General features: G+C 38.7%; 50 protein-coding genes, 1 pseudogene and 1 riboswitch (1 of these 52 running past the window's edge). Of the genes and pseudogenes, 36 read left to right on the top strand and 15 right to left on the bottom strand.

The window, feature by feature from the left end; translation table 11 throughout:
* Positions 1-916, bottom strand: a pseudogene (locus BUB05_RS13175) (MFS transporter) (it extends 269 nt beyond the left edge of the window).
* A gap of 228 nt (positions 917-1,144) precedes the next feature.
* Between BUB05_RS13175 and BUB05_RS13165 the strand changes: the two are divergent.
* From BUB05_RS13165 to lipA, 3 genes are all read left to right on the top strand, one after another.
* Complete coding sequence (locus tag BUB05_RS13165) at positions 1,145-1,471, top strand: 4a-hydroxytetrahydrobiopterin dehydratase (RefSeq protein ID WP_073050083.1); 327 nt, start codon at positions 1,145-1,147, stop codon at positions 1,469-1,471.
* A 107-nt stretch (positions 1,472-1,578) separates the two neighbouring features.
* Positions 1,579-2,364, top strand: coding sequence for a lipoyl(octanoyl) transferase LipB (gene lipB, locus BUB05_RS13160; RefSeq protein ID WP_094762932.1), 786 nt, complete (start codon positions 1,579-1,581; stop codon positions 2,362-2,364).
* 1 nt (position 2,365) lies between these two features.
* The gene (gene lipA / locus BUB05_RS13155; protein ID WP_073050082.1) at positions 2,366-3,235 is read left to right on the top strand and encodes a lipoyl synthase; all 870 of its coding nucleotides are present in this window, start codon (positions 2,366-2,368) and stop codon (positions 3,233-3,235) included.
* 252 nt (positions 3,236-3,487) lie between these two features.
* Here the strand turns inward: lipA and BUB05_RS13150 are convergent, their stop codons facing one another.
* On the bottom strand, positions 3,488-3,934 hold the full coding sequence (locus BUB05_RS13150; protein WP_073050081.1) for a MarR family winged helix-turn-helix transcriptional regulator: 447 nt from the start codon (positions 3,932-3,934) through the stop codon (positions 3,488-3,490).
* Between the two features lie 321 nt (positions 3,935-4,255).
* Between BUB05_RS13150 and BUB05_RS13145 the strand changes: the two genes are divergently transcribed.
* The 9 genes from BUB05_RS13145 (at position 4,256) to BUB05_RS13105 (ending at position 14,860) form a co-directional block, all read left to right on the top strand.
* On the top strand, positions 4,256-5,683 hold the full coding sequence (locus BUB05_RS13145) for a TRAP transporter large permease subunit (protein ID WP_245819885.1): 1,428 nt from the start codon (positions 4,256-4,258) through the stop codon (positions 5,681-5,683).
* 3 nt (positions 5,684-5,686) lie between these two features.
* Positions 5,687-6,223: a redoxin domain-containing protein gene (locus BUB05_RS13140; protein ID WP_073050080.1), complete on the top strand. Its 537-nt coding sequence runs from the start codon at positions 5,687-5,689 to the stop codon at positions 6,221-6,223.
* A 91-nt stretch (positions 6,224-6,314) separates the two neighbouring features.
* The gene (locus tag BUB05_RS13135) at positions 6,315-7,697 is read left to right on the top strand and encodes an MATE family efflux transporter (protein WP_073050079.1); all 1,383 of its coding nucleotides are present in this window, start codon (positions 6,315-6,317) and stop codon (positions 7,695-7,697) included.
* A gap of 44 nt (positions 7,698-7,741) precedes the next feature.
* Entirely contained in the window at positions 7,742-8,950 is a 1,209-nt protein-coding gene (locus BUB05_RS13130; RefSeq protein ID WP_073050078.1) for a MalY/PatB family protein, read from the top strand.
* A gap of 47 nt (positions 8,951-8,997) precedes the next feature.
* Positions 8,998-10,248, top strand: a complete 1,251-nt coding sequence (locus tag BUB05_RS13125) for a M20 metallopeptidase family protein (protein WP_073050077.1) — start codon at positions 8,998-9,000, stop codon at positions 10,246-10,248.
* Between the two features lie 258 nt (positions 10,249-10,506).
* Positions 10,507-10,983: a MarR family winged helix-turn-helix transcriptional regulator gene (locus tag BUB05_RS13120; RefSeq protein ID WP_073050076.1), complete on the top strand. Its 477-nt coding sequence runs from the start codon at positions 10,507-10,509 to the stop codon at positions 10,981-10,983.
* Positions 10,984-11,220: 237 nt separating this feature from the next.
* A complete protein-coding gene (locus tag BUB05_RS13115) occupies positions 11,221-12,102 on the top strand; it encodes a gamma-glutamyl-gamma-aminobutyrate hydrolase family protein (protein ID WP_094762931.1) in 882 nt (293 codons plus the stop codon).
* Positions 12,103-12,164: 62 nt separating this feature from the next.
* On the top strand, positions 12,165-13,430 hold the full coding sequence (locus BUB05_RS13110) for a M20 metallopeptidase family protein (protein ID WP_073050075.1): 1,266 nt from the start codon (positions 12,165-12,167) through the stop codon (positions 13,428-13,430).
* Positions 13,430-14,860, top strand: a complete 1,431-nt coding sequence (locus BUB05_RS13105; protein WP_073050074.1) for a YfcC family protein — start codon at positions 13,430-13,432, stop codon at positions 14,858-14,860. The genes BUB05_RS13110 and BUB05_RS13105 overlap by 1 nt, the downstream gene beginning before the upstream one ends.
* 164 nt (positions 14,861-15,024) lie before the next feature.
* Here the strand turns inward: BUB05_RS13105 and BUB05_RS13100 are convergent, their stop codons facing one another.
* Positions 15,025-16,248, bottom strand: a complete 1,224-nt coding sequence (locus tag BUB05_RS13100; RefSeq protein ID WP_073050073.1) for a cation diffusion facilitator family transporter — start codon at positions 16,246-16,248, stop codon at positions 15,025-15,027.
* 268 nt (positions 16,249-16,516) lie between these two features.
* Between BUB05_RS13100 and BUB05_RS13095 the strand changes: the two genes are divergently transcribed.
* Positions 16,517-16,909 carry an MTH938/NDUFAF3 family protein gene (locus BUB05_RS13095; RefSeq protein WP_073050072.1) on the top strand — a complete coding sequence of 131 codons (393 nt, stop codon included), beginning with the start codon at positions 16,517-16,519 and terminating at the stop codon, positions 16,907-16,909.
* 95 nt (positions 16,910-17,004) lie between these two features.
* Here the strand turns inward: BUB05_RS13095 and BUB05_RS13090 are convergent, their stop codons facing one another.
* The 5 genes from BUB05_RS13090 to BUB05_RS13070 form a co-directional block, all read right to left on the bottom strand.
* A complete protein-coding gene (locus BUB05_RS13090; protein WP_073050071.1) occupies positions 17,005-18,354 on the bottom strand; it encodes an FAD-binding protein in 1,350 nt (449 codons plus the stop codon).
* A gap of 219 nt (positions 18,355-18,573) precedes the next feature.
* Positions 18,574-20,145, bottom strand: coding sequence for a sigma-54 interaction domain-containing protein (locus BUB05_RS13085; protein WP_175548566.1), 1,572 nt, complete (start codon positions 20,143-20,145; stop codon positions 18,574-18,576).
* Between the two features lie 467 nt (positions 20,146-20,612).
* Positions 20,613-20,831, bottom strand: coding sequence for a ubiquitin family protein (locus BUB05_RS13080; protein WP_073050069.1), 219 nt, complete (start codon positions 20,829-20,831; stop codon positions 20,613-20,615).
* Between the two features lie 59 nt (positions 20,832-20,890).
* The gene (locus BUB05_RS13075; RefSeq protein ID WP_073050068.1) at positions 20,891-22,606 is read right to left on the bottom strand and encodes an aldehyde ferredoxin oxidoreductase C-terminal domain-containing protein; all 1,716 of its coding nucleotides are present in this window, start codon (positions 22,604-22,606) and stop codon (positions 20,891-20,893) included.
* 32 nt (positions 22,607-22,638) lie between these two features.
* Positions 22,639-23,802: an iron-containing alcohol dehydrogenase gene (locus tag BUB05_RS13070; protein ID WP_073050067.1), complete on the bottom strand. Its 1,164-nt coding sequence runs from the start codon at positions 23,800-23,802 to the stop codon at positions 22,639-22,641.
* 1,015 nt (positions 23,803-24,817) lie between these two features.
* A riboswitch (cyclic di-GMP riboswitch) is annotated at positions 24,818-24,900 on the top strand.
* 34 nt (positions 24,901-24,934) lie between these two features.
* On the opposite strand from BUB05_RS13070, the gene BUB05_RS13065 reads away from it, so the two are divergent.
* Both BUB05_RS13065 and BUB05_RS13060 read left to right on the top strand, forming a co-directional pair.
* Positions 24,935-25,258 carry a sigma factor-like helix-turn-helix DNA-binding protein gene (locus BUB05_RS13065; protein ID WP_073050066.1) on the top strand — a complete coding sequence of 108 codons (324 nt, stop codon included), beginning with the start codon at positions 24,935-24,937 and terminating at the stop codon, positions 25,256-25,258.
* Between the two features lie 48 nt (positions 25,259-25,306).
* Positions 25,307-26,581: a GGDEF domain-containing phosphodiesterase gene (locus BUB05_RS13060; RefSeq protein WP_073050065.1), complete on the top strand. Its 1,275-nt coding sequence runs from the start codon at positions 25,307-25,309 to the stop codon at positions 26,579-26,581.
* Between the two features lie 125 nt (positions 26,582-26,706).
* On the opposite strand, the gene BUB05_RS13055 is transcribed toward BUB05_RS13060, so the two are convergent.
* From BUB05_RS13055 to BUB05_RS13040, 4 genes are all read right to left on the bottom strand, one after another.
* Positions 26,707-27,513, bottom strand: a complete 807-nt coding sequence (locus BUB05_RS13055) for a MerR family transcriptional regulator (RefSeq protein WP_073050064.1) — start codon at positions 27,511-27,513, stop codon at positions 26,707-26,709.
* Between the two features lie 158 nt (positions 27,514-27,671).
* Positions 27,672-28,910 (bottom strand): MFS transporter, encoded by a 1,239-nt coding sequence (locus BUB05_RS13050; RefSeq protein ID WP_073050063.1) that lies wholly within the window; start codon positions 28,908-28,910, stop codon positions 27,672-27,674.
* A 33-nt stretch (positions 28,911-28,943) separates the two neighbouring features.
* Entirely contained in the window at positions 28,944-29,681 is a 738-nt protein-coding gene (locus tag BUB05_RS13045) for an SDR family NAD(P)-dependent oxidoreductase (protein WP_073050062.1), read from the bottom strand.
* A 928-nt stretch (positions 29,682-30,609) separates the two neighbouring features.
* On the bottom strand, positions 30,610-31,029 hold the full coding sequence (locus tag BUB05_RS13040; protein ID WP_073050061.1) for a universal stress protein: 420 nt from the start codon (positions 31,027-31,029) through the stop codon (positions 30,610-30,612).
* A gap of 514 nt (positions 31,030-31,543) precedes the next feature.
* On the opposite strand from BUB05_RS13040, the gene BUB05_RS13035 reads away from it, so the two are divergent.
* The 9 genes from BUB05_RS13035 (at position 31,544) to BUB05_RS13005 (ending at position 39,136) form a co-directional block, all read left to right on the top strand.
* Entirely contained in the window at positions 31,544-32,839 is a 1,296-nt protein-coding gene (locus BUB05_RS13035) for a GntP family permease (protein ID WP_073050060.1), read from the top strand.
* Between the two features lie 119 nt (positions 32,840-32,958).
* The gene (locus BUB05_RS13030; RefSeq protein WP_073050059.1) at positions 32,959-34,506 is read left to right on the top strand and encodes an acyl CoA:acetate/3-ketoacid CoA transferase; all 1,548 of its coding nucleotides are present in this window, start codon (positions 32,959-32,961) and stop codon (positions 34,504-34,506) included.
* A gap of 145 nt (positions 34,507-34,651) precedes the next feature.
* Positions 34,652-35,794 (top strand): acyl-CoA dehydrogenase family protein, encoded by a 1,143-nt coding sequence (locus BUB05_RS13025; protein WP_073050058.1) that lies wholly within the window; start codon positions 34,652-34,654, stop codon positions 35,792-35,794.
* A gap of 13 nt (positions 35,795-35,807) precedes the next feature.
* Positions 35,808-36,611, top strand: a complete 804-nt coding sequence (locus tag BUB05_RS13020) for an electron transfer flavoprotein subunit beta/FixA family protein (protein ID WP_073050057.1) — start codon at positions 35,808-35,810, stop codon at positions 36,609-36,611.
* Between the two features lie 12 nt (positions 36,612-36,623).
* Positions 36,624-37,622: an electron transfer flavoprotein subunit alpha/FixB family protein gene (locus tag BUB05_RS13015; protein WP_073050056.1), complete on the top strand. Its 999-nt coding sequence runs from the start codon at positions 36,624-36,626 to the stop codon at positions 37,620-37,622.
* A 40-nt stretch (positions 37,623-37,662) separates the two neighbouring features.
* Positions 37,663-37,818: a hypothetical protein gene (locus tag BUB05_RS18710; protein ID WP_175548565.1), complete on the top strand. Its 156-nt coding sequence runs from the start codon at positions 37,663-37,665 to the stop codon at positions 37,816-37,818.
* A gap of 207 nt (positions 37,819-38,025) precedes the next feature.
* Entirely contained in the window at positions 38,026-38,373 is a 348-nt protein-coding gene (locus BUB05_RS13010; protein ID WP_073050055.1) for a hypothetical protein, read from the top strand.
* 72 nt (positions 38,374-38,445) lie between these two features.
* A complete protein-coding gene (locus tag BUB05_RS18580; protein ID WP_139258019.1) occupies positions 38,446-38,673 on the top strand; it encodes a hypothetical protein in 228 nt (75 codons plus the stop codon).
* A gap of 94 nt (positions 38,674-38,767) precedes the next feature.
* Entirely contained in the window at positions 38,768-39,136 is a 369-nt protein-coding gene (locus BUB05_RS13005; protein ID WP_073050054.1) for a zinc ribbon domain-containing protein, read from the top strand.
* 54 nt (positions 39,137-39,190) lie between these two features.
* Here the strand turns inward: BUB05_RS13005 and BUB05_RS13000 are convergent, their stop codons facing one another.
* Positions 39,191-40,966, bottom strand: a complete 1,776-nt coding sequence (locus BUB05_RS13000) for a bifunctional homocysteine S-methyltransferase/methylenetetrahydrofolate reductase (protein ID WP_073050053.1) — start codon at positions 40,964-40,966, stop codon at positions 39,191-39,193.
* A 412-nt stretch (positions 40,967-41,378) separates the two neighbouring features.
* Between BUB05_RS13000 and BUB05_RS12995 the strand changes: the two genes are divergently transcribed.
* The 8 genes from BUB05_RS12995 (at position 41,379) to BUB05_RS12960 (ending at position 51,188) form a co-directional block, all read left to right on the top strand.
* Positions 41,379-43,664 (top strand): hydratase, encoded by a 2,286-nt coding sequence (locus tag BUB05_RS12995; protein ID WP_073050052.1) that lies wholly within the window; start codon positions 41,379-41,381, stop codon positions 43,662-43,664.
* 66 nt (positions 43,665-43,730) lie between these two features.
* On the top strand, positions 43,731-44,933 hold the full coding sequence (locus BUB05_RS12990) for an NADP-dependent isocitrate dehydrogenase (protein ID WP_073050051.1): 1,203 nt from the start codon (positions 43,731-43,733) through the stop codon (positions 44,931-44,933).
* Positions 44,934-45,032: 99 nt separating this feature from the next.
* Positions 45,033-45,332: a citrate lyase acyl carrier protein gene (gene citD, locus BUB05_RS12985; protein ID WP_073050050.1), complete on the top strand. Its 300-nt coding sequence runs from the start codon at positions 45,033-45,035 to the stop codon at positions 45,330-45,332.
* A complete protein-coding gene (locus tag BUB05_RS12980; protein ID WP_073050049.1) occupies positions 45,332-46,234 on the top strand; it encodes an aldolase/citrate lyase family protein in 903 nt (300 codons plus the stop codon). The genes citD and BUB05_RS12980 overlap by 1 nt, the downstream gene beginning before the upstream one ends.
* 1 nt (position 46,235) lies before the next feature.
* A complete protein-coding gene (gene citF, locus BUB05_RS12975; RefSeq protein ID WP_073050048.1) occupies positions 46,236-47,795 on the top strand; it encodes a citrate lyase subunit alpha in 1,560 nt (519 codons plus the stop codon).
* Positions 47,796-47,823: 28 nt separating this feature from the next.
* Positions 47,824-48,873 carry a [citrate (pro-3S)-lyase] ligase gene (gene citC / locus BUB05_RS12970; protein WP_073050047.1) on the top strand — a complete coding sequence of 350 codons (1,050 nt, stop codon included), beginning with the start codon at positions 47,824-47,826 and terminating at the stop codon, positions 48,871-48,873.
* Positions 48,874-48,894: 21 nt separating this feature from the next.
* Positions 48,895-49,500 (top strand): citrate lyase holo-[acyl-carrier protein] synthase, encoded by a 606-nt coding sequence (gene citX / locus BUB05_RS12965; protein WP_073050046.1) that lies wholly within the window; start codon positions 48,895-48,897, stop codon positions 49,498-49,500.
* A 371-nt stretch (positions 49,501-49,871) separates the two neighbouring features.
* Positions 49,872-51,188 carry a pyridoxal phosphate-dependent aminotransferase gene (locus BUB05_RS12960; RefSeq protein ID WP_073050094.1) on the top strand — a complete coding sequence of 439 codons (1,317 nt, stop codon included), beginning with the start codon at positions 49,872-49,874 and terminating at the stop codon, positions 51,186-51,188.
* A gap of 77 nt (positions 51,189-51,265) precedes the next feature.
* Here BUB05_RS12960 and BUB05_RS12955 read toward each other — a convergent pair whose 3' ends face one another.
* Complete coding sequence (locus BUB05_RS12955) at positions 51,266-51,856, bottom strand: DUF2284 domain-containing protein (protein WP_073050045.1); 591 nt, start codon at positions 51,854-51,856, stop codon at positions 51,266-51,268.
* Between the two features lie 155 nt (positions 51,857-52,011).
* Here BUB05_RS12955 and BUB05_RS12950 point away from each other — a divergent pair, with 155 nt between their 5' ends.
* From BUB05_RS12950 to BUB05_RS12940, 3 genes are all read left to right on the top strand, one after another.
* Positions 52,012-53,193 carry an RtcB family protein gene (locus tag BUB05_RS12950; RefSeq protein WP_073050044.1) on the top strand — a complete coding sequence of 394 codons (1,182 nt, stop codon included), beginning with the start codon at positions 52,012-52,014 and terminating at the stop codon, positions 53,191-53,193.
* Between the two features lie 130 nt (positions 53,194-53,323).
* Entirely contained in the window at positions 53,324-54,151 is an 828-nt protein-coding gene (gene ppk2, locus BUB05_RS12945) for a polyphosphate kinase 2 (protein ID WP_073050043.1), read from the top strand.
* Between the two features lie 12 nt (positions 54,152-54,163).
* Positions 54,164-54,676, top strand: a complete 513-nt coding sequence (locus BUB05_RS12940) for a GNAT family N-acetyltransferase (protein WP_073050042.1) — start codon at positions 54,164-54,166, stop codon at positions 54,674-54,676.
* A gap of 129 nt (positions 54,677-54,805) precedes the next feature.
* Here the strand turns inward: BUB05_RS12940 and BUB05_RS12935 are convergent, their stop codons facing one another.
* Positions 54,806-56,443 (bottom strand): ClC family H(+)/Cl(-) exchange transporter, encoded by a 1,638-nt coding sequence (locus tag BUB05_RS12935; protein WP_073050041.1) that lies wholly within the window; start codon positions 56,441-56,443, stop codon positions 54,806-54,808.
* A 574-nt stretch (positions 56,444-57,017) separates the two neighbouring features.
* Between BUB05_RS12935 and nuoE the strand changes: the two genes are divergently transcribed.
* Positions 57,018-57,545 carry an NADH-quinone oxidoreductase subunit NuoE gene (gene nuoE / locus BUB05_RS12930; protein ID WP_094762927.1) on the top strand — a complete coding sequence of 176 codons (528 nt, stop codon included), beginning with the start codon at positions 57,018-57,020 and terminating at the stop codon, positions 57,543-57,545.
* The last annotated feature ends 126 nt before the right edge of the window (positions 57,546-57,671 follow it).

Here is a 57,671-nt window from a genome sequence, read left to right as displayed (position 1 = left end):
ATCCAATGAAATACGATGTCAGCCCGATTTCAACAAGGTATAATCTATCTGCTAGCAGACAGCACAAAGATATAACTAAGACAAGGAATGAAACTCTCACAATTTTTTTCTCATGTCCTCTGTCAGCTAATTTGGCAGAAATTCTCATTGAAAATATTCCTAAAATTATTCCTGGTATGAAAAACTTCCACATTTCACCAATGCCAACGGTTCTATCTATAATTTGTGGAACTATCATGAAGACACTTACCATAGAATAATATATGAAAAAACCTCCACTCATTAATTTGATCATGTCTTTTGTCAGCATTCCAGCTTTTAGCTTCACTTTTTTTTCAATATTTTTTATGCTATATTCTCTAATGAAAATAGCTATGTACAACCCTGTAAAGACAGTGAATATCGAACAGGATAAAAATATCTGAGAAACTGAAAGCACCTTGTTCAGGAGTGTAGCTCCGATGAATCCAGCTGTTCCTGCCAAGCCAAATGATATGCCTACAATGCTCATGGCTTCATTTCGCTTCTTTTCTGATATTACGTCACCTATTCAGGAATACGCTACGGCCATAATTGCACCGCTGCCCTGGATAGCTCTAGCTAGGATTAGAGTATAGATGCTGTTGGCAATACCAGCAAGAAAAAGACCCAGTGCAAGTTGAATCATTCCTAATAGAATTACTGGTTTCCGTCCTATTTTATCGCTTAAAGCTCCAAATGGAACCTGAAAAACTGCTTGCAACAATCCATATATTCCAATGGAAAGCCCGACTAGTGCTGATGTGGAATCTTGAAGAGTATTTCCATAAACAGCAAGCAACGGCATTGCAAGAATCAATGAGAATTGTCTTAATCCTAGAGTAGAGGCAATTCCAACTAAAAAATTTGTTTCTGATTTATTGAATGTTTTGCTCATATTTTGTTTCACCACCTTGTTTGTATCGTATGCAAATATTTCGTATGCGAAATATAATTATATAATAACCCTGTTTTTCAGAAAATGCAACAATAATATTTTTATTAAAATTTGGAACTCAATTCTGGGAAAACACGATTAATGTTCTTTGAATATATTGTAATAATAAATTAGCAGAAGTATAATTATAGATAAGTGGATATTTGGGTTAATAAGGAGGATTTTATTATGACAGAGCTAACTGCAAAATCATGCGTACCATGTTCGTTGGGAACACCAACGCTTGAGGAAAAAGAGATTAATGAATATATCAAGAATCTGAGTGAAGCATGGGAAGTAATTGAATATAAGCGAATTGAGAGGAAATTTAAATTCAATGACTTCAAGGAAGCCTTGGATTTCACTGTCAAAGTAGGTGAATTAGCTGAGTTAGAAGGTCATCATCCAGATATCATGTTGTCGTGGGGCAAGGTGGTTGTTACTTTGACCACTCATAAAATTGGCGGGTTGAGTGAAAATGATTTTATATTGGCAGCTAAGATAGACAGGCTTTAACTTTAATTTTAACTACTGGGTTTTATATGGATGGATTTCAGAATATAACCGTACCATGGGTTCATCTGTGGTGGATGCATCATGGGGCTGGATTTGCGGGATATTGAATGTTTTTGATTCTGAAGTTAACGCATCATTGGGCAGGATTGGTTTGGCAGCAACAATACAGCAAAAAAATAGAGAAGGAACGGAGTAGTCAGGAGGGTCATGTGGAAATAGAAGTTATTTTACTTGGCAGGATGAGTTATGATCTTGCCCTTCAAATTCAGAAAAAAATACATAGGGAAGTACTTCAGAATAAGCGAAAGGAAACCTTATTGCTTGTAGAACATACGCATGTTTTCACTATGGGAAGAAGAACAGAAAGCAAGAACCTGTTACATTCTCCAGAGTTTCTTGATCAGGAAGGTATTGGGCTTCACAAAATTGGCAGAGGTGGTGACATTACCTATCATGGCCAGGGACAGATTGTAGGCTACCCTATTGTGAACCTGAAAAGGATCAACAAAAAGACCAGGACGTATGTTGAAAGTATGGAAGATGTATTCATTCGCCTTTTAAGGGATAACTTTGATATTGATGCAAATAAGGATACAGGAAAATATACAGGTGTTTGGGTAGGTGACCGAAAAATCACAGCCATCGGTGTAGAAATCAAGCGATATGTAACCATGCACGGCTTTGCTTTCAATGTGAACACAGATTTGAAGTATTTTGACTGGATTGTTCCATGTGGACTAGATGATAGGGGTGTAACCTCTCTAGAAGTTCTTACTGGGAAACGACAGAATATGGATCAGTTGTTTCAAATGGTTGCAAAGTATTTTTGTGAGGTGTTTGAATTGGTACCGACATTCAGAGAGTTGAAAGATACACTTGAGGATATTGAATGATATGAATGGTAATATAAAAAGAAAACCGGAATGGTTAAGAACAAAACTTTATTCAACAAATCAGGGAATGAAAGTTGAGAAATTGCTGAGAAGATTGTCATTGAATACCGTTTGCAGTGAAGCGAGATGTCCGAATATCGGCGAGTGTTACAATAGAAAGACTGCAACATTCATGATATTGGGCAGCGCTTGTACAAGAAACTGTAGATTCTGTAATGTTCATGGTGGCGAACCGGAGACGGTAGATTTAAAAGAACCGGAAAAAATCGCCGAAGCAGTGACAGAACTTGGCTTAAGGCATGTCGTCATTACTTCTGTGACTCGAGATGACTTGGAAGATGGAGGTGCAGGACATTTTGCAAAGGTTATTGAGTGCATTAGAGCGCTAGGCAGGCATATAGTCATAGAAGTTTTGATTCCGGATTTTGGCGGTAATTACCAAGCCTTGACGACCGTAATAAAAGCGAGACCTGATGTCATTAACCACAATGTGGAGACAGTTCCACGACTTTACCTGCAGGTCAGACCAATGGCTATATATGAAAGATCTCTGGAACTTTTAAAGAATGTAAGGGCATGTGATTTAGACATGGTAACAAAATCCGGATTTATGCTCGGTTTAGGGGAAACGAAAGAAGAAGTGCTAAAAGTAATGGAGGACTTAAGAACTGTAGAATGTGATATTCTCACAATCGGACAGTACCTTCAACCTTCAAAAGAACACTATCCAGTTAAGGAATATATTAGACCTGAAGTATTTGAATCATATAAAGAAATAGGAAATCAGATGGGGTTTAGATCGGTTGCATCAGGTCCATTGGTTAGGAGTTCATACCTTGCTGATGTAACATATAACCGAACGATGGACTGACAGCAATTAATGACAAAAAGTAGATTGCTTAATTAAGTGTAAAAAAGTAACATTAATTTTAGATACTACACTCTTCACCGAAGAAATCTCGTATCTGCTGAAATCAACATGCTTATTAATTTGCATGTTGATTTCAGTTTCTATGAGAAAATTTCCCGGGAAAACAGCGAAAATACCGGCGTTATCGAAAGTGGGTTTTCTGGCACGGAGGGAATCCTGGATTTTTTAAAATGGCAAAGTATCCCTATATTATCATGTATTTAATTTGAAGATTTTGCACAGAATATCCTTACAGTTTTTAAAGTCCTCGTCGGAATATTCTTCCAGCCTGTCTAGATATCTATCGAATGCAGTTTCATCCTTTCTCCTGTGGTGACCAAAAACTATTTTTCCATTTTCGGTGAGTTCTAGAATAAACTTTCTGTTGTCTTTTGGGTGTGAATTTTTTACTACTAAACCCTTTTGGATTAATTTATCAATAGTCTGAGATACAGCACCTTTTGTCTTATACATTTTTTTGGCAATTTCCGAAGAGGTTATTTCCTTATTATTGCCTATTATTTCAATTGTATGCGCTTCTATCATATGAAGCAAATCATCAGTGCCATATGTTCTTGGATTTTTTTCATAGGACGATATCTTGTCTGATACATCATAGATTATGTTCATCAAGTCGTAAAATTCTTCTTTTCTATCCATGACTGTCTCCTTAATTTGGTTATTGATTTATATTAACACAAGTGATAAGTTCAAACAACTCTTTGCATAATTGATTACAAAAAATTCATCAAGTAAAGCGAACTATGTCAATTCAGTGAATGAAATAGCTATTGATGAATCAAGATTTATGACCTGAAGAAAATTTAATACAGGACATAAACAGTGGAGAGGTGACGTTTTCAAAGAAACTGTTGACAAATAATAGTTCAGGTGCTAAACTATAAATAGTTAAGGGCCTAAACTAAAAGTTTTAATTGTTTTAATGCTGACATGATATAATAAATTATATGGAGGATTAAAGTGACAAGTATAGAAAAACAAAAAAAAAATAAGAAGGTTGAGAAAATGAACAGGCTTAAAGTACCTCACTTATTATGGATTATACTGGGTATAATATTATTGATGAGTATACTCACGTATGTAATCCCTGCAGGTCAATTTGCTACAAATGAGGCTGGAAAGCTTATGGGAGATAAGTTTGAATATGTTGGGGAACAAACACCAGTTAATCCCTGGCAGGCAGCTATGCTGATATTTCCTGGTCTAGTAGGTGCAGCGCCAATAATTATGCTGGTAATAGCAGCTGGAGCAGGAATGCAACTGGCACTTGATACTGGTGCATTTGATGTACTAATGAACTGGTCAATTTATAAGATGAAGGATAAAGGTGCTACTGTATTAGTAAGTGTATTATTCATACTTATGGTATACCTAGGTGCTTTTGCTGGAACAGATGCCTTGATAGCAATTGTCCCCATAGGAGTATTATTTGCTAAAAAATTAAAATTGGACCCGATAGTTGCTCTTGGGGTTTCCTTGTTTCCATCTATGATCGGATTCGGTACAGGCCCTACTAAAATGATAATTCCGCAAATGATGATGGATATTACAGTATTGTCTGGTTTTGGAGCTAGATTTTTATCAATGAATTTCTTTATGATTGTTGGACTGGTTTTCGTCCTCAGATACATTAAGAAGATTCAAAATGATCCATCAAAATCTGTAATGGGTAATACTGAATGGTTAAATGCTTCCGACGAAGGGAACAGTGACTTGTTGAAAGAAACTAAATTAACTTGGAGACATATTCTAGTACTTATATTATTCGTAGTTCAATATGTACTTATTGTTTATTTCATAGCAGTCGCACCTTCTCAAGCATTGGCGTATTATACGACAATCATGGTAGTATTTGGTATAGCAATGGGAATTGTTGGAGGAATGACGGGAGATGAAATAGGCAATTCATTTGCTAAAGGAGCTTCATCAATGGCATTCGTAGGCTTTATAATAGGATTGGCTAAAGTTGTCTCTTTGGTTATGGACAGTGGACAAATCACACATACAATAGTTTACACTTTGACTAAACCTATTATGAACTTAAACAGAGGGATTGCAACGGTTGGCATAACTGCTATAATTTCATTGATCAATCCATTGATTCCATCCGCTACAGGTAAGGCCGCTATGTTGATTCCTATTATTCAACCAGTTACTGAGGCTTTAGGTTTGAATGGTCAGATTGCTGTTCAAGCTTTCCAATATGGTGATGGATTTACAAATCTTATTTCACCTGCTCTGGGATGGACAATTGGTTCGGCTGCAATAGCCAAAGTTCCTTTTGACAAGTGGGTTAAATGGGTATTCCCCAAAATGATGTTCATGATACTTGTATCATTTGTTTGGATTTATGTATTGTATGCAATAGGCTGGACCGGAGGAGTATAAGACATGAAACTGAATGTTGGAGACAGTATGCCTGAGTTCAAGTATTCTACGGCATATGATAGCAATATAGACTATTTGGATGAAATAAGAGGAAAACAAGCAGCCTTATTTTTTCTGAGATATTATGGCTGCACTGTATGCCAGCTTGATTTGCTGGAAATTGAAGAACATGCAAACGAATTCATCAGTAATGATATAGATTTGAAAGTGGTGCTTCAGTCAGATCCTGGAATGATGAGGGATAACTTGATAAAAAAACCTTTGTCATACGATATTATTTGCGATCCGGATATGGAGTTGTATAAAAGGTTTGAAATAGTTCCGGCAAAGTCTAAAATTAAGCTTTTAAGTTGCAGTACCATAAGGAAAGTTGCAAGGGCTCAAAAATCAGGACTGAAGCATGGTGAATACGAAGGTGAAGAAATGCAGTTGCCTGCTGTCTTCGCCATAGACAAGTCAGGGAAAATCAGCTATTCAAAATATGCAAAGGATTTAGCTGATATTCCAACTGCAGAAGAATTGTTAAAGATTATGATGTAGCTCGTAAAATACTAGGCTTCAATCCTTCTGATGGATTGAAGCCTTTGATAAGAGAAAAGAAGGCTCTGTAACACGAGAGGCAGGAGGAAACATGGACAAACTTCGAGATATCAATTCAGAAAAGAAAGAGATCAGACACAATATTTTGTCTATGATCCTGCCTATTTCTACAGAGAACGTACTTCAAATGGCAGCAGGTACGGTAACAATGGCTTTTGTAGGAAGGCTAAGTCCCCTTGCTGTAGGAGCTGTTGGTATCGGTAATATTCTTTTCAGGATTGTATGGTCATGGTTCAAAGGTTTGGGTATAGGAGCATCAGCTTATGTAGCACACAATTATGGATCAAATGAAAACCATAAAAATATTTTGATGATCAGGCAAGGCTTGATACTTGTCATAGCAGCATCAATGCTGCTTCAGCAAGGATTGTTTTGGTTTGCAGACAGTCTGGTTAAGATGTTTACTTCGCATTCTGAACTGCTGGAAAGTGCAGCAACATTCCTTAAGATTACTTCTTGGAGCATACCCTTTGCCTCAATCATATTGTTTGCTTCAGGAATTCTTCAAGGAAAGGGCGATGCAAAGACACCTATGATATCGACAGTAATATTGAATTTACTGAACATTGTATTCAGTTTCTTGCTGATATTTGGAATGTTCGGCTTTCCGGAAATGGGGCTTAAAGGGGCGGCATATGCTCTCAATATTGGACACTTTGCTGCATCGTTATTTAGTCTGTACATCTTGTACGCATATGTCAAGAAAACAATATATGACCTGGATCTCTATGATAAAATCTCAAGATCAAGAGAGTTTCGTGCCTTGATTCGATATGGATTGCCGGCTTCATTGGAAATATCATTTTGGCAAATATCTGCTGGAGTCATAGCAAAAGGCATACTTACATATGGGGAAACTGAATATGCGGCCTATCAACTTGGACTGCAGGCGGAATCCATATCCTACATGCCTGCTGCGGGAATTTCAATAGCAGCTGCGGCATTCATAGGACAGGCTTTGGGATCTGGAAGTCATGAGTTGGGAAGAATGTATTACGTTGAATTGAAAAAGATCACTCTTTCAATTACGATAGTAACGGCAGGTATGTTGATATTTTTCCCTGCAATGATAATGAGGGTTCTGACGGACAACCTTGAAGTCGTTAAAATAGGCAGCATCTATTTGTTCACAATGGGATTTATGCAGATACCTCAAAATTTGACCCTCATGCTAAATGGAGTCTTCAGGGGAGCAGGGCGTACATATTTCCCGATGATCAATGCAGGTATCGGGATATGGATAATAAGGGTGCCGCTGGTATTGTTTGTATCTTATGTTGTCAAGGGAGAACTCTTAATGGTCTGGCTGTCCCTGGCTCTTGATTTGACAATAAGATTTCTGATAGCATATATGGTGTTCAAAAGGGAGAAAATTTTTAGAGAAGATGAATATAAATATAAAACAAACATATGATTTTAGCATATGAAAGATAAAATAACATTTAAAGGAGCAATGAAATGAAATATGATTTTGAAACTGTCATAAACAGATACAATACTGGATCTGCCAAATACGAGCAAATGTTGGGATGGAATCCAGATGTAAGCGAAGGCATTATACCTTTTTCAGTCGCTGACATGGAGCTTAAGAATCCTCCGGAAATTATCGAAGGTATTAAAAAGTATCTGGACAATACAATACTTGGGTATACGATACCTACAAAAGAATATAATGAGGCTGTTGTGGGCTGGATGAAGAAGAGGCATGACTGGGACATCAAAGAAGAGTGGATTGTTGGTTCGCCAGGAGTAGTGGGTGCATTCTTTTCTGCAATAAAGGCGTTCACAGAACCCGGCGAAGGCGTGATCATAAATACGCCTGTATATTATCCATTTTACAATGCCATAGAAAAGAACGAAAGAAGACTCGTAAAAAACAGTCTAGTAAACAATGGGGAAAGATATGTAATTGACTATGAAGACCTTGAGGAAAAAGCTAAGGATACCAACAACAAGATACTGCTTTTCTGCAGTCCCCACAACCCTGTTGGAAGGGTATGGGAAAGGGAAGAACTGGAGAAGGTTGCCGAGATATGCATTAGGAACAATGTTTTAATAATATCGGATGAAATTCATTTTGACCTCATAATGCCAGGACATAAGCATACGGTAATGGCAAAACTTTCAAAGGAAGTCGAAGATAATATCATAGTGTGTACAGCGCCCAGCAAGACCTTCAATCTCGCAGGAATGCAGACATCAAACATCATCATTCCAAATGAGGAAATCAGAAAAGATTATCTCAAGGAAGTAACATCCAATGGCTTTTTCACTCTGGGAATACTGGGATACAAGGCCTGTGAAATCGCATATACGGAGTGCGAAGAGTGGCTGGATCAGCTTAATGAGTTGATTTACCATAATCATCTTGAACTGAAAAAATTCTTCCAGGAGAATCTGCCGGAAATAAAGGTGTTTGACCTTGAAGGAACCTATCTGCAATGGATGGATTTCAACAGCCTGGGACTCGAAAATGAAGAGCTTGAAAAATTGATGCACATGGAAGCAGAAGTTTTCTTTGATGAAGGATATATTTTCGGAGAGGAAGGCAACGGATATGAGAGAATGAATATCGCTTGTCCTACCAAAGTAATGATGGAAGGGCTGGAGAGAATAAAGAAAGCTGTCGAAGAATTTAAATCTAATAAAAAGGAATTGATAATCTAATTAGATTATATGTTCAAAGAAGAATAACAAATAGAGGAGTTGTAAAAATGGATATTTTAAAACTTGCTGAAAAAGAAGAGCAATATGTTATTGATATGAGAAGAAAGTTCCATAGGCATCCTGAAGTAGGTGGAACAGAAGAGCATACAATGGAAATCATAAAAAAAGAACTTGAAAAATTCGGGATTGAATATGAGGTTGTTGAGAGAGGCGGAATTGTAGGAAAACTAAAAGGTTCAAAGGAAGGTAAACGTATTATTCTTAGAGCGGATATAGATGCGTTGCCAATGCAGGAAGATCCAAATAATATCATTAAACCAAAAACGTGTGTATCAGAAATAGATGGAGTAGCACATATGTGTGGACACGATGGACACACTGCAATGTTGCTGGGAGCAGCTAAAATTCTATCTGAAAATAAAGATTTGATCAATGGAGAAATCGTGTTTGCCTTTGAACAAGGCGAAGAAATAGGTTACGGATTAATGATTGTAGAGCATTTGCGACAAATGAAGGCTGATGGAGTCTGGGGTATTCACCTTCAAGCAGAGACGCCAAGCGGTAAAATTTCTGTTGATCCAGGGCCAAGAATGGCAGTAAATGTAACTTTTGAAATTGAAATTGGTGGAAAGGGAGGTCATGGCTCAAGGCCGGATTTGGCAAATAATCCATTAGATTGTTTTGCTGATGTTTATAATTCTTTGAAAGATATGAGATTGAACAAGCTTGACCCGTTTTTCCCAACAACTTTTTCAGTAGGTTATGTCAAGATGGGAGACGCACCGAATATAATTCCAGAAAATTTGACTTTCGGAGCTTCGTTGAGACATACGGATCATGAAGAAATAGGTTCTAAAGCTGAAAAGTATATTAGAGATATACTCAATGATACATGCAAACTCCACAATTGTACATATAAGTTTATCAGAGAACCAAAATCGCACAATATCTTGACATATAATAATGAAGATTGCTCTAAAATAGCAGCTCAATCAGTAGTGAAGGCATTAGGAGAGGACGCTCTCTATCAGAGACATCCTTGGATGGGAGGAGAATCCATGGCTTTCTATATGCAATATTTCCCAGGGGTGTTTGCCTTTTTGGGAATAGGTAATGAAGAGAAGGGTACAGGAGCAGGACACCATAATCCACATTTTGATATTGATGAAGATGTATTGAAACTAGGCGCAGCAGCAACAGTACAATACGCAATAGATTTTTTGAATTCAGACGATAAAATTAATTTTACAGCATCAGAAGAAGATATAACAACAATACTTAAAAGGATCGGCTTTTAGAAGAAAGAACAGGTTATAGACTATGTAATAAGACGGCAACATAAAACATATAGAGATAGAGCTGCTATAAGAGAAAAGCAGATTAAATTTTAGTCAGGTGAGTTGTCTATGAAAATGGGCAACTTTCTTTTTATTAGGTGCCTGACAGGTATTTGGGAGTTAATTAAGATTGATATTAACGGCAAGAAAACTAGGTTGAATAAATAATTATTCTATGATAAGCTTTATTAGAGTTTAATGATAGGAGGAATGTAGAGTTTGCCTGCTGAATACGAAGGAAATAATGAAACTGATAATGATCAAATAATTGAAGATATCCGTGAAATGGGTAAATATTTGTCTCTTTTTTATAGGAAATTGATGCTTATTATTGGCAATGATTTGAAAGCAATTAATATGACCACTTTACAATCTATTGTTTTGATTAATATAAAAAGACATGAGGGAGTCAATCAGAATGAACTTGCAAGTGTTGTTGGAATTGATAAGGCAAGTGTTTCAAGAGTGATTAGAGATTTAGAAAATCGAAATCTACTGTTTAAAGAAATAGATCAGAGCGATAGGAGACATTTTAGACTTTTTTTAACGGATAAAGGGAAGGAAGAAGTTGAGAAGAGTGTGGAAATACAGATGAGAATATGGCTTGATTGTATGAAAGAGATTAATTCGGAAGAACTGAATATATCCAAAGAAATGATGATTAAGCTATACAGCAATATAAATGAGATCAGATAATTTTATAAATAAATACATAAAGACTGAGATATCGAATAGATGTTTTCAGTCTTTTTTTATTGCACTAAGATACTAAAAAGAAAATTAGATTGTTAAACATTTAATACTATAAGAAAGATTCAATGCCGTAAGCAACGTTATTGACAAAGTACTTTAAATGTGTTATAGTTAACAATATCAACAGTTGACAATGTTAACGAAATGGATGAAGTCAACAAAAGTTTTTAGGAGTCTATTATGAAACCAATAATTGGAATTACTTGTGTTAGTGTAAATAGCTGGTTGCCAAAATTGAATAAAGGAAATGAAGAGCAAAAAAAGGAATTCGAAAAAGTATGCAATGCATGCGAGTCAATAAAAAACATGCTGGAATTTAATGAATTGAAATTTTCAATGGTGTTCGACAATGATATCAGGGCCATTGAAGAGGCTGGTGGAATTCCTCTGCTGCTTCCATCTTTCAGCGATATAAAGGATATTGAAAGTCTGGTGAATGTATTGGATGGAATATTGTTTACAGGCGGTAATGATATTAATCCGTTTGTCTACAACGAGGAAAACAAATATTCGAAAGGCCTTCTTGGTAATATTGACACCTTGGATGACAATGATGCGAGCTTTTATGCAAAATTTAATGATGAAAGAGATCGTATGGAAATAGAATTAGTCAAACACATCTATGAAAACACGGATAAACCTATGATGGGAATATGCAGGGGTATGCAGATAATAAATGTAGCAATGGGCGGGTCCTTGTACCAAGATATAAAATATCAGAATATTACAAGGTCGGAGCATTCGGATATCCTTAATTGGAACAAAATGGTTCACAGTGTAAATGTATCCAGGGACAGCAATCTTTTTAATATCGTAAATAAAGAAAAACTGATGGTGAATTCCATCCATCACCAAAGTGTTAGCAGAGTGGGAGAGAATTTGAAAGTTACTGCGAAATCTGATGATAATATCATCGAATGCATTGAAAGCTGTAATAAAGACAAGTATATCATGGGATTGCAATGGCATCCGGAAATGATAAGAAATGTAGTTGAACAAAGAAGTATTTTCGACAGCTTTATAAAAAAATGTTTAGAAATAAAAGTGCAGGAGACTCATTGATATAGGTGCTCACTGCCAATTGTTAAAAAATTATTCATAGAATAAAAACAAGAGAAGCTTAAATGAAAAAGAGGTATGATACTATGATTGAAAACTACGAAGAAAGAATAATTGAAAACAGAAGGAATCTACATATGTGTCCGGAAACCGGATTTAATGAATACAATACTACTAAATACATAATTGAATGTTTGAAACAATATGGGATAGAATACGAGAGAATAAATGTCGATGCGACAGGACTGGTAGATGATTCAACGAAACAATATTTTACAAGAGCTGGAGCAAGTCTTCCATCGAGAGTAACAACAGGAGTCGTTGCAACCATTTCAGGAATCGAAAGCGGGAAAACGGTTGCCATAAGGGGTGACATTGATGGATTGAATATACCTGAGGAGACAGGACTGGAATTCAGTTCAAAAAATGAAGGATATATGCACGCATGTGGCCATGATTGTCATACCGCCATGTTACTTGGTGCGGCAAAAATGCTGGCTGACAATAAGGATAAAATAAAAGGGACGGTAAAACTGATTTTTCAACCGGCTGAGGAAGGACCAGCACCGGGTGGTGCCAGAATTGTAATGGAAAGTGGACTGATAGATGATGTTGATGCGATTTTTGGAATACATGTCACGCCAAATATTCCGACAGGGTACATTGAAATTCCAAATACTGAGGCAATGGCAGCTACAGACTTGTTCGATATTAAAATTATTGGCAAAGGAACTCATGCAATGTCTCCACATTTGGGAATTGATCCGATTTATATGGCGTCGATAATAATTGGACAGTTTCAAGGTATTATTGGCAGAGAAATAGATCCGATTGAAAAAGCGTTGATTTCCATAGGAAAGATTCAAGGTGGTACGGCTTTCAACGCCATACCAACAGAAGTCAACCTATTGGGAACAGTTAGAACTTTCAATGAAAATATCAGGAATGCCATATTTAACAAAATGGAGAATGTAGTAAAGGGCACTACTGAGATGTATGGCGGTTCCTATGAATTTACTAGATTAAAGGGATATTCGGCTACTATTAATGATAAACGCATGTCTATGTTTGTAAAGAAAGTATGCGAGGGTATTAAGGACATTTCTGGTGTAACCATGAGTGATGTGCCTAAATTAGGAGGTGAAGATTTTTCGCATTATTTGGAAACAAGGCAAGGTGCATTTATTTGGCTGGGATGCGGAGGAAATGAGGTATCCGATAAGGAATGTTTGCATAATTCAAGAATGGTAGTTGATGAAGACAGTCTCATTATAGGATCAAAACTATATAAAGAGATTGCAATAGAGTATTTAAACAAGGAGGATTTTTAATGAGCGAATCAAATAATAAAAACCTAAAAGAAAAAGTTGGTAAGAAGAGGGAAATGATAAATCCATATGCACTAATATTTTTCATAATAGTTGGGTGTGCCTTATTGTCATATGTCATTCCTTCAGGGTCATATGACATGGTGGAAATGAATGGAAGGATGATAGTAGACAGCAATAGTTTTCATTATACTGAAGTGCCTGGAATTAAATTTATGGATGTTCTTACAGCTATACCTAGGGGATTTGCAAATAGTTTTGCAGCTACGATGATGCTGTGTGGAATGTTGGTTGGTGGAGCAATACAAGTTGTTACTTATGCAGGTGCTTTTGATGCATTCGTCTCGAGAATTGTTAAGGTATTCGGTAAAAAGGGTGATATAATCATCGTGGTATTGTTTGGTTTCTTTGCATTTTTAGGAGGCTTTCTTGGATTCGCAGAAGGAGCGATTCCCTTTGTTCCTTTAGCTATAGCAATAGCTTTAGGATTGGGTTATGATAGAATAGTAGGTGTATCGCTGGCAATTGTAGGTGGTATTGTTGGATTCGCAACCGGACCAAGTAATCCTTTTACTGTAGGAGTATCTCACGGTATAGCTGAACTTCCGATGTATTCAGGATTTGCATTCAGAACAATAAGTATGATATTCATGGTCGGATTTTCACTTATATATGTATTGAGATATGCGAGGAAGATAAGAAAGGATCCGAGCAAGAGTTTTATGGCCAACGTTGAAGTTGAAGACGAGTTGCACAAAGATAAAAAAATGAATGAAACATCGTTGACTGGTGGACATGTAATATCAATACTATCTGTGATTTCAGCATTAGGATTATTTGTCTATGGTGCATTAAACTGGGGATGGTTTTTTACTGAAATGGCAGCATTGTTTATTGGGGTAACCATAATAACAATGATAGCTAATAAAATCAGCATAAACGATGGTACAAAAGCTTTTCTAAATGGAATTGCTGGGTTTGCTCCAGGGCTTTGTGTTATAGGATTTGCATATGGGATTACTGCGGTTCTTGATCAAGCAGGTATTATACATACGGTGATTCATGCTATTTCAATTCCATTGTCTAATCTGCCTGTAATGATAAGTGCTTATGCTATGCTTGCCGCCCACTGTGCAATTAATTTCTTCATAGTATCTGGTAGTGGACAAGCTGCAGCAACAATGCCTATTATGGTGCCTTTGTCTGATATTGTAGGCTTGAATAGACAGATTGCAGTATTGGCATTTCAATTGGGTGATGGACTTACAAATATTATCTATCCAACTGCTGGAGTTCTGCTGATTATGCTTGGAATGGGCAAGGTGCCTTTCAACAAGTGGTTCAGATTTGTTATACCTTTAGTGTCGCTTTTGATAGGAATGTCAGTTGTTTTGCTTACAATCGCGGTACTGATAGATTACGGTCCGTTTTAGTAAATAATAGTCCATTTGTCGACAATTGATATATGTATTTGTTTTGATTTAAATCTATTGATAAAAAAATGAATTGAATGGTATAGTTTAGTGCAAGGAGCTGTTATGTAGATATTTATTCTATATAAACAGCTCCTTTTTCTTGGCTGTCTTGATAATACTGTTTATAATCCCTCGCTAAACCAATTGATTTTTCTTGCATTTACGAATTTGCTTTTAGACCAGGCGACGTAGGCAACTTGCTTTTTTGCTAACCTATTTAGTTCTTTTTTACCTTTTTCGGTCAATCTAAGTTTTCCATTCACCGATTCCAATAGATGGTCTATCACTAGTCCAGCATAAATACTCTCATAATCCTTATCCTCCAGTTTCACCGGGAAGTGTTTTCCAAAACCTTTTTTAACACACTTGAAATTCTCTTCTTTTGTTGTCTCTCTCAGATTTAAGAACCAGAGGAATATAAATACTCCTCTCTCTTGTAAAACATTTAGATGGCTGTCAAGAAATCTCGAGAATTTTTCGATTTTAGGATCTTTGCCTTGCATAATACCATGAGATTCCTTGATTAGCTCATAGCCACCCAGGATTATGAAAAAAGAAACGACTACCCCGGCAATAGCATCTAACGCGAAAAATCCTAAAGTTGCACCAAGAAGACCGATTAAAACAGCTACCGATGACCAGATATCTGTTTTTGTATGATAGGCATCGGCTACCAGTGATATACTTCTTGTCTGCCCACCAACATAAAACTTATAGTAGGAGAAATAGCCATTAACGGCTATATTGATTACTATGGTAACCAAAGCAACAATCTGGAAATGTATCTCAACGGGTGTAAATATCTTTGTTATCGATTCAAAAGCAATGAAGGCACCGATGCAACATAGGATTATACCACCAATAAGGGCAGATTGTGCTTCTCTATCTATCTTTATGCCAATCCATGTTATTGCTGATGCAACTATGTCTATGCCGGTGTGTACAGCATCTGCAATAAGACCAATGCTTCCGGAGAGAAAGCCGATAAAAAATTCCAAGGCCGACAGCCCAACATTTCCCCACAAGGAGTATTTGGCACAGGCCTCTTTTGATAGATAACTCATATGGTGCTGTTCAATACTTTTTTCCCTTTTGTCTAATTCGTGCAGCCCTTTTTCTGTTATTGCGTATTTATCTGAATATTCTATAGAATCTTCATGCATCAGAGTGTTTAAATTGATATCTATGAGTTCATTATTTGACATCCAATAGCCTACATACATTTCCTTGATCTTGTCTAGAAGTTCTTGTCTAGTTCTGCTGTTTAGCCGCAACAGGCGCAATATGTGCCATTTAAGATTCTTTCTTACCTGAGAGTCCTTGATTTGCAATCGCTTTTTTAGCATAACAGATATCTCCTTCTATTCTTTTCTACTTTAAGGTGATTTCGCACATCGTTAAGACAGTTGACTTCAAATGGTTTTTTGATGTTCTATAAGTTTAATGGATATAATATCTTGATAACTCTATTATACTACGATTTTCTTAATAAGAATATTAAGATCGGGCAAGGTACAAGCGCTTGGATGCAGGGGCGGATATCTTATATAAAATCAGGCTGATGTTGACGACTGGGGAGATGATATGTAGAATTTAAGTAGAGAGGTGAGAAATATGTTTGATGATCCTAAAGGGCCTATTGAACACTATTCGTGGGGTAAATTTATTATATTGGGAGAGGAACACTCTGAAGAAGGCGATTCAAGAATAGGAAAAGGCAAGGACATAAGGTTGACAGGTGATAAAGTCAGAAGATGGAAAGCGAGAAAGGGGCATGTGCTGAACATATCAATGGTAGATAAAGTAATTGACAGGAACATCAAGATTCTGGTTATAGGAAATGGTGCAAATGGTGCTTTGACTGTACCGGAAGAAGTAGTCAATTACCTTCTTGAAAATGGCTTTGAAAAAGTGATTGTTGAAAGGACTCCGGAAGCTTGCAGAAGATATAACAAATTGTATCATGCCGGGGAACAGGTTGCGCTTCTTGCTCATGGAACGTGCTGATATTAAAAGTGAACCTGATAAAAAATGGCGTAATTCCAAACTATTTCCGTTAATCGAATTACGCCAAATTGCATTAAGGTTAGAGTCGTTTAATCCTATCTGCCCAATCCTCTTGATGTTCTGCACATCTTCTCATAATAACCCCTGAATATATTGTCCGGATCAGTCTTTTCCTTGACCAAATCATAGTTCTTTTTATTCCATATATTCCAGAATTCCTCTTCGGAATAAAGGTTGGTTGATATAAGAGTCTTAATGGCACCCAGTTCAATCAATTTTTCTTCGATGATCCTATGGTAATGTTCCGGATTTTCCCTTTTCATATTATATATTGCAATGTCAAGAAAAAGTTCATCCTCGACATTTTCCAGAAATTCGTCGGATAACCATTCATATTTATGCATTACTTTATAGGGTACGCACCATAGTGGGAAATGATTAACCTCTTTTACATACCATTCCATAAATTCATCGACCTTTGAGAACGGCAGGAAAAGGTCAACCGTTATGGGAATAAAATTTGAAGGTATTACTTTTCTTAAATCATTGGTAACCTTTAGTACGTTATTGGAGTTTATGAATTTTCTGAACAGAAGTCTTCCAATGAATGATTTTGGATGTGAGCTTGTTGTTCCGCTATCATATCTGAAGAAATAGTCGGGTGTTTTCAGGTAGTCTTCTTTTCTTTCATCTGTACTTTGATAATACACCCTCAACCAGTCATAGTTGTGAGTGTAAGGAGCATCATCAACAAAATCTCCTGCACAAAGAACGAATTTTTCAGAGGAATGGATAATACCGTCCATAAAATCAATATCTCGTTTGATATAATGTTCCTTTATTGCGTCTTTGTATTCTTCTAGACTTTCAAATTTTTCGTAAGTCATCTTCACCAGCGGTTTTACAGGTATGAGCCTGAACTTGAGCAATGTAATTATTCCCAATGTTCCAAACGTCCAGTGAACCATCTGGAATAAAAGCATATTCTCATTATCCGGAGTGCATTCCATAACATCGCCTTTGGCAGTGACAATTTCAAATTCAAGACAACTGTCGTGGAATGAACCAAACTTGTATGACATGGATTCAATTCCACCTCCTGCAACGGCACCTCCTATAGTTATGGTTTTATGCTCCGGTACTACAACGGGAGCGAGTCCGTGTTTGCCGGTCTCTTCTACAAGTTTCTCAAATGTTACACCAGGCTCTGCAATGCAAATCATTTTTTCTGCATCGATATGGATAACCTCGTCAAGGTCGCTTATGTCAAGTTTCTCATCTGAATGCCTTTTGTCATTAGGTTTGGGTACCTCGTGAGAAACAGCCTTTTTCTTTAGACTTAATGGAGTAGTGCTTTTGCGTTCTTTCAACTGTCTTGCAATTTTGATTACTTTTTCATTATGGATCCTTATATCATTCTCTGCGATCATCTGCAATCCGTTCATTTCTCCCCTCCAATTATCATAATTTCTTAACGTAAACCGGTATATTCTTATTATACCGCAATTTCATGAGAAATATGCGCCTTTTGGTGTTAAACAGTTTTATTGTTGAAAATACACATGTTTGGAATTAAGACATTGATTAGAGAAAAGTCAAATCAAGATAAATATGAAATTAGCTATTTTGAATCTTTCGAATACCCTTCATTAGGTTTGCAATTTCTAGAGTTCCTTCTTGTTTATCAAACATGGATTCTTCTGGATTTTTTTGTACAAGGTGCTTCTTGTGATGCCTAATAACTTGGCACTTTGGTTAATATTGTAATCTGTTGTGTTCAATACATCTTTGATAATTATTTCCTCACCGATCTTGAGTGCATTTGAATACTTTTTTTCACTGAGTATTTCAACTAACTTTTCCTTCGTATTTTTATAGATATAGGAACTTCGAATATTATCAGGAAGATGGTCGATGTCAATCTTGCCCTTGTCGCCAGCCAGGACAACTGCTCTTTGTATTACATTTTTAAATTCCCTTACATTGCCTCTCCAATAGTATTTCTTCAGCGCCTCTAAAAACTCCTTGGAATATCTTCCTGTACAGTAGTTGCTTCTTTGGCGGTATTCCTCTATGAAATGATTCAGCAATATTTCAATATCATCTGTTCGTTCCCTCAAGGGGGGCAGCTTTAAAATGAAAGTGCTTATTCTATAGTAAAGATCTTCTCTGAAATTGTCCTTGTCAGCTTCCTTCAGAAGGTCTTTTTTTGTAGCCGAGACTATTCTGATGTCAATGGATATTGATTTTGTTCCTCCCACCTTTACAATCTTTCTCGACGACAACGCTCTTAATAGCTTGATCTGGACAGACATAGGCATGCTTTCAATTTCATCGAGAAAGAGAGTTCCACCTTCAGCGACTTCAATTTTACCTTTCTTGCCTGTTCTTAACGCTCCTGTGAATGCTCCGGATTCATATCCGAACAGTTCACTTTCTACAAGTTCAAGTGGAATAGCTCCGCAGTTTATAGGAACAAAGGGTCCCTCGCGTCTGTTGCTGCTGTTGTGTATGGACTGAGCGAACATCTCCTTTCCAGTACCGGTTTCGCCGAATATGAGTATTGGAAGATCTGTCTTTGCAATCTGAATTCCCAGATTTTTAGCTTCTCTAATATCTATGCTTTTTCCGACTATATTAGTGAAATTCAAGAGTCCATCTTCACTTTCCTTTGGTTTTAGAGTGACCTGATTTTTATCCACCTTTGATATGACAATTATCTTTTCAGTATTCTCTTCAAACCCATAAAACTCTATGAGTTTAAACTTCACATTATTCCCTGCTATTTGAATATATTGCTCCTGGCTATATTTAAAATCATTTAATTTCAGTTTGTCAATATTTTGTGACAGGGAAGATTTCAAATTGCCATTTTCGCTTATATTTAGAAGTTTTATAGCATTTTTATTATAATATACAACATCTTCATTGCCATCAAGCATTATATAACCGTCTTCTGATTCGTTTTCAAGTTGATTTATCAAAAGAACGTTTTTCCTAAGCAATGTTTTTTCTTCTTTCAATCTTATTCTGAAGATTTCAATTAATACGTCTAAAAGAATCCTGCTTTCATAAATTTTGCTCATATTATTGCTTGATAAGTTTAAGACGCCAATTTTACTGCCGTCTTCTGAATAGATCGGGGATGCTGAGCAGTGCGTGTTGTGAAATTCCTGATTGTAGTGTTGTGCTGCAATTAACTGTACACTTCTATTTTCTCTTAATGCTACACTCATTGAAGAAGTTCCAATAATTTTTTCTGAACAGTCTGACCCCATAAATAGCACTTCATCAATTTGTGGTTTCTGGAATAAATTATGTAATTCTGAATCAAAATATATAGCTTTTAGATTTGTATCCACAAACAAAAAATTGAATCCATTCTCTTCAGCAATATCGGCCAATTCTTTCAGAATAACTTGATATTTTATTAATTGTCTGCTCTCTTCCGGTATTTGATTTTTTTTACCATAATATATTATGCTGTTATTTTTTAAAACATTAGGATTGACACCATATTCTTTGCTTATTTTCCAAGACTTTAAAATATACTCTGGAATGATCTCTGTGTCCACGGTTTCATCCCTCATGAATTTATTCCACTCTTCCTTGTATTCAAATAATTTTTTACTGATATTTCTTTCGGTTGTATATGTTTTTTTCATATCATTCAATATCAATTACTATCATCCCTCTTTTCGATTTATCCTGCCCCTACGAATGGTATGATTACAATTACATCGCCATCCTTAATAATTATATCATCTAATTCATTTCTCTTGATCTTTTTTTTATTCAATATAATATAATTTGCGAATCCCTTTATTTGACTTGTAATGGTAGAGTTTTCGTATCTGTTTACTATTGATTTCAAAGAAATATTATTTTCCACTTTATAATTGACATTGTTTACTGAATACATAAATCCTCCTAAAAAAAGCGGATTATTGATTAACAATATTCCGCATAATTTATTAACAATTATTTCCACATTGCTGCAAGTTCTTCTTTCTTAACTCCAAAGACGTTTCCTGAGGCATTTTTCTCTTTATAAAAGAATTCCGGCAATACATCATCTTCCGGCCTGAATCCCGCCTTTTCATTAAATTCCCTTTCCATTTTTATTGTTTCTACTCCAATTTGCATCAATCTGTCGACATCGCATTCTATACCAAGTGCACCTTCAATGGATTTCGCAATAGCTTCCAAGGCTTCCGGAGTAGCCAATGCCGTAAAAGCAAATAAACACATTAGATTGTCACAAAGTGCCGTAGGAACCTGAATGTTTTTCATCAGATCAACTTGACCTTCAGGATTAGTATGATCTACACCCTCAACTGTCATTGGATGTCCTCCGGTGTGGTCAGCTCCCTGGGTACAGGACGCATATTGAACTCCCATCCCTTGCAGGTTCCTTGGATCATATGCTGCCAATCCCTGGTTTTTACAGACAGGTACTCTATTATGCTTCAACAACTCACCTGTTGCAGCTGTACCGTTTCCTATTGCCACACCAAGTTCTGAGCTGCCTTCAATCATTTCTTTCAACAAGTCTAGTACTGCTTCCTTGTCGCCCCATTCAAGCTCACCTGCATCCATTGTAACTGCAACTGCATTTGCTACATCAATAGTATCTACACCAAACTCATCACATATTCTATCTGCTTCTACCAAAAAGTCATAGTCATAAATACCACAGTTGGGTCCGAACAAAGCTGCCGTTTCATATTCAAGCCCTGAAGTTATCATTTCTCCTTGCTCATTATTTACAATATTCGAGCATCTGATTATGCAACCTGGCTGGCAAGCTACTCCGGATCTTCCGCCATGCATTTTTGCCCTATCTGCGAAAGCATTTGCACATATTTTTTCTTTTTGTTCATCATTGATCATTTTACCGCTGAAATTATTAACTGGTATAATATTTGATTCAGCAGTAACATCCACATAAGCCATTGTTCCCAACAAAGCCAACCCTACTCCTGTTATCGGACTTTCTTTAATGAAATTAATTATACTTTTCTTGCCTTCATTAAACTTATCTTTATCAACTATTTCCAATTTGTTTCTTGATTTGGCTTTTTCTAAAACGATTGCCTTCAAACCCTTCGAACCCATCAAAGCGCCAAGGCCACCTCTACCGGCCGCTCTAGCAGGATGCCCTGTCGAATTGTCAGTCACCTGTATTGAAGCAGACAGTAGTTTTCTTTCTCCTGCTTTACCAATAACACAGATTGATGATTTAGAACCATATTTCTCCTTAAGCATCTCCGTTGTTTTGTATGAATTGAAGCCCTGATAATCTGTGCCTTCTTCAAGAGATACATTGCTGTTTTCATCTATTCTTAAAATATACCAAGTGTCTGTTTCCGGTTGATCCTCAATAACAAACATTTTTATGCCATGCTTTGCCATTTCAGCTCCAGCACTTCCGCCTACATTGGATTCTTTAATGGTATTTGTCAGTGGGCTTTTACCGCCAAAGGACAATCTGCCTGTTGTAGTAACTCCAGAACCTGCCAGTATACCAGTAGCCAAGACAAGTTTATTTCCGGATCCCAAGGGATCGCATGTTGGATTTACTTCCTCGGACACTATTTTAGCCGTCAATCCTCTATTTCCTAAAAGCATGGAACTGTCAAACATATCTTCTTTTATTTCCTTGCTTCTCATGTTGATTCTATATATTTTATTCATTAACTACTCCTCTTTATTTCAGTTTAATATTTTTATTTAAAGGATTTTTTTATCGTTTCAAAGAAAAATTCTCTAGTTGGAGCCTTCCTTGCATATGGTCCCAACAGTTCCATTTCAACCTCACATGCAGCTACAACTTTTTCAAATTCATCTTCTTTGGCATGTTCAAATGTGGACAGTTTAGGAATGTTGATTTCCTCAAAAAACATAATCATCTTATCTCTGAGATCTGATTTTAATTCTTCGATTGGTTTTGTTTCAAATCCGTCAACTTCGAATATATTGCTGAAGTCCCTGATCTTGTCCGGAACTGTTTCTGCTACATATTCCAGTCCGTAAACCAATCCCCATGCACATGCTACACCGTGGGGAATATGCCATTTTGCTCCAATTGCATGAGCAATGGCATGAGGCAAATGGAACATACCCATGGAAAAAGCTACTGCAGCCATTGCAGATGCATCTGCAACCTTCTGTCTTGCCTCAATATTTTTTCCATCTTTGACAACCATTGGAAGATACTTGTATAACAGTTTCGTACCCTCCAATGCAAGCCCATCCGTTATCGGGCTGCATGCAGTAGTTGTACATGTCTCCATCAGATGAGTCAAGGCATCCGCACCAGTTGCCGCTGTAATATGAGGAGGCATGGATATAGTCATATTGGCGTCAACGAGTGCTACTGTCGGACAAATTGTAGCGGCAATCAAGCCTTCCTTTTTTTCTGCTGCAGTATCCGAAATAACAGCAAATGCACTTACCTCACTACCTGTTCCGGACGTTGTAGGAATTGAAATATGCGGCATTATTGGTCCGGGTATAACATTAAACTTGCCATAGTAGCTTCTATAACCACCAGGACTAGACAGGTCAACAGCCACTGCTTTTGCGGTATCAATTGAACTTCCTCCACCAACTGAAACGAGAGTGTCAACTTCTTCTTCTCTGGCTAATTCTATTGCTTCATCAATCATAACATCCGGTGGATCGGGTAAAACACCATCGAAAACAACCACTTCTTTACCAGCGTCCTCAATTAAATCAACCACATCGTCCACGAGTCCTGTTGTCATTAATCCTTTGTCGGTCACTATCATAACCTTTTCTGAATTGAACATTTCCAGATAATCTCCAATTTTCTCAACCGCTCCTATGCCACTATCCAAAATTGTTGGTGAAATAAACTGATAACTCATAAATCTTTTCCTCCTGTGATATTTATTTGTTAATGATAATGCAAATTATATGCCAATAAAACGATTAGCGATGCAATAGTTGGTTTTACTTGATAATTGTTATTTTATGGAAATACCTTTGTTTATATGGCTGTATGATTTGTACACACTATCTTTGCATTGGAAAAAAATACACAATTCCAGGAATTTATAGGTACAGTTGCAAACTTTAATCTTGGAGTGCGTTGTAAAAGGAAATGAAATCCATGAAATCGGTAGATACTAATGAATTGAAAAAATATAGGACATTAAGGAATAGAATATGGTAGAGAACAATAATTAGCTGCTTTAGTGGATCTTTTTATTTGTAGAGAACAAAAAGAAGTAGTATAATATTGAAAACAATAGACAAGACAGCTGTATATACACACGAATATGAACTTTACTGTATGTTAATAAATCAATTGACATATTGATTCATTTTTTATATAATTACGATAAATGAATAATGGATTTTAGCTTCATTAATGAACTGATTTTATTAATGGTTTGTTATTGTAATAATAGGCTTAGAAAGGAGGCCTGTTATAGTTTCAAAAAATAAGATTGAGCAATTCATTGCTAAGGAGAAAAAAAGGTGACTGGTATAGGGCCCAAGAATGTCATCGTTATATAGACGAGAAAAGAATTGATATATTGATAGAAGGAATTCTTACATGATTTGAGAAAGAGTCATTAGCTGTTTTCCCTGATTTGGAGGAAGCTTTTATCAAACCTAGAGAATATTTTTTTGAAAAACAAATGGAATTGCATACGAATAAATTAGAGGATATTTTAGAGTGTAAGATTATCAAATCAGATATTTGGCATAATCTATTGGAAGATAAATCGGTTATAACTTATATAACTGATAAATAAATATTGATAATATAGTTTATAATCAAGTTTGAATAGAAGGTATATATACAGGCTATTTATCCGGGATACTTACAGATTATATTCTGTTTAAGTATCTTTTTTTTAGTGTAACAAAATCCTCCGACAAAGGCAAACTTATTGAAAAGTAAGGACGCAAAGTTACAGGTCTAAGGTAATATCTATGATGGCTGAACTACCGAAGAGTATTAATTCGATTTAAATGAGGAGGAAGTAAGTGCAATTTAAAACAAACATTGACAAAATGTTTGACTTGCAATATTCATTTTTTGCAAGCAACAATGAAATGAGCAAACGGTTTCAAGCATTGGGAGAAGAAAACATAAAGGAGGTTTTGACACGCAAAATTGAAGGTTTAAATACGATAGAGAAGCAGATTTTATCATTATACTATGTTGATGAATTGACAATTGAAGAGGTAGGCGGAGTTTTAGATATTGATAGCATAGAATCAATTGGAATTCTAATCAATACAATTAGAAAAATTGAATATTTAATAATCGAAGAGCTTAAGACATATGAATTTAAAGTAAAGACTTAGGATAAGTATGTTTATTTAAATCTAAAAAAATTCATATGGGAGTAGAAAATGTTAAATGAAAAAAACAAAATAAATGAACTTACTGGATTGAAAAATTTAAATGCTTTAATTGAAAGTATTGATTCCAGAATAAATAACAAGTCAATAAAGGAGTTTACTGTTTTTGTATTCGAAATATCAAATTTAACTAAAATAAACAGGTATATTGATTATTCATTTGGAAGAAAAGCGTTGCATTATGTAATAGAAGTGGCAGAAAAGATTTTTGGAAAACATGAAGCGTATTCGATGTGTACAAATGAAGTTGCTATTGTATTAGAAAACTATAGAACTGAAGATACTTATGCTAAGGGAATTAATTTTATTGAAGAGTTCTATGACCCGGTTTTAATCAATGATATTCCAGTTAATATAAAAATAAAATGTGGTATCGTTAATTATCCGGCTAATGGTGATAGACTAGATACATTTTATAAAAACTTGAAAACAATTTTATTGCATTCCGGAGACGGTATAGACAACTTGTCGATAATCAATGATTCTTTTGCGTCTAACATTCAAGAAGAGTTTGATATAATGTGTCAAATTTACCATGCGATCAATAATGATGAACTAAGACTGGAATATCAACCTAAATACAGCATCAGGGATAACAGTATTATTGGAGCTGAAGCTTTACTGAGATGGGATGATCTGGGCATGAGCATTGGTAAAGTTATTGATATAGTTGAAAAAACTGACCTGATTAACCATATAACAAAATGGGTAACCAGGAAGGTTATCAACCAATTGGAAGAATGGAATGAGAAAGGCATTTCGACAAAGATATCAATAAATGTATCGCCTAAAGATTTTTCGAACGAATTTTATTTCAAGTATTTAATAAAAGAAATAAAAAAAAGAAATATTGATCCAGGAATGATTGAATTGGAGATAACAGAAAGATGCATATACGAGAACAAAAATAATATTATCCTGTTGTTAAATAAATTTATAGATAGTGGATTCAAAATTACTATTGATGATTATGGAACTGGTTATAATTCTTTAAAGAACCCCTTGCTATTCCCATATGACTGCATTAAAATCGACCGGTTTTTCACCAATAATATTGAAAACAAAGCGACATACTCATTGATTGAGGGAATAATCAAAACTGCAAATGAATTAGGAATAAGCGTTATTGCAGAGGGGGTCGAAAATAAAACCCAATATATGATTTTACAGTCATTGGGTTGCCATGCAATGCAAGGCTATTATCTAAGTAATCCTCTGAAGCCGGAGGAGTATGCCAATTTAGTAATACCTTCCAAGGTTTATTGAATAAACTAGATACCAGAGGATAAAATCTTTACATTGATGGTATATTCAGAACTAGGTGAAAAAGCAGTAAAAAAGGAGTATGTCAATTATTGATATACTCCATAAATCATCCATGTTTCTCTATCTTATTCTTCTACGGGAAACCAGATGCAATGTAAATCTCTATAAACATCTCCATCCTTGTGAAAGTCGAATACACAACTAAAGGCATCATCTGCAAGCTTCAGTCCTTCCGATTGAATATACTCCATCGCTCCTGACAAATGAGCAGTAGAAAGCAATGTTGTAGAATCAGAAGGCATTGCGGTATATACGCAAAGACGAGGAGGGTAGTATTTCACAAGATCATCCGGTTTGACATTGAGGTAGTCAGCATACTCTTCCTCTATTCCAAAACCAAAATTGTAATTACTGCCGCACTTTTGGAGTTCCTCCTTGGGAAAAAGTCCTGAAGTAAAAACGAAGGGAGCTTTGCTTATCCATTCGTGTGCAAGTGAAAGTACAGATTTATCCTTATACAAATTGTATTCATCCTGTGTATTAATTCGATAGATGCCTGGACAATATTCTATACGATACCTGTATTTCATCGATTGCGCATCGGTATACATTGCTCTTAGCTGACTTGCCCTTTTAATGAGATTCAAATTATAAACGATGGCATCCTCCAGGTCCTTCATTTTACCAGTTAGGGAAGCGGGCATATCCATATAGTTGTTTGAATTGATGATATTGCTTATCTCCTGCAATGAAAAACCAAGGCTTTTATAGGCCTTGACACGTACCAAGATGTGTATATCCCATACATCATAATACCTGAAGCTTGAACCTTCCTGTTTTTTAGGGGTTACAATTCCAAATTTCTCGTAATATCGCAAACCTGCAGTAGTTATCCCCAATAACTTGGCTACATCGCCTATCTTATAATTCACAATAGAAACTCCTTAAATAAGTTGTTACATTAAGTATAAACCCTCATTTCTAAAAAAGAAAGCATATTTATACTTACCCCAGTCTCCGGCAACCATAAGCTGCAGAGGCTGGGGTTGTGAAATTCATCTATAAATCAGAAGGAGGGATTAAAATCTCGCTAACTGGATTGTGTATTTGCGGGAATATCCAACTGATTCCGTGATTCGAGTTCTTTCTTCAGGTTAAGCACAACAAAGATTCCAAGGACAGCCAGAATGGCTGCTGCATAATAGCCATAGGTATAGACACCGAATTGGCTGTTAAAAAATGTTGCAAGCTTTGGTCCCACAAAGCCAGCCAAGGAATAGCCAAGGAAAATAATTCCATAATTGGTGCCCAGGTATTTGGTGCCGAATGTTCTGCCGGTGAGGGGTGGAAATACTACCATCGGTCCACCAAAAGCGAATCCAAGAAATGCTATGACAACAAAGAATGGAATTGCCATATTGGCTCCTATGAAGGAAACTGCAACCATGGCGATGGTAGTAATGCCAAGACTTAATATCAGGGATTTGAATGCCCCTATTTTGTCATAGATAACACCGAAGCTTAACCGTCCGACGAAGTTTGAGATAGTGGAAACGGAAACAGCCAGTGCCGCTGTCGTTAGACTCACCTGAATCTGATTCTGAGCAATGCTGTACAGCACACCGATCATCATATTGCCTGCACATGCTACAGCCATAAAAATAAACAGCATCTTATAGAAAGTTACAGAACTTAACATTTGTTTGGGAGAATACTGTCCTTCATCGCTTGCAAAGGTTGATGAAGTTTTTCCCGGCTGGACTTCCGCCTTCTTTTGAAAAGGTGAGAAGATTACATTGATTGCGATAATCACGATACCCAGAATAAGCAGGGTTGTGCGCACACCCATAGCAGCAAATGATGTGGTGAATACAGGAGCCATAATGAATGGACCTATAGATGCTGCCGACAGCAGGAGGCCGGAAGCTTTTCCTCGGGATTCAGGGAAAAACTTTAGCGTCTGTGTTAGTAATGGATTGTACATTATACCTGCTCCTATTGATGTTATGACACCAAAGTTGATATAGAACATCAGTACACTGGATGACATTCCTGTAAGAATCCAGCCACCGCCACAGATTATGCCGCCAATGAACATGTTCATGCGGCATCCGTTTTTATCCGCAAATTTTCCGGCGAAGATACCAACAACCGAAAATATCAAAAGATAAAGTGCATAGGTGTCTGTGATTGATGCGACATCCCAGTTTCTTTCAACAGCAATGGTCTTAGACAGAATGCTGAAGGTTGCATTAAGGGCTAAAAAGTAAATACTGAGCCAGGAACCTAGAAATAGAATGTTCCTGCCATTTATATTGTTTTTTTCCATGTTTGTCTCCTTTGACGATTTAATAATTTAACCTTATAGGATTGTCCACCCTCCATCGACCATGAGGGCTCCACCATGTATATAGTCGGCTTTTTCACTGGCGAGGAAAAGGATTACGTCTGCTATTTCAGAAACTTTGCCGTTTCTTTGCGCAGGCAAGCGCTCATCAATAAGATTTGCAGTTCCCTCGTTCATTTGAGTGCTTATTCTGCCAGGGCCAACGGCGAGAACGCGAATTCCCTTGGGACCAAGCTCAAATGACATTCTTTTTGTCAAGCCCAGCACACCGTGCTTGGATGCAGTATAAGCGACACCTCCGCCGGAACCGCGTACTCCTGCAGCAGAAGCAATATTAATGATGACGCCTTTATTCTGGTCAAGCATATAAGGAAGCACAGCTTGAGACAGCATAAACATTCCTTTGACATTAACATTTAGAATAAGATCCCAAAGCTTTTCGTCAATATCCATCATCGGTGTATATTTATCGAAGACACCTGCGGTATTTACGAGTACATCAATGTGTTTAAGGTTTTTCGTAGCCTCGGTGATGGCGGTCTCAATCTGGTCTTTTTTGCTGATATCCACTTCATAAGACAGAAAATGATCCGAGTACTGGATGTTTTTCTCACGCACTTCTTTAAGCCCGGCACCATTGACATCCAGTCCTATTACATATGCGCCTTCTTCAAGGAAATGCTTGGCTTGTTCTGCGGCCATTCCTGCACCAGCTCCTGATATAACAACAACTTTATCTTTGAATTCGTTCATGTTTATTCCTCCTAAAACATCTTAAGTTTATGAAATTTTTAACAATCATAGTGAAAAAAATAATAAAAAGTGAAATTTTTAACAATCGAAGCTGCAGACTTACACCCAAAATAATTATCGATAACTATTACACTTATTATTTTACAAGCTGAAGTTACTTTAAAATCAAGGGCAATTTAGAATATTCACCCATAATTTTAGCCAAAACTTTTTTTAAACTGTAGGGGAAAAGGTGAGAATATTGGTATGTCTGGCTTCGTCATCAAATTGCATTGATTGACAAGTTCTTATCAATGACGGTTATTTCAGTTTTGTTTCCTTCATTGTAGTATGGATTTCATATCATATTTCTATGAATTAAGTTTCTAAATGCTGAAGGTACTTTAATATTTGAGCTGTATTTTATTTCAATTTCATAAAAATAAAGGTCTTTAAAAATTTTTCAACTAAACAATTTCAGGGAATTGTTATTATTATGACAAAATGAACTTCTGTAATAAAGTTGCAGCAGCTAGCCAACGTTGTACAAACAAATGTTAGCATCCTATTGTAATTCTAGATTTGCAGGAGTATAATTGTAGCTGTGATTGATATCTGGCATAAGTTAAAATTGGTTCAAGGTCTTTTAATAAGAAGGTGAATTGAAATGCAAGAAAAAATTTTGACGTTTGTATTCATGGCTTTAGTATTATTTTGTTTGCGGGAACATTAACCTCTTCACATAATTGAATAGCTGAAAAACTGGAACTAAAATATGAATAATATCACATTAAAATTCTCAGGACATCGAGTCCTTCGAATTATCTGACGTTCAATCGAGTGATAATTCCCAGAAGCCGGAATTATCTTGAACGTCATATAAATGAAACGACCACCGACATTTCGGTGGCCGTTTCATTTATATGTGGGTAATGCCGAAGGTAAAGTGCTATCTAACTACCAATACAGGTACTTTTATATGATGCACAACCTTGTTTGTAACGCTTCCTAGAAGGAATCTCCTGTTTGCAGACATTCCATGGGTACACATGATAACAAGATCATATGAACCCTTTTCAGCCTCGTCTATTATATCCATTGCAGGATCTCCGGTAACGACTTTTGCGTCAGCCTTCACACCGCGAGATTTGAAATACTCAGCCGTTTTATTTGCTATTTCTCTATTTACGTCAACGTTTCGGACCTTGTTTTCTTCAACTACAAATCCATCGGCTGTCTGTGTATTCAAATAATAATAGACATTAAACACCGTTATTGTACTATCGAATTTTTTGGCCATATCTTCTGCCAGATCAAGTGCTTTCTGACATCCTGCGGATCCGTCTATAGGTAATAAGATTTTCTTCATAAATCATCCTCCAATCTAATCAATCCATATTCATATTTATCAACCGCCGCCTATTACTGGAAGAAATACTATGCTGTCATCGTTTTTTACATTGTATTCAGTTTTTTTGAATTCATAACAGTTCCCTTAATTACTTTTTGAATGATGAAAGGATTTGTTTACAAATAGATGATTGCTTATGATTAATTATAATACATTTATGAATCGTTTGTAAACAGGGTACTTGCAAGTGTTATGGTTTCGAAAACAGCCATAGGTTACTAAAAAACCGCAAACATGCAATTTTGAAACCGGGAATACGTTTTCGCGAGTTGTTGCTGTTTTGATACTATGTGTTGGAAAAGTGCGGTATTGCTAGTTGCGATTCATTGGTGTATTATTTAAATAGATGAATGCTTATAAAAGTTACTATAAAGGAACATGATGAGAGGGGTATATTAGACAGAGGGAAAACGTTTGCAAAGGTCTGTGATGTCTGTTTTGCTTCAAATAATTTGAATTTAAGGAGGATACTGTGTTTGATATATTAATTATTGTAATTTCGTTGGTTTTATTCTCGGTGCTTGCCTTCAGAAGAGTGAGCGCAATAATACTTGGTCCCCTGATTTCGGTATTCCTGATAGTTTTTGCACGGCTGCCTATGTTCGATACCATGATAGGTCCTTACATGACTGCAGCTGGTGGATATGTGCAGAAATTCTTCCTCGTATTCTTTGTAGGTGCATTGTTCGGTGCAATCTATGAAGAAACGAAAGCTGCAGAAGCCATTGCAGTAGCTCTGGTAAAAGTTACAAAAGGCAAATTTGCAGCACCTGTTGTAATGATAATCACAGGACTTTTGACATATGGCGGAGTCAGCGGATTCGTTGTATTTTTCGCCATGTACCCCATAGCACTTCAGCTTTTCAAGAGCACAAACGTGTCGAGAAGGTTAATACCTGCAGCAATATCAGCCGGTGCCTGGACATGGTCCATGAGTGGACCCGGCAGTCCGGCCATACAGAACGTAATCCCCATGAGATATTTGGGAACAGGCTCCCTTGCAGCACTGATACCTGCTACTGCTGCAGCCTTGGGACAACTTATCATGATATTCATATGGCTGGAATTCAGGACAAAGAACCTTCAGAAGAGAGGATTCGAATTCCATGATGAGACCTTGAAGCCAATTGACGAGACTGTACATGAATCGTCCGAGCTTCCAAATCCGATACTCTCAGCAATACCTGCAATACTCATACTTTTATGTTTCAATATTTTAAAGATGCCTGTTGAAGGTGCGGTTATGATTGGAATCATTACTGCAACTGTGTTCCTTTGGAACAAGATAAGAAGCGTCGATAACTACATAGCTATTATAAACAAGGGGGCAGCCAACTCGGCTACTGCAATCCTGAACACTGCAATAGTTGTAGGATTTGCAGGAGTTGTAAGGGTGACTGATGGATTCGGAAATATTATTGCAGGACTCAAGAACCTTAAAATGTCGCCAATGTGGTTTGTTGCAATAACCGCAGCTATCGCTGCAGGAGCTGCCGGATCAGCATCGGGTGGTCTGGGTATTGCATACGAGGCTCTAAAGCAGACATATATCGACATGGGAGTAAATCTGGAATATGTACACAGGATTTCAGTAATTGCAGCTGGAACACTGGATACATTGCCGCACCAGGGAGCTCAGATTACATTGCTTGCTATATGCGGACTTACACACAAGGAAGGATATTTCGACATTGCCATAACTCAGATAATCATACCTTTCATAGCTCTTGGCCTACTGTGCATACCGTTGGCTTCAATGGGACTATGATAAATCATTGACTAAACACTTGCATGAATCCGAAGGGGTGGATGACCAAGGATTTACGTTGTCTCATGATTGTCAAGAACAAAACAAGAAAGTGAAATATAATATGAGGAGGTAATGTTATGAAAATAATCACTGCTGCTGAAGCCGCCAGTCTGGTTAAGGACAACCAAACGCTGGTTGCTACAGGATTTGTAGGTTGTGGGTCGCCGGAAGCGCTTTACTGTGCTTTAGAGGAAAGATACAAGGAAACATCGACTCCGAAGGATCTTACTCTTTTCTATGCTGCAGGCATAGGCGACGGGGACTCCCGGTCGATCAACCATTTTGCCTACGATGGTCTTATCAAAAGGGTCATAGGAGGCCACTATAATCTTGCTCCCAAGATTGGAAAAATGATTATTGAAGAAAAAATCGAGGGATACAATTTTCCACAGGGTACACTTTCACAGATGTTCAGGGACATAGCGGGCAAAAGGGTTGGAACAATCACCCATGTAGGTTTGAACACATTTGTGGACCCCAGGATTGAAGGCGGAAAGCTTAACAAAAAGACAACAGAGGATCTTGTCAAGGTAATAGAGATAGAGGGACTGGAAAGGCTTATTTACATGCATCCGGATATAGATGTAGCTTTCCTTCGTGGATCCAGTTCAGATACAAAAGGAAATGTAATAATGAACAAGGAAGCACTGACTTATGAATCCACAGCAGTTGCCCAGGCCGCAAAAAACTCGGGCGGACTTGTTATAGTACAGGTTGAAAAGATTGTAGAGGCCGGTACTCTGGACCCCAGACTTGTAAAGATACCCGGAATATACGTCGACTACATAGTTGTTTCGGAGATGTGCGAACACCACGAGCAGGTTTTCGATATACAGTATAACCCTTCATTTTCGGGAGAGGCGAGGATTCCGGTTGGAAATGTAAAGCCCTTGCCCATGAATCAGAGAAAAATCATAGGGAGAAGGGCCGCAATGGAGCTTGTCCCCGATGCCATAGTAAATCTGGGAATAGGAATGCCTGAGGCCATATCCATGGTTGCCAACGAGGAAGGGATAGGAAACTACATGACCCTTACTGTAGAGGCAGGTCCCATTGGAGGAATACCTGCAGGAGGAACGGCTTTCGGGGCATCAACAAATCCCGAGTGCATACTTGACCAGCCCTACCAGTTCGATTTCTACGATGGAGGAGGACTTGATCTGGCATTCCTGGGTCTTGCCCAGGTGGACATGGGAGGGAATATAAACGTAAGCAAATTCGGAACAAGGATTGCCGGCTGCGGAGGCTTCATCAACATAACCCAGAACGCCAAGAAGGTATTTTTCTGCGGAACATTCACGGTGGGAGGATTGAAGATAGACGTTGGAGACGGCAAGCTAAAGATTTTGAATGAAGGAAAAAGCAAGAAATTTGTAAATGAAGTGCAGCAGATAACTTTCAGCGGAGAATATGCCAACAAGGTTAAGCAGCCTGTAATGTACATAACAGAGAGGGCGGTGTTCGAGTTGACTGAAGATGGGCTTATGCTTACGGAAATAGCACCGGGAATGGACCTTCAAAAGGACATACTTGATCAGATGGACTTTGAACCTATAATTTCCGAGAATCTGAAAACAATGGACGAGCGGATATTTAAGGACGAGGTTATGGGACTGAATTCCTGATAAGTAAATTACAAAATCAGGCACTTGAAGATTATTTCTAAAAGGTTACTTTTACTAAGATGGCTTATACTTCTCACACAATTATCAGTAAGTTTATAATATTTAAAAATATAATAAAACTGTACGTAAATTATGGAGGGAAACAATGTTTGAATTTTATAACGATGATCAGAAAATGATAAGAACAGTAGTAAGAGAACTTGTAAAAAAGGAAATTGCTCCTCATGCAGCTGAATGGGATGAAGAGGACAGGTGTCCGAAGGAACTGGTGAAGGTGTTTGGAGAGCTTGGATTCCTGGGAGTGTTTGTTTCTCCTGAATATGGCGGAGCAGGGCTGGGAATAACTGAAAGGGCGATAATACTTGAAGAGGTTGCAAGACACAGTGCAGGCTTTGCAATGACACTCATGACCCATGACTTGTGTACTGCCGCAATCTACAATTTCGGAACGGAAGAGCAGAAGAAGGAGTGGCTTCCAAAACTTTGTTCAGGAGAAATCATAGGAGGTCTTTCAGTAACAGAGCCAACTGGCGGATCGGATCTGATGAACCATGCTACCACAATTGAAAAGACAGATGACGGATTTGTTCTTAATGGAAGAAAGGTATTTATCACCAATTCTCACATAGCTAATCTGAACATATGGACTGGAAAGATAGGTGTCAATGAAAAAGGAAGAAACATTCTCAGTGCTATTCTCATACCTCCTGGAACTGAAGGATATTCGGCAGGAAGAAAGGAACACAAGCTTGGACTTAGAGGGTCTGTTACAGGTGATACAATTGCCAAGGATGTAAAGCTTGGACCTGATGCAATAATAGGAAAAGAGGGTAAAGGAGCAGGAGTAGCCCTTCACACCATAGGAAACTTTGGAAGGTCGGGAATGTCTGCAATAGCTTTAGGAGTTATAAAGGGCAGCCTGGAGGAAGCTATCAAGTTCGGTAAGGAAAGGATAATCTACGGAAAGCCCCTTGTGAAAATTCCTGCAATCCAGGAAATGATAGCTGAAAACCAGATAGAGTACGAGGCTGCATCGGCAATGCTTTACAATGCAACAACTGTATACGACAGGGGAGAGGATGCAGTAGCCAGACTGGCGGCGGTCAAGTATTTTGCAACGGAAGCTGCCATCAGGTCATCAAGGAGAACAATGGACCTTATGGGTGGATATGGAGTCATTAATGAGTATCCTGTGGGAAGGTTCCTGAGGGATGCCGTGACAAATATACCATCAGGCGGAACTTCTCAGATAATGAAGATAATAGTAGCGGGAAATGCATTGAAATAAGGAGTTTGATTTTATGTCATTGAATATAGCAGTATGTGTAAAACCGGTTCCAGACTCTGAGTACTACGATAAAATAACAATAGATCCCGAGACAAAAAGGGTAAACAGGGAAGGGATACCGACAATAATAAATACCATGGATAAGAATGCAATAGAAGCTGCCCTTAAGCTTAAGGACAAGCATGGCGGCAAGGTCACCAGTTTCACAATGGCTCCCGACAGTGCAGTCGAGAATTTAAGGCTTGTTCTTGCCATGGGAGTTGATGAAGCCTATCTCTGCAGTGACAGGGCTCTGGGTGGAGCTGATACATGGGCAACTTCGTACACCCTATGGAAGGCAATTGAAAAAAGCGGAGAATATGATGTTGTGATTCTGGGTAACGAGACCGAAGATGGAGGTACTGCCCAGGTTCCAAGTCAGCTTGGAGAATGGATGAAGGTTCCCCATATAGCAAACGTCAAGGAAATGGAATATGACGGTGAGAAGATGGTTGTGGTAAGCAAGACTGAAAGCGGAAGCATCAAATACAGGATTTCAACACCCGCCGTATTTGCAGTAACAAGGGATATAAATGATCCCAGGATTCCCAATGTTATGGGGATTTTGAAGGCAAAGAGCAAGCCTCTTACAATTTACAGGGCTGAGGATATGGATATTGACCCTGAATGCATAGGACTTGTTGGCTCGCCTACTCAGCCGGGAGACATCAATGCTCCGGATATGAGCAGGAAGAGCGAGCCTATAACGGGCGAGCCTGAAGAAATAGCAGAGAAAATCATCAGCGAGATAAAAAAAGCGGGGATAGAAGTTGAATAAGGAGGTGTAGTTGTGGATACAAGTTTGTATAAAGGAATACATGTGTATTGTGAAACAAAAGGTGACAGGGTAATCGACAACTCCCTCGAGCTTCTTGGCGAAGCTGCAATGCTTAAGGAGAAGATGGGCCAAGACACTGTCGTGACTGCTGTAATCATAGGAGATGATGTTGAGAAGCATGTTGAAACACTTGCAAGACATGGGGCCGACAAGGTAGTAGTTGTTGAAGATGAGAAATATTCGGTGTACAGACCCGATTATTATGCTGAAGCACTGGCTAAGGTGGCCGATGAATACAAGCCCGAAATAGTCCTTGTAGGGGCAACTCATAAGGGAGAAGAAATCGGACCTACTGCAGCAAAAATACTGGATACCGGAATGGCCGCTCATTGTGTTGAGTTGAATATCAGGGAAGACGGTGAATTCCTGCAGGTGGTGCCGGCATTTGGCGGAAAGGTTCTTGGGGACATATTGTGTCCGAAGCACAGACCTCAGATGGCCAGTATGAAGGCAGGTCTCGCGGACAAGGTGATTTTCGAGGGCAAGGAAGCGGAGGTCGAAAGATTCAACCCTGAAGTGACTGGATATGGAGATAAAATAGAGGTAATTGAAGTAATTGAGGATACCACAGAGAGGGTGTCTCTGAGCAATGCGGAACTTATCGTCGCAGGTGGTTTTGGAATAGGAACGCAGGAAGGATGGGACAAGCTTGAGAAGCTTGCAAAACTTCTGCACGGAGCTACTGGATGTACGCGGCCGGCTCTTGACGAAGGATGGACCGAAAGGGAAGAGACCATGGTCGGAACAAGCGGTGTTGCTATCAAGCCAAAAGTATACATTGGATTCGGCATATCGGGAGCCGCGCACCATACATGCGGAATAAAGGGGGCAGGAACAATAATAAGTGTCAACAGAGACAAGGATGCACCCATCTTTGATGTTTCGGACTACAAGGTAGTGTCCGACTGGGAGAAAATTGTAGATGCTCTTATAGAAAAGTTGTCTGAATAGATCTTATATTTCAAATTCAAAACAGCTTAAGTCCGTTTCAATGGACTTAAGCTGTTTTGGCAAGTATATATCCATTGTTAACAAGGGAGCAGCCAATTCGGCTACTGCAATTTTGAACACTGCAATAGTTGTTGGATTTGCCGGTGTTGTGAGGGTTACTGCAGGATCCGCGTTGTTTGTGCATGGGAATTGTTAAGAAAAAGTAATTTGTTATTAGTGAAGCTCGATTGAACTATTGTATTGATAGTGATACAATAATTCCGGGTGGATATTTGGGTATAAGTTAAAATTGATTGTAATGGCGATATCTGTCTGCAGGTGTCGTATTTTTATTGTTTATACCGATATGGTTGTTTTAAATTTGGGAGGATTCTAATTTTTCGGGGACAGAAAAGGAGTCACAATGGGATATTTAATACTAGCTTTAATCCTTATTATAGCTGTACCCAGCTATATTGAGGTGAAAATTCGTGATTATTATGGAATTCAGAAGAGAACTTGGAAGAATAGATTTGTCAATAAGACCCATTTAATTGTTTTAGTTTCAGCTTTATTTGCTATGGTATTTCTTGTGAGGAGAACCATTGATCAGTTTAAAGGATCTTGGATAATCATTATAGTGGTTGCTTTTATTGTTGACATGTTTTTTGAGTTGAGATATAGAAAAGATGCAAAATTTTATATGTTGGAAGTATTCAGTTTTTTAATGATTATATTGACTTATATTTCTGTATCAGCCTATCTGCGCTAGAGTTAAGTAATCGAATTACAGCTTAAGTAAAATGAAGATTATTATGAGCAAAAGGATTTTTTATAATGCTTTTTGGATTTAAAATATGTATACACTAAAGCGACGCTGATTCCTGACGAAAACAATGAGGTCGGTGTTCAGCTGACAGAAACGAGAAGATACGTGTATGTATTGGAAGATGACCAATGGATTCTGGCTGATATTGAGAGAAGCATGTATGAGAAGGCTGTTGATATTGAAGACATGGACCATGTGCGATTTGAAAATGAACTGGTTGAGTATGCGGGGATGCAACTTTAGTGATTTGTCATAAATACTAAAATTATAGCACTTTGTGATGGTTTGATGATATAATTTAAACCTGTGAAGGAAATATATTAACAGGAGTATCAATATGTTTTTTATAATGGGAATCAGTCAAAAGGAAAAGAAGCTGGATTTTCAGCAGTTGGCCATCTGCAGCTGCTGTGGACGATATGGCCAAGTTGAAGTGTATATGACGTATACATATTTCATGTTTTTTTTCATACCTCTGTTCAAATGGAATAAGCGGTATTTTGTTCGTATGGCTTGCTGCGGTGAAACAGCAATGTTGGATGATGATACTGGAGCTGCCATTGCTTCAGGCGAAAATGCAAACATAGATTTGGATAAATTAAGTTTTTCCTGCGGTCTTAAACAATTTAAGCGGTGTTCCAATTGCGGATTTTCAACATCTGAGGATTTCAAGTTTTGTCCGGAATGTGGACATCCTTTTGAATGAGAAATAAAACAATAGAGTAGCATAATTGACAAAAGAAAAGGATGGGCTGAAAAATCAGCCCATCCTTTTTATTATTTCAACAATCATGGAGACCCTGTTGAAGGGAGTCATGAAATAGATTCCGTCAACATGCGGTTTCAATTTTTTTGCAAGTTCTACTGCCATCTGTATGCCGGTCTCTTCTGCTTCCTGACGTGTCATGTCGGGATTGAAGCGGTTTACATACTCTGCAGGCACATGTACGCCTGGGAGCTCGTTGTTGAGGAACCTGGCGTTTCTATAGCTTACGATTGGAAGTATTCCCCCCAGTATCTTTACATTTCTGTCCTTAAGCGTTTTCAAGTAGTCTATCGTTTCATCCTCGTAGATTGGCTGTGTCAGGAAGAAGGTTGCACCGTTTTCCGCCTTCTTCATCATCCTTGAAACTTCCTTATCCTTGTTGGCAAGGTTGAGATTAAGTGCTCCTCCAATGCTCAATGGATCTTCGCCGAAGACCTCAATATTCATCTGTGATATCAGTGACATGAACTTGTATGAGTTAAGGTTAAAGACTCCTTTGACTGAAGCAAGGGTGTCGGCGCTGACAGGATCTCCCGTAACGGCAAGTATGTTTCGTATCCCTTCAACATGTGCAGCCAGCAGTCCTGATCTAAGTGCTATTACATTCTTGTCCCTGCAGCAGACATGGGGCATGGTGTCTATGCCTACTTCTCGCTTTATCTTGCAGGCAATGGCTATGGAATCCACACGTACCTTCGACATGGGCGAATCGGCTATGGTGATTAGGTCGATGTTTTCCTTGCTGCATAACCTTGCACCTTCCATTATCTTAGCTATATCCGTATCGAAGGGAGGGTCAAGCTCCACAGCAAATACAAATTCGCCTTTAGAAAGTTTTTCCTGGAAGGTATTCTGCAACTTTGTATGTTTTTCCTTGTGGACTGTCCTGGCAGGTTCCTGTCTAGTTTCTTTGCCGTTTCCCTCTGCAAGCTTCTGTGCCAGCACTCTTATATGCTCAGGTGTGGTACCGCAGCATCCACCGATTATTTTCACTCCAAGATTCTTTATGTCCATCATCTTGTCTGCAAAATAGTCGGGGTTGTTTACATATACGGTCCTTTCATTTATTATTTCCGGATATCCCGCATTTGGCAGGACTGAAATTGGGTCCCCTGAAAAGTCCAGCTTCCTTATCATCCTGTGAAGGTGGGTAGGGCCTGAACCGCAGTTGAATCCGTGGATGTCTATGGATTCTATTTCCTGTACATTATCGAGGATATGATTTATGCTTATACCTTCACGGGTGTAGCCGTCAGGCATTACTGCGAAATGTGCCATTACAGTGATGCTGTCGTCCTTTTCCTTGATGTATCTGCTGACTGATTTCAGATAGTTGATGCTGCTGAAGGTTTCAAAGAGGATAATCCTTGCACCGGCTGACAGCAGAGCATCCGCTATGATTTTGTATTCTTCCAGAATGTCGTTTTCGTTTTGGTCAATGTCCACTGCAACTATGGGGCCGATGCTTCCGGCAACGAAGGCATTGCTTTCTTTTGCCGCTTCCTCTGCAATCGCATAGCCTTTTTGTATAATGTCTTTCAGCGTTTCAAGAGAGACGTCGAGCTTTGATCTGTTGGCTGCAAAGGTGTTTGTACGAATGAGCATTGCTCCAGCGTCCAAATACTGCCGGTGTATTTCTCTTATGATATCAGGGTTTTGAAGGTTGGCAAGCTCGCAAGTTGTATGGTAGTCGCCGGTCAGTTCCGCGTAATAGGTACCCATGGCACCGTCGGTGAGAAGTATATTTTTCTTAAGATAATCAAGTATCATTCTTTACTCCTTGTACATTTGTTTTTCATTTGACTTCAACTTCATTATCATAAATAATAACGTATAATTGTCATGGTGTAAATGGGGAGTTTTATTTGACGGATAATAATAAATGCTGTTTTTTATTAAAAAATATTTGTTCATATTTGCAAAAAAATTAACAAGCATTGCATTTCTAGATAAAAAATGCAGGAAATCCGTCATAATAAAACAAGATTTGCAACTTGTTTTTTTGCGGCGTCATTGCTTGGAAACAGCTCAGAAACGTGAGATTAAAAGCCTTTTATGGTGTTATAATTTGTGGTATAATTCCAATAATAATTACCATTACTATAGCTGAAGTGCATTTAGAGACATATGCATATATACTTGCATTTGGTTGTAGTAGGGAAAAATATTTTAAGGAGAGCCGATGATTACTTTATTACAGAATGGTGCATATTTATTGAATAACTCTGAAATTATTGAAGCCAATAATGAAGCGGAAGCAATTTTGAAATCAAAGGGAGTAGTTGAGACCAAGGAAGAAGCAAAACAGAACACGATGGCATACAACATATTGAAAGAGCATAATACCTCTGGAAATATGGAGAAGCTTGAAATCAAGTTTGATAAAATCACATCCCATGATATCACCTTTGTTGGTATTATCCAGACAGCAAGAGCTTCGGGAATGGAAAAATTTCCACTTCCTTACGTGCTGACGAATTGTCACAACAGTCTTTGTGCTGTAGGGGGAACAATCAATGAGGATGACCACATGTTCGGATTGACAGCTGCACAGAAATATGGTGGTGTCTACGTACCGCTTCATCAAGCAGTTATCCATCAGTTTGCAAGAGAAATGCTTGCTACATGTGGTGGAATGATTCTAGGATCGGACAGCCATACGCGTTATGGTTCATTGGGAACCATGGCTATAGGTGAAGGTGGCGGAGAGCTTGCCAAGCAGCTTTTGAACCAGACATACGACGTAAACATGCCTGGTATTGTTGCGGTATATATGGAAGGAACTCCATCTTATGGTGTTGGTCCACAAGATGTTGCACTGGCTATTATCGGAGCAGTATTCAACAACGGCTATGTAAAAAACAAGGTAATGGAGTTTGTTGGCCCTGGAATCAAGAACCTTAGCGCAGAATTCCGTATCGGCGTCGATGTTATGACAACAGAGACAACCTGCCTTTCTTCAATCTGGAAAACAGATGAGAAAATCAAGGAATTCTATGATATTCATGGTAGAATTGGCGACTATAAGGAGATTGCTCCCGGAGCATGTTCTTACTATGATGGAGTCATCAAGGTGGATCTTGGTGCTATCAAGCCTATGATTGCAATGCCTTTCCATCCAAGCAACGCTTACCCAATTGCAGATGTCAAGGCGAACTTGAAGGATTACCTTCATGAATGTGAAGAAAGAGCAAAGGTAAGCTTTGGAGACAAGATTGAATACTCATTGATGGACAAGATCATCGATGGAAACCTTTATGTAGAACAGGGAATAATTGCCGGATGTGCCGGTGGTACATTTGAGAATATATGTGATGCTGCAGACATTCTAAAGAAATCTGACGGCATAGGCAGCGATAAGTTTACATTAAGTATATATCCTTCTTCAACTCCCGTTCAGATGGAGTTGATCAAGAATGGAGTATATGCGACATTGATGGAAAAAGGTGCTGTTATGAAGACTGCATTCTGTGGTCCTTGCTTTGGTGCAGGAGATACTCCTTCAAACAACGCATTCAGTATCAGACACGTTACCAGAAACTTCCCGAACAGAGAAGGTTCAAAAGTGCAAAATGGACAGATTGCATCTGTTGCCCTTATGGATGCCAAATCTGTTGCAGCTACTGCAGCAAACAAGGGATTCCTTGCAGGTGCTGACGAGATGGAAGGCGTTGACTTCACAAAGCCTAAATACTACTTCGACAAGAGTATTTATGAAACACGTGTGTTTGACAGTAAAGGTGTTGCGGATTCTTCAGCTGAACTGGTCTTTGGTCCGAATATCAAGGACTGGCCTTCGATGACTGCATTGACTGATGATTTGATGCTTAAGGTTGTATCTGAGATTCACGATCCAGTAACCACTACGGATGAACTTATACCTTCGGGAGAAACTTCTTCTTACCGTTCAAATCCTCTTGGACTTGCGGAGTTTACATTGTCCAGAAGAGACCCTGAATATGTTGGAAGGGCAAAAGACGTGTATGCAATGGAAGTTGAAAGACGTGAAGGAAAGGCACCTGCAGGAGAACTTGCAGATGCATATGACAAGGTTAAGAAGCAGTTCCCAGATGCAGATGCTGTTAATACTGCCCTCGGAAGCACAATATATGCCGTGAAACCTGGCGACGGTTCTGCACGTGAGCAGGCTGCTTCATGCCAAAAGGTTCTTGGAGCATGGGCAAACATCGCACAGGAATATGCTACAAAGAGATACAGGTCAAACATGATAAACTGGGGTATGATTCCATTCCTTTACGAAAAGGAGAATCTTCCTTTCGAGTTGAACGACTATATCTACATACCGGGAATAAGAAAGGCTATAGAGGAAAAAGCCGACAAGATAAAGGCTTACGTTGTAGGCGATGCTATGACTGAATTTGAAATATCAATAGGCGAATTGACAGATGATGAGAGAAAGATCATACTTGCAGGCTGCCTGATCAACTATAACAATACAAGCAAATAATTACAGGTTCAGTTTTTAGATTTAAATTGATGCACTTAAAATAAATGAAAGATGAGGGATAATTGAATGGCTAAGATTAAAATGATCACTCCAATTGTGGAGATGGACGGAGATGAGATGACAAGAATCCTTTGGCAGATTATCAAGGACGAATTGTTGTTGCCTTATATTGATTTGAAAACAGAGTACTATGACCTTGGACTGCAGCACAGGGATGATACCAATGACCAGGTTACTGTCGATGCTGCAATGGCTGCCAAGAAATATGGAGTTGCGGTCAAGTGTGCTACCATCACGCCTAACGCTCAAAGAGTTGAAGAATACAAGCTTAAGGAAATGTGGAGAAGCCCCAACGGAACAATCCGTTCCATCATGGACGGTACTGTATTCAGAGCTCCAATCATCGTTAAAGGAATAGATCCATATGTACAAAACTGGACAAAGCCCATTACAATAGCGCGTCATGCTTATGGCGACGTTTACAAGAGTGTTGAAATAATTGCTCCGGGACCTGGCAAGGCTGAGCTTGTTTTCACAGGTGAAGACGGAACTGTCATCAAGGAGACAATTCAGGAATTCGACTCTCCTGGCGTTCTTCAGGGAATGCACAACATGAACAAATCCATCGAGAGCTTTGCAAGAAGCTGCTTCAACTTTGCCGTGGATACCAAGCAGGATTTGTGGTTTGCAACAAAGGATACAATTTCAAAGAAATACGACCATACTTTCAAAGATGTATTCCAGGAAGTTTATGAGACGGAATACAAGGAAAAATTTGAAGAATTAAATATAGAATACTTCTATACTCTTATCGATGATGTTGTAGCACGTGTTGTTCGTTCAGAGGGTGGATATATCTGGGCATGCAAGAACTATGATGGCGATGTTATGAGTGATTTGGTTGCTACAGCATACGGTTCTCTTGCAATGATGACTTCTGTACTTGTTTCTCCCGACGGCAAATACGAATATGAGGCTGCTCACGGAACGGTTCAGAGACACTACTACAAGCACCTGAAGGGGGAAGAGACTTCTACGAACTCTGTAGCAACTATCTTCGCATGGACAGGCGCCTTGAGAAAACGTGGAGAACTGGATGGAATCCAGGAGCTTCAGGAATTTGCTGACAAGCTGGAAAAAGCTACCATAGGCGTAATCGAGGATGGATCAATGACAAAGGACCTTGCCCTCATTACAAGCAACAAGGATGCAAAGACACTGAACAGCCAGGAATTCATACACGCAATTAAAGAAAGACTGGAAGCTTAGTCATTGACTTGATAACTCACGAATGCTTCGTGGGTTATCACTGTGAATCACTAAGAAAAGAAGTATCACCAATAAAATGAAATAGGATAGGAGTATGTTATGGAAATCAAAAAATCAGCAGTGGCCGGTACATTGGAATCAAGCGACGCTCAGGTTACTATAGAGCCGGGAACAAATGGTATTGAATTGACTATCAAGAGTAGTGTTATCAACCAGTTTGGCAATGCAATAAAGGCGACTATAATGGAAACTCTTGAAAGACTGGAAATTACAAATGCAAAGGTTACAGTTGTGGACAAGGGAGCTCTTGACTGTACACTTAAGGCTAGAGTGGAAGGCGCTGCATATAGAGCAAATGACATAGTAGACAATATTCCGTGGGGAGGTACCATAAGATAATGGAAAATCCAAATTTGAAAAGACTGAGAAGGACAATGATGTTTCTTAATGCACAAAAGCCTGGACTCATAAAGGATCCTCATGTATATAAGCCTGATTCTATCATGCTGGACCTGGAGGATGCCGTTGCTGAAAATCAGAAGGATGTTGCAAGATTTTCTCTTTATCATGCCCTGACTACAATCGATTACCAGGGAGTGGAGCGTGTAGTTCGTATAAATGGTCTTGATACTCCACACTGGCAGGAGGACGTTAGAGTAAGTGTTGCAGCAGGTTGTGATTCGATCCGTATCCCAAAGGTTGAGTCTGCAAAGGATGTACATATAATTGAAGAAGCTGTTCTAAAGGCGGAAAAGGAGTTCGACAGGCCTGAAGGAAGCACGCTGCTTATGGCAGCCATAGAGTCTACAATGGGTGTCATGAACGTATTTGAAATCTGCAAGTCTTCTGAAAGGCTGTTTGGCATCGCTCTTTCAGGTGGAGATTATACAAAGGACCTTCAAACTTCTATTTCCGGTACAGGTGTGGAGCTGGCCGGTGCAAGACAACAGCTAATCATAGCTGCAAGGGCTGCCGGTGTTATGTGTTTTGATACCGTATTCACCAATCTGGATGATATGGAAGTGTTCGAACATGAAGTCAAGATAGCAAGAATGATGGGATTTGACGGTAAATCCATTGTAAATCCAAGACAGATAGAAACCGTACATAGAATATTTACTCCAAGTGAGAAGGAAATTATCTTTGCCGAGAAGGTTGTTACGGAAATTGATGAAAAGAAAGCACAGGGCATCGGTGTATTTACTGTAGACGGCAAAATGGTAGACATAGCTTTTTATCCCGGCGCCAAGAGGGTCATAGAAATGGCCAAGGCCGCAGGAGTATACGAGGGGGACTTATAGGATGATTAATAAAGTAGGAAGAGAAATACCTGATGAGTTGTTAATAGATGGAAAAGAGGTATATCAAGGTGCCTATAGCCGTCATAAAAGAGAATACAAGAAAGCTGCACCTGTAGTAAGAGGCTTTGTTGATCCGAAAGCGTCAAAAATGGTTGATTCTATAAAGGACGCACTGATTAAATGTGAAATAAGGGATGGCATGACATTGTCCTTCCACCATCACTTCAGGGAAGGGGACTATGTACTTAATATGGTAATGGATGAAGTCCACAAGATGGGCATCAAGGATATTACCCTATGTGCCAGTTCTATGGGCAAGGCTCACGACCCTATCGTACCAATGGTCGAAGACGGTACAGTAACTGGAATCCAATCATCGGGAGTAAGAGGCAAGATTGGAGAAATAATTTCAAAGGGCAAGTTGCCTACTCCTGCAGTCATGCGTTCCCATGGTGGACGCGTAAGGGCAATCCAGGAAGGTGATATCCATATAGACATTGCATTCATTGGAGCGCCTACATGTGACGAATATGGAAACTGCAGGGGAACGGGCGGAAAATCCGACAGCGGAGTCTTGTCCTATGCAGTGGTTGATTCACAGTATGCCGACAAGGTGGTGGCAATTACCGATTGCCTGGTGCCTTTTCCGAATCTTCATGCAAGCATATCCCAGGTTAATGTGGACTACGTAGTTGTTGTAGATGAAATAGGAGACCCAAGCAAAATCGCAAGAGGTGCTGCCAAGCCTACAAAGGATATGCGTAACCTCATGATGGCCGACTATTGTACAAAATTTGTAAGCAGCTCTCCATACTTCAAGGATGGATTCGTTTATCAGACAGGTATCGGAGGACCTTCCATCGCATCTACCATTTCACTTGGAAAGATAATGAGGGAAAGAGGCATCAAGATGAGTGTTGGCATAGGCGGTATAGCGGGTCCAATGGTCAAGCTTCATGAAGAAGGTCTTATTGAAAAGCTGGTGGATACCCAGGCATTTGACTTGAAGGCAATCGAGTCAATGAGGGAAAATCCCAATCATTTCGAAATTTCAACTTCAGAGTATGCAAACCCTATGAACAAGGGGGCCTTTGTAAATCGTTTGGATTTTGTAATACTGGCGGCTCTGGAAGTAGATATAAACTATAATGTTAATGTTGTTGTTGGTTCCGACGGTATGATAACGGGAGCCCAGGGAGGACACCCCGACACTGCTGCCGGCGCGAAGTGTACAATAATAATCACTCCACTGGTTAGGGGAAGGATTCCGACAATCTGTACCGATGTAACAACCATAACGACACCGGGTGAGACAGTGGATGTAGTCATCACAGATTACGGCATTGCAATCAATCCTCTTCGTCAGGACCTCATTGAGGCGATGAAGGATGTGAAGCTGCCATTCTGCACCATCGAAGAATTAAGGGATAAAGCTTACGCCATCGTTGGAGAACCTGAAAAGGTTCAATTTGGAGAGAGGATAGTTGGAATCATTGAGGCCCGTGACGGAACGATACTTGACGTAGTAAGGGAAATGAAGGAATTCGTATTTAGAGACTGATCATGGATTATGAAGAAGGGAAAATGTAATGGAAGAATATATATTAAGTGAAATCAGACCTTCAGATAGAAGAAGCATACGAAAAATGGAAGCGATGTTTGAAAAAGAAGGCATTGAAAGGGATAAAAATCTGGACTATACTGTTGGGTTGTATGATGAAGAGTATAATTTGCTTGCTACTGGATCCTGTTTTGGTAAAACACTAAGATGCATGGCGGTTGACTCGAATTATCAGGGCAAAGGACTTTTGAACCTTGTTGTTACACATCTGGTTGAGCATCAGTACAACAGAGGAAACCTGGATCTTTTCCTATATACAAAATGTGATTCTGCAAAGTTTTTTGAGGATTTGAATTTCCATGAAATTGCCCGCGTCCAGGACAAGCTTGTCTTTATGGAAAACCGAAGAGAAGGCTTCAGCAAGTATTCAGATAATCTTGCTATGAAGAAGGTGAAAGCTGAAAAGGTTGCAGCTGCAGTAGTAAATGCCAATCCCTTTACCCTCGGACATCAGTATCTGCTGGAAAAAATATCTGAAGAGAATGACATTGTACATATATTTGTTGTATCTGAAGATGCATCGCTGGTTCCCTTTTCGGCAAGATATGATCTGGTGAAAAAAGGAACGGCGCATCTTGACAATCTGATTTATCATAATACAGGGGAGTATCTAATTTCCACTGCCACCTTCCCTTCATATTTCCTTAAGGATGAGGAGCTTGTAATCGAATCTCACGCAAGGCTTGACATTGAAATATTCAAGAAGATTGCAGAATCCCTGGGAGTGACCAGGCGTTATGTAGGAGAAGAGCCTTTCAGCAAGGTTACAAACATATACAACAGGGTCATGAAAAAGGAACTTGGTGAATGTGGCATAGAATGTGTGGTGATTCCGAGGAAAGAGAATGAAAATGGAGCGATAAGCGCTTCCAAGGTGCGAAGCCTCATTCATGACGGTCGAATTGAACAAATCAGGGATAGTGTGCCTCAGACCACATATGACTTCTTCGTATCTACAGAAGAAGGTATGAGGGTTGTTGACAGAATCCGGAATTCAAGCGATTATGTTCACTATTGATTAATGGAGCCAGGAGAATCTATGAACTTACAGGATAAGATATACGAAGAACTGGAAAGCTGTCATCATGTTTCACTTGAAGAAATTCTGGATGCAAGGGAAAAAAGGGTCTGCAAACAGATGCAGCTGCTGGAAGCTTATAATGACAAAGGTAAAGGTGGAGGTACGAATGCCTTGATCTGTTTCACGATGAATATTGCGGGACCGGTAAAGGTCTTTGAATTGGCAAAATCAGGGTTTGAAGCAGGTATTGAACTTATTGAGGAATTGTTGGGAAATGAAAAGTATACTGTATTGCATCGTGAAATTGAAATCGAAAATACGGGCTATACCGCATACTATGTAATTCAAGATGATGCTCTTTCAATAAAGAGGATGATGACGGATATTGAAGACAACACGCCAATAGGAAGGCTGTTTGATATTGACATACTTGCATTGGATTCGCCATCTGATGCCGGAGGAATTGTAAATGTTAGAAAAATCGGCAGGGATGAAGTGGGTTTGGATGGACGCAAGTGCCTGATTTGCGGTGATATGGCTGCGGCTTGCGCTAGAAGTCGGAGACACAGTGTAGAGGAATTGCAGAGAAAGACCATTGAAGTCCTGCTTGTGAACAAAAAATAGTTGCATAAAAGAGCAAAAACCTGATGAAAAATTCATTTCACCGGGTTTTTTGTTATATTGAAGTTGTATTTTTACCTTTTTTTCTGCATGTGAAGACGGAAAGAAGTTTATAGAATGTGCATTTCGATAAGTCAGATCCTTATTCGATTAGGAAAGCCTTGAAGCCTTCCGTTGACTTAATTTAAGGGTTTTGACAGAAGTGATGAAAAAATTGCAAAATGATTGAAACAACTTTTCAAAAAGTGTTGCAATTGGTAAATTGAAAATGTTATACTTTAGATGGCAGAAAATATGTACAAAAAATAGTATCAGAGAATACTAAATATCAAAGATTTAAGAGGAGCAAGAAGATGAATAAAAGGAGCAATGTTATTAACAAACCGGTTCTATCGGCACATTTCGAATCGAGAAAGCCTTCAGCAGTAAGACTGGCACAGATGAAGTACCAGGAGAGAAAGGTGAAACCTGAAGCGGTTATTAATGTAGGCATTGGAAATGTTTCATTGCCAACCAATCCGGCAATGAAGAAGAGAATGTTTGAACTTGATGCGGAAGGAAGCCCCTTTGCAGAGGGTGTAATAAGATATACCGGTACCGCTGGAACTGAAGAATGTCAGGAAGCCTTCAAGAATATCCTTAAGTGTGAAGGATTTGACACAAGCAAGCTTTTCGTTCAGGTCACTGATGGTGGATCAGCGGCCATGGAGATTTTGGTTACCGGAGTATGCGGACCTGCAGGAACAGATGAAAAGCCTCTAATGATGATAGACCCGGCTTATACCAATTATATCTCTTTTGCACAAAGACTTGGAAGAAAGACTGCAACAGTAAAGAGAATATTGAATGAGGATGGAAATTTTACTCTTCCTGAGCTGGATAAGATAGAAGAGGCTATAAAGAAAAACAATCCAGGATGCCTTCTTGTAATTCCTTACGACAATCCTACTGGACAGCTTTATGACTATGAAACAATGAAGGATCTTGCCAGACTTTGTGTCAAGTACAATATGTGGATGGCAAGCGATGAAGCATACAGGGAGCTTCACTATGCTGAAGATACCAAGATTGTAAGTATCTGGGGACTCAGCGACAAGGACGTACCTGGAATCGAGGGAAGAAGAATAAGTATCGAAACTGCTTCCAAGGTATGGAATGCATGTGGATTGAGAATAGGTGGGCTGGTAACTGACAGTCCTGAGTTCAACAACCGTGCTGTTGCCGAGTATACTGCAAACCTGTGCGCAAATGCAATCGGACAGTATATATTTGGAGCACTTGCTAACGAAACTGAAGAGCAGATAGCTGCCTGGGCCAAGGAAATGAGAGACTATTACAGAGGGCTGATAATGACTGTTTACAATGGCCTTAAGGAAGAAGAGCCTGGACTGATTGTATCTAGCCCTGATGCATCGATTTATTCTGTTATAGATGTAAGGAATGTTGTTAAGCCTGGATTCAAGGCTATAGATTTTGTTCTGTACTGTGCCCAGGAAGGTTCTGCTGTTATCGACGGAGTTGAGACTACGCTTCTTGTAGCACCTATGAATGGATTCTACGACATTGAAAATATTGAAGAAAACCCAGGAAGAACACAGTTCAGGATTTCATTTGTTGAATCACCTGAAAACATAGCAAAGATTCCAAAGCTGTTTGTTGAGCTTTTGAGACAGTTCGAGGCTCAGAGATAAGAACGGCAACATAATATTACAAATAAAAGCACACCTGGAATGCCGGTTGAAAATTTGGCATCTGGGTGTGTTTTTTTCTAATCAAACATTGTTGCCAGAGTTGATTCATAGTCCTTGATTCTTTCTTTTGAAAGAAAGGCACTTACAAGTGTATAGTATTCAGGAAGTCTGTCTGAGGCCCACTTAAGTTCTATGTCGAGGAGGTTTCCGGCTATTTTAGACACATCAAAGCCCAGTGACTCAAGGGAATATCTCATCATGTCTACATTGCAGCAGTTTTCGCCATCTTCTCTATTGCAGTTTTCGCATAGAAGACAGCTACCTGCATAGAGGCTTTTCCCCTGTTTTATTTCATCTTCAAGAGCTAGAAGTTTTTCCCCAAGGATGTTTCTCATTTTTTCAAGGGTGGATTTTGTGAATTCCCTTATGGCATTTTCGCTGCTGTTGCTTTCAATTGTCTTATCTGAAAATATCATCTTGGTTCCTATGATATATACATAGTTGTATTGCATAATATGATCGTAGATATTGAAATCATAGGGAGGACATGACCAAAGTTTTCCATAGTTGCCGCAGTTTTTGCACAACTCCAGGAATTTGCCTCTGTCCCAGTAGTTATCAAGAAGGTCTCTTATTCTTATTTCATTGAAGGTATGTATTGTTTTCATTTTAATCACCATGTCATCAATTATTTTTTGTATATTATACCACAATTATTGGTAGGGGTTTCAGGAAGTCTTTTGGTTGTGAATAAAAGTTTTAAAAGATATAATTATATTAGAGGGACTTGATGTACTGAGAAGTTTAATAGGAGAGAAATGGTTTGATTGAGATAAAAGGTAGATATAATACGGCAAGGGTTTATGCCAAAGAGGTTGAGGAAACGGCCTTCAGTCAGATAAAAGAGCTTTGTGACCAGGAGTTTGTCAGAGGCAGTAAAATAAGGATAATGCCCGATGTCCATACAGGCAAGGGTTGCACCATAGGGACTACCATGACTGTCAGTGACAAGGTTGTGCCGAATCTTGTAGGTGTGGACATTGGATGCGGCATGCATACAGTTGAATTCAAAACGGGAAAGCTGGACTTTGATGAAATAAACAGGTTCATCAGGGAGGAAATACCTACTGGCTTCAAGGTTTATGACAGGGTTATGAAGAAATTTCCTGTGGACCGGTTGAAGTGTGTCAAGGAACTTGACAATATTGAAAGGATCAGGAGAAGCATTGGATCTCTGGGAGGAGGAAACCACTTCATAGAAATAAACAGGGGAGAAAATGGAGGTCTCTACCTTGTGGTGCATTCAGGAAGCAGAAATCTAGGAAAGCAGGTTGCCGAATATTATCAGAAAAAGGCATATGAAACCTTCAAGGGATACAACATGAATATTCAAAAGGAAATGGACCTGTTAAAGAACAGAAAACAGGATTCGGAAGTTTTGGAAAAAATGGCAGAGCTGAAAGGCAGAATAATAAAAAAGAATCTTGCCTACTGCCATGGAAGCCTTTTGGACGACTATCTCCACGATATGGAGCTTGTTCAGAGGTTTGCATATGAAAACAGAAAGCTTATATCCAAAAGGATTGTAGATAGATTTGGGTTGAGCGTAGTGAAGGAGTTTGTGACAATACACAACTATATAGACCTTGATTCAATGATATTGAGAAAGGGAGCCGTATCTGCAAAAAAAGGAGAACTGCTTCTCATTCCAATAAACATGAGGGACGGGTCCATTCTTGCAATAGGCAAGGGGAACTACGACTGGAACTGTTCTGCTCCTCATGGCGCAGGGCGGCTCATGAGCAGGAAAGCTGCAAAGAACAATATCGATATGAAGGAATTCAAGGAGTCAATGAAGGGTATTCATTCGGAGTCGGTATGCAGGAAGACGCTGGATGAGGCTCCACAGGCCTACAAGTCCATGGAAAGCATTTTGGACAGCATTGATGAAACAGTTGAAATAGTGGATGTGTTGAAGCCTCTATTCAACTATAAGGATCATTAGTTAAGATTATCATTTTTTCCATATGATTTGCAGCATCTAAATAATATATTCATTAATAAATCCATGCAGTTTTATGATATAATAATTATAATAATAAATTTAAGTTATTGATTTCCTGGACGGTGATTGAATGAAGGATGCTGTTAAATTATCTACAAAAGTGTATGAGAAAAAGCTAAGAGAACTTCAGATTGAACTGGTGAAGATGCAGAGATGGATCATTGAGCGTGGACTTCGTGTTGTTGTGGTTTTTGAAGGAAGGGATGCCGCCGGGAAGGGCGGAACCATAAAGCGAATTATGCAGCCGTTGAATCCCAGATATGCCAGGGTTGCAGCCCTTGCAAAGCCTACGGAAACGGAAAGGACCCAATGGTATTTCCAGAGATACGTATCCCATCTTCCATCAGCCGGCGAAATGGTATTCTTTGACAGAAGCTGGTACAACAGGGCCGGTGTTGAAAGGGTAATGGGATTTTGTACGGATGATGAATACTGGGAGTTTTTGAATTCAGTGCCTGAATTTGAAAACATGCTAATAAGGTCCGGAATAATACTTGTGAAGTATTGGTTTTCTGTAAGCGACAAGGAACAGGAAAGAAGGTTCCAGGCAAGGATAGACGACCCTACAAAGAGGTGGAAGCTGAGCGACATGGACCTTGAAGCAAGGAGGAGATGGGAAAGCTACTCTGAAGCAAAGGATATAATGTTCAGATATAGTGATACTACAAAGTCGCCGTGGAATGTTGTCGAGTCAGACATAAAAAAGAATGCAAGGATAAACTGCATAACCCATCTATTGAAGCAGATAGATTATAAGGAGATGGATTACAAGAAGATTAAGCTTCCTGAAAAGCAGATAAAAAACAATTACGAAAGAACGCCTTACAGCGAACAAAATATTGTTGAAGACGTTGCAAGTAAAATTGCCTTAAAGAATAATGAAAAGAAGAAAAAATAGGGAGGGGATTACATGTTTATTGAAACGGACAGATTGTTGCTGGTGCCTTTGAAGCCCGATGAAATGAAAAGAGCCCTGGATAATAAGATTCAATTGGCTGAAGAATTGGGATTTCAACTCTTTTCAGAAGAGCCTGACGACAAAATGAAAAAGATCTATGCAATAAAGATTGACAAGATGGAGCAGGATCCGGAAAACTATGCTTTTTATACATTCTGGCAGATGGTTCTCAAGGAGGAGAAGCTCATAATCGGAGAAATTGGATTCAAGGGTATTGAAGGAGAAGAAGGAAAGCTGGAGGTTGGATTTGGCACAGAGGAAAGGTTCAGGAATAAGGGATATATGACTGAAGCCCTTACTGAACTTGTAAAGTGGGCGTTCTCGCAGAAAAAGGTCAAGATAAAGAGAATTACGGCATCTACTCTTCAGGACAATATTCCTTCCCAGAAGGTTTTGAAAAAGTCAGGACTGATACTTTCTCATGAGGAAGGCGGACTTTTATACTGGAATGTCAACAAGGGATAGGACCGATGGCGGAATAAAAGAATCAAAATCAATTGATTAAAAGAGATGTTTGATGTTATTAAACAAAAATGATGTAAAAAAAGTGAACCTGTCGAAGGTTCACTTTTTGAATTTTTGTCATTACTTCTATTACTTCTGGCTATCCATGATATCATCTATTGATGTATTGATATAGCAGGAAGAATCGAGATAAGGGTCATCCATAAGCTTTCCAAGCTTCTTTTTTACGCCTGCAGCATAGGCTTCATCCGTAATAAAGGTTATATGGTCGGCAGCCAGCAGCTTGAAGGACCCTCTTGGAAGATAGTCCTTGGCACATCGTTCTATATTAACAATAAGGCAATTTTCAGGCCATTCGATATCCCTGACCGCTTTGTTTTCTACAGATGAATCCACTACTACCGTTTTTTCGAGTAGAACCTTGCACTTTTCAGCTCCGATATATGTTGCATTGTTGTTTTCAAGGGCTCTGTTGAGTAGAATATCGTATATCGGATGACAGTTGAAGAATTCAGGTATAAGATAAGAGATAATCACGACAACCGTCAATGGTAGAAAATGTGTAAAGGAACCGGTCATCTCACAAATTAAAAGGCAGGCTGTTATGGGTGCACGTACAACCGCCGTCAAGAATCCTGCCATTGCAAAAATTACCATGTTTTGTATATAAACAGGATCCATTCCCGAGTGCGCACTCAAAAGCTGACCGTACAGCGATCCTATTAGCGCCCCGATAACCAGAAGGGGAAGGAAAATGCCACCAGGTGCTCCTGAGCCATATGATACCATTGAAAACATGAATTTGAGTATCAAAAATACAAGTACTGCTCTCATTCCATAGCGTAGATCCACTACGGGTTCTATAAGATGGTGTCCGCCTCTGGTTATTTCGGGAATGAATGCAAGTGCGGCTCCCGCAAGGAGAAAGACCAGATACATCTTGTATTTTTTTTTAATGAACTTGTCTGAACTGAACAGATCAAGAGACAGAACAAGAAAATGATTGTAAAGTATGCCGGCTATTCCAAGAACAATGCCCAGTAGTATTATTGAATTGTAATGAGCAAGAGGAAACTTATCCACTATATCAAAATTCATAACGGGATTTGAACCGTAGAATGTTTCTGATACAAATTCAGCACTTACTGCTGTGGCTAGAACGGTGATTACAATAAAAGGCGAAAAATTCTTGTGAACCTCTTCCAGCGCAAAAACCACTCCTGCAAGAGGGGCATTAAATGCAGCGGCAAGACCTGCGCTGGCGCCTCCGGTCACAAGATATTTCGCTTCAATCTTTTTTCTTCTGAATATTTTGCAAAATCCTTTTCCTGCAGCTGCTCCCAGCTGTATTGAAGGGCCTTCTCTTCCCAGCGACAATCCAGAGCCTATGCAAAGTACTCCTGCCATAAACTTGTTTATAATTATGCTGATCCATGGCATTTTAATCTGCCTGAATATATATCCTTTAACCTGGGGAATGCCGCTTCCTGAAATTAATGGTTGTATGGAGAGCATCTTGTTCACGAGAAACGCAGCGAACAAAAGGAATGCTATTATATAAGGAACATAATGGGGATCGTGAATATGGACAAATATGTATTTGTCCATCAGACTGCTGACATAGTCAAGCAGAAATCTATAAAGCACCACTATGAATCCCACAAAGACTCCAAGTATGAGACATTCGAGTATTATAAGGGATTTTGTATTGTACCAGTGGTCAAGTATGTTGTATGCATTGTTCTCTTTTGCATGGACGGGTTTCAAAAAAATCACTCCTCAATCAACTTTATCCATTAAGTATGTTAATACTATTTTGGTCAATGGTCAATAAGTTTTATGAGCAATCTGTTAAAAATTTAATTAATTTTTGCATTACTTCCTATATGTTGTTGTTTTAAAAATAGCAATAAAAATAATTTATGATTTAATAAGTTTTTAATTGTTTACTTATATGGATGGAATAGGTAGTATATCTATATACTTGAAAATAAAACTATTTTGTGATAATCTATATTATACCATAATAAAGAACGGCGTTAAGTAATGTGGAACAAAAAATATTTATTTGTGTAAATGTAAAAAAATCATGGTTTTCAACAAAAAACAAGGTTTCTAAGCCTTGTATATTATTTAAATTAAAGTATAATGGTAATGTTACGAAAATCAAACACAAATGTAAAACACGAGCAAACACAAATGAAAACACTAAACCAAACACAAATTGAAAGTCTCTAATAACTATTGATGTTAAAGACGCTGGCTAGATGAAATTGACGTAAATTTGACTATAACCGGTCATAATGAAAAACCAAAACAGAAACAAGGAAGGAGAAACAACATGTGTGAAAACTGCAACGTAGCAGAAATGGAAAAGAAGTTCAAGGATGAAAACGTGGACCTGAACTTGATAGCCCCCGTAGTGGAGAAATACGGGAAGAAGAAGGGAAGTTTGATCAACATACTCCAGGAGATACAGGAAGTTTACGGATACCTCCCCTTGAGCGCAATGAAATACGTAGCCGACAAGACTGACAACAAGAAGGCTACAATATATGGAGTGGCGACATTCTACACGCAGTTCAGGCTCAACCCCATAGGAAAATACCTGATACTGCAGTGCCAGGGAACAGCCTGTCACGTAAACGGATCAAAGGAAATATCAAAGGTGCTCTGCGAAGAGCTTAAGATAAAGCCGGGAGAGACAACTGAAGACGGAATGTTCACAATAGAAGACGTTGCCTGTCTGGGATGCTGCAGTCTTGCACCGGTAATCATGATAAACGGGGAAGCATACGGAAACCTTACGCCTGCATCAGCAGTAAAGGTAATAAAAGACATAAGAGCGAAAGAGGAGGGAGCGGCATAATGATAATAAGAGTAGGACTGGGAAGCTGCGGAATAGCCTCCGGAGGAAGAAAGGTAATAGCGGCCCTTGAAGCAAAGAGGGAAGAGCTTGGACTCGACTACAAGATAGAGACAACAGGATGCATAG

The sequence above is a fragment of the Dethiosulfatibacter aminovorans DSM 17477 genome (assembly GCF_900142005.1).
Taxonomy (GTDB): Bacteria; Bacillota; Clostridia; order Tissierellales; family Dethiosulfatibacteraceae; genus Dethiosulfatibacter; species Dethiosulfatibacter aminovorans.
This window is presented reverse-complemented; position numbering and strand designations above follow the sequence as displayed.

Bases quoted from the DNA above. Each gene is read 5' to 3' on its own strand.
- BUB05_RS13165 (WP_073050083.1), top strand. From the start codon at position 1,145: ATGACAGAGCTAACTGCAAAATCATGCGTACCATGTTCGTTGGGAACA.
- lipB (WP_094762932.1), top strand. From the start codon at position 1,579: ATGTTTTTGATTCTGAAGTTAACGCATCATTGGGCAGGATTGGTTTGG.
- lipA (WP_073050082.1), top strand. From the start codon at position 2,366: ATGAATGGTAATATAAAAAGAAAACCGGAATGGTTAAGAACAAAACTT.
- BUB05_RS13150 (WP_073050081.1), bottom strand. From the start codon at position 3,934: ATGGATAGAAAAGAAGAATTTTACGACTTGATGAACATAATCTATGAT.
- BUB05_RS13140 (WP_073050080.1), top strand. From the start codon at position 5,687: ATGAAACTGAATGTTGGAGACAGTATGCCTGAGTTCAAGTATTCTACG.
- BUB05_RS13135 (WP_073050079.1), top strand. From the start codon at position 6,315: ATGGACAAACTTCGAGATATCAATTCAGAAAAGAAAGAGATCAGACAC.
- BUB05_RS13130 (WP_073050078.1), top strand. From the start codon at position 7,742: ATGAAATATGATTTTGAAACTGTCATAAACAGATACAATACTGGATCT.
- BUB05_RS13125 (WP_073050077.1), top strand. From the start codon at position 8,998: ATGGATATTTTAAAACTTGCTGAAAAAGAAGAGCAATATGTTATTGAT.
- BUB05_RS13115 (WP_094762931.1), top strand. From the start codon at position 11,221: ATGAAACCAATAATTGGAATTACTTGTGTTAGTGTAAATAGCTGGTTG.
- BUB05_RS13110 (WP_073050075.1), top strand. From the start codon at position 12,165: ATGAAAAAGAGGTATGATACTATGATTGAAAACTACGAAGAAAGAATA.
- BUB05_RS13105 (WP_073050074.1), top strand. From the start codon at position 13,430: ATGAGCGAATCAAATAATAAAAACCTAAAAGAAAAAGTTGGTAAGAAG.
- BUB05_RS13100 (WP_073050073.1), bottom strand. From the start codon at position 16,248: ATGCTAAAAAAGCGATTGCAAATCAAGGACTCTCAGGTAAGAAAGAAT.
- BUB05_RS13095 (WP_073050072.1), top strand. From the start codon at position 16,517: ATGTTTGATGATCCTAAAGGGCCTATTGAACACTATTCGTGGGGTAAA.
- BUB05_RS13090 (WP_073050071.1), bottom strand. From the start codon at position 18,354: ATGAACGGATTGCAGATGATCGCAGAGAATGATATAAGGATCCATAAT.
- BUB05_RS13085 (WP_175548566.1), bottom strand. From the start codon at position 20,145: ATGAGTGTAGCATTAAGAGAAAATAGAAGTGTACAGTTAATTGCAGCA.
- BUB05_RS13080 (WP_073050069.1), bottom strand. From the start codon at position 20,831: ATGTATTCAGTAAACAATGTCAATTATAAAGTGGAAAATAATATTTCT.
- BUB05_RS13075 (WP_073050068.1), bottom strand. From the start codon at position 22,606: ATGAATAAAATATATAGAATCAACATGAGAAGCAAGGAAATAAAAGAA.
- BUB05_RS13070 (WP_073050067.1), bottom strand. From the start codon at position 23,802: ATGAGTTATCAGTTTATTTCACCAACAATTTTGGATAGTGGCATAGGA.
- BUB05_RS13060 (WP_073050065.1), top strand. From the start codon at position 25,307: ATGTTAAATGAAAAAAACAAAATAAATGAACTTACTGGATTGAAAAAT.
- BUB05_RS13050 (WP_073050063.1), bottom strand. From the start codon at position 28,910: ATGGAAAAAAACAATATAAATGGCAGGAACATTCTATTTCTAGGTTCC.
- BUB05_RS13045 (WP_073050062.1), bottom strand. From the start codon at position 29,681: ATGAACGAATTCAAAGATAAAGTTGTTGTTATATCAGGAGCTGGTGCA.
- BUB05_RS13040 (WP_073050061.1), bottom strand. From the start codon at position 31,029: ATGAAGAAAATCTTATTACCTATAGACGGATCCGCAGGATGTCAGAAA.
- BUB05_RS13030 (WP_073050059.1), top strand. From the start codon at position 32,959: ATGAAAATAATCACTGCTGCTGAAGCCGCCAGTCTGGTTAAGGACAAC.
- BUB05_RS13025 (WP_073050058.1), top strand. From the start codon at position 34,652: ATGTTTGAATTTTATAACGATGATCAGAAAATGATAAGAACAGTAGTA.
- BUB05_RS13020 (WP_073050057.1), top strand. From the start codon at position 35,808: ATGTCATTGAATATAGCAGTATGTGTAAAACCGGTTCCAGACTCTGAG.
- BUB05_RS18710 (WP_175548565.1), top strand. From the start codon at position 37,663: ATGGACTTAAGCTGTTTTGGCAAGTATATATCCATTGTTAACAAGGGA.
- BUB05_RS13010 (WP_073050055.1), top strand. From the start codon at position 38,026: ATGGGATATTTAATACTAGCTTTAATCCTTATTATAGCTGTACCCAGC.
- BUB05_RS13005 (WP_073050054.1), top strand. From the start codon at position 38,768: ATGTTTTTTATAATGGGAATCAGTCAAAAGGAAAAGAAGCTGGATTTT.
- BUB05_RS13000 (WP_073050053.1), bottom strand. From the start codon at position 40,966: ATGATACTTGATTATCTTAAGAAAAATATACTTCTCACCGACGGTGCC.
- BUB05_RS12995 (WP_073050052.1), top strand. From the start codon at position 41,379: ATGATTACTTTATTACAGAATGGTGCATATTTATTGAATAACTCTGAA.
- BUB05_RS12990 (WP_073050051.1), top strand. From the start codon at position 43,731: ATGGCTAAGATTAAAATGATCACTCCAATTGTGGAGATGGACGGAGAT.
- citD (WP_073050050.1), top strand. From the start codon at position 45,033: ATGGAAATCAAAAAATCAGCAGTGGCCGGTACATTGGAATCAAGCGAC.
- BUB05_RS12980 (WP_073050049.1), top strand. From the start codon at position 45,332: ATGGAAAATCCAAATTTGAAAAGACTGAGAAGGACAATGATGTTTCTT.
- citF (WP_073050048.1), top strand. From the start codon at position 46,236: ATGATTAATAAAGTAGGAAGAGAAATACCTGATGAGTTGTTAATAGAT.
- citC (WP_073050047.1), top strand. From the start codon at position 47,824: ATGGAAGAATATATATTAAGTGAAATCAGACCTTCAGATAGAAGAAGC.
- citX (WP_073050046.1), top strand. From the start codon at position 48,895: ATGAACTTACAGGATAAGATATACGAAGAACTGGAAAGCTGTCATCAT.
- BUB05_RS12955 (WP_073050045.1), bottom strand. From the start codon at position 51,856: ATGAAAACAATACATACCTTCAATGAAATAAGAATAAGAGACCTTCTT.
- ppk2 (WP_073050043.1), top strand. From the start codon at position 53,324: ATGAAGGATGCTGTTAAATTATCTACAAAAGTGTATGAGAAAAAGCTA.
- BUB05_RS12940 (WP_073050042.1), top strand. From the start codon at position 54,164: ATGTTTATTGAAACGGACAGATTGTTGCTGGTGCCTTTGAAGCCCGAT.
- nuoE (WP_094762927.1), top strand. From the start codon at position 57,018: ATGTGTGAAAACTGCAACGTAGCAGAAATGGAAAAGAAGTTCAAGGAT.